The organism is Sphingobacterium paramultivorum, from assembly GCF_014109745.1.
Classification (GTDB): domain Bacteria; phylum Bacteroidota; class Bacteroidia; order Sphingobacteriales; family Sphingobacteriaceae; genus Sphingobacterium; species Sphingobacterium paramultivorum.
On the sequence record NZ_CP058555.1, the window covers coordinates 1,959,690 to 2,017,360 of the forward strand.

General features: G+C 39.3%; 56 protein-coding genes (2 of these 56 cut by a window edge). 20 read left to right on the plus strand and 36 right to left on the minus strand.

Annotation, left to right across the window (positions count from 1 at the left end; all coding sequences use genetic code 11):
- On the minus strand, window positions 1-104 hold the start of the coding sequence (locus tag HS960_RS08565; RefSeq protein WP_200845524.1) for a CPBP family intramembrane glutamic endopeptidase. 625 nt of this gene lie to the left of the window's left edge; only the first 104 of its 729 coding nucleotides appear in the window; it begins with the start codon at window positions 102-104; its stop codon lies off the left edge, out of view.
- A 107-nt stretch (window positions 105-211) separates the two neighbouring features.
- Entirely contained in the window at window positions 212-400 is a 189-nt protein-coding gene (locus tag HS960_RS08570) for a hypothetical protein (RefSeq protein ID WP_153845944.1), read from the minus strand.
- A gap of 235 nt (window positions 401-635) precedes the next feature.
- On the opposite strand from HS960_RS08570, the gene HS960_RS08575 reads away from it, so the two are divergent.
- Window positions 636-1,988: a DUF3472 domain-containing protein gene (locus HS960_RS08575; protein ID WP_182332119.1), complete on the plus strand. Its 1,353-nt coding sequence runs from the start codon at window positions 636-638 to the stop codon at window positions 1,986-1,988.
- A gap of 493 nt (window positions 1,989-2,481) precedes the next feature.
- Window positions 2,482-4,002 carry a glycoside hydrolase gene (locus HS960_RS08580; protein ID WP_182332121.1) on the plus strand — a complete coding sequence of 507 codons (1,521 nt, stop codon included), beginning with the start codon at window positions 2,482-2,484 and terminating at the stop codon, window positions 4,000-4,002.
- A gap of 108 nt (window positions 4,003-4,110) precedes the next feature.
- Here HS960_RS08580 and HS960_RS08585 read toward each other — a convergent pair whose 3' ends face one another.
- Entirely contained in the window at window positions 4,111-4,518 is a 408-nt protein-coding gene (locus tag HS960_RS08585) for a putative quinol monooxygenase (protein ID WP_182332123.1), read from the minus strand.
- A gap of 206 nt (window positions 4,519-4,724) precedes the next feature.
- Here HS960_RS08585 and HS960_RS08590 point away from each other — a divergent pair, with 206 nt between their 5' ends.
- Both HS960_RS08590 and HS960_RS08595 read left to right on the plus strand, forming a co-directional pair.
- Entirely contained in the window at window positions 4,725-5,444 is a 720-nt protein-coding gene (locus HS960_RS08590; RefSeq protein ID WP_182332125.1) for a DUF3575 domain-containing protein, read from the plus strand.
- Window positions 5,445-5,650: 206 nt separating this feature from the next.
- Window positions 5,651-5,887, plus strand: coding sequence for a hypothetical protein (locus HS960_RS08595; RefSeq protein WP_075992529.1), 237 nt, complete (start codon window positions 5,651-5,653; stop codon window positions 5,885-5,887).
- Window positions 5,888-6,416: 529 nt separating this feature from the next.
- Here the strand turns inward: HS960_RS08595 and HS960_RS08600 are convergent.
- On the minus strand, window positions 6,417-7,496 hold the full coding sequence (locus HS960_RS08600; protein ID WP_182332127.1) for a baeRF3 domain-containing protein: 1,080 nt from the start codon (window positions 7,494-7,496) through the stop codon (window positions 6,417-6,419).
- A gap of 158 nt (window positions 7,497-7,654) precedes the next feature.
- On the opposite strand from HS960_RS08600, the gene dapB reads away from it, so the two are divergent.
- The gene (gene dapB, locus HS960_RS08605) at window positions 7,655-8,458 is read left to right on the plus strand and encodes a 4-hydroxy-tetrahydrodipicolinate reductase (protein WP_182332129.1); all 804 of its coding nucleotides are present in this window, start codon (window positions 7,655-7,657) and stop codon (window positions 8,456-8,458) included.
- Between the two features lie 16 nt (window positions 8,459-8,474).
- On the opposite strand, the gene HS960_RS08610 is transcribed toward dapB, so the two are convergent.
- Window positions 8,475-10,649: an ATP-binding protein gene (locus HS960_RS08610; protein WP_182332131.1), complete on the minus strand. Its 2,175-nt coding sequence runs from the start codon at window positions 10,647-10,649 to the stop codon at window positions 8,475-8,477.
- 612 nt (window positions 10,650-11,261) lie between these two features.
- On the opposite strand from HS960_RS08610, the gene HS960_RS08615 reads away from it, so the two are divergent.
- The gene (locus tag HS960_RS08615) at window positions 11,262-11,732 is read left to right on the plus strand and encodes a hypothetical protein (protein ID WP_075992526.1); all 471 of its coding nucleotides are present in this window, start codon (window positions 11,262-11,264) and stop codon (window positions 11,730-11,732) included.
- Window positions 11,733-11,856: 124 nt separating this feature from the next.
- On the plus strand, window positions 11,857-12,267 hold the full coding sequence (locus HS960_RS08620) for a DUF6157 family protein (RefSeq protein ID WP_159726832.1): 411 nt from the start codon (window positions 11,857-11,859) through the stop codon (window positions 12,265-12,267).
- A gap of 34 nt (window positions 12,268-12,301) precedes the next feature.
- On the opposite strand, the gene HS960_RS08625 is transcribed toward HS960_RS08620, so the two are convergent.
- A complete protein-coding gene (locus tag HS960_RS08625; protein ID WP_182332133.1) occupies window positions 12,302-12,769 on the minus strand; it encodes an NUDIX domain-containing protein in 468 nt (155 codons plus the stop codon).
- The gene (gene xth, locus HS960_RS08630) at window positions 12,762-13,547 is read right to left on the minus strand and encodes an exodeoxyribonuclease III (RefSeq protein ID WP_182332135.1); all 786 of its coding nucleotides are present in this window, start codon (window positions 13,545-13,547) and stop codon (window positions 12,762-12,764) included. Before xth ends, HS960_RS08625 begins: the two co-directional genes overlap by 8 nt.
- Before the next feature lie 229 nt (window positions 13,548-13,776).
- On the opposite strand from xth, the gene HS960_RS08635 reads away from it, so the two are divergent.
- The 3 genes from HS960_RS08635 (at window position 13,777) to HS960_RS08645 (ending at window position 17,018) form a co-directional block, all read left to right on the plus strand.
- Window positions 13,777-14,253 carry a hypothetical protein gene (locus tag HS960_RS08635; protein WP_182332137.1) on the plus strand — a complete coding sequence of 159 codons (477 nt, stop codon included), beginning with the start codon at window positions 13,777-13,779 and terminating at the stop codon, window positions 14,251-14,253.
- Between the two features lie 298 nt (window positions 14,254-14,551).
- The gene (locus HS960_RS08640) at window positions 14,552-15,733 is read left to right on the plus strand and encodes a glycosyltransferase (RefSeq protein WP_182332139.1); all 1,182 of its coding nucleotides are present in this window, start codon (window positions 14,552-14,554) and stop codon (window positions 15,731-15,733) included.
- Between the two features lie 94 nt (window positions 15,734-15,827).
- Window positions 15,828-17,018 (plus strand): hypothetical protein, encoded by a 1,191-nt coding sequence (locus HS960_RS08645; RefSeq protein ID WP_159726842.1) that lies wholly within the window; start codon window positions 15,828-15,830, stop codon window positions 17,016-17,018.
- Window positions 17,019-17,096: 78 nt separating this feature from the next.
- Here HS960_RS08645 and HS960_RS08650 read toward each other — a convergent pair whose 3' ends face one another.
- A complete protein-coding gene (locus tag HS960_RS08650) occupies window positions 17,097-17,450 on the minus strand; it encodes a winged helix-turn-helix transcriptional regulator (protein ID WP_046676278.1) in 354 nt (117 codons plus the stop codon).
- A 489-nt stretch (window positions 17,451-17,939) separates the two neighbouring features.
- Here HS960_RS08650 and HS960_RS08655 point away from each other — a divergent pair, with 489 nt between their 5' ends.
- Window positions 17,940-18,998 carry a metallophosphoesterase gene (locus HS960_RS08655; RefSeq protein ID WP_182332140.1) on the plus strand — a complete coding sequence of 353 codons (1,059 nt, stop codon included), beginning with the start codon at window positions 17,940-17,942 and terminating at the stop codon, window positions 18,996-18,998.
- Between the two features lie 75 nt (window positions 18,999-19,073).
- On the opposite strand, the gene HS960_RS08660 is transcribed toward HS960_RS08655, so the two are convergent.
- A complete protein-coding gene (locus HS960_RS08660; protein ID WP_159726846.1) occupies window positions 19,074-19,466 on the minus strand; it encodes a DoxX family protein in 393 nt (130 codons plus the stop codon).
- Window positions 19,467-19,752: 286 nt separating this feature from the next.
- Here HS960_RS08660 and HS960_RS08665 point away from each other — a divergent pair, with 286 nt between their 5' ends.
- Complete coding sequence (locus HS960_RS08665; protein ID WP_182332142.1) at window positions 19,753-20,286, plus strand: O-acetyl-ADP-ribose deacetylase; 534 nt, start codon at window positions 19,753-19,755, stop codon at window positions 20,284-20,286.
- A 12-nt stretch (window positions 20,287-20,298) separates the two neighbouring features.
- Here HS960_RS08665 and HS960_RS08670 read toward each other — a convergent pair whose 3' ends face one another.
- Window positions 20,299-20,772 (minus strand): hypothetical protein, encoded by a 474-nt coding sequence (locus HS960_RS08670; RefSeq protein ID WP_182332144.1) that lies wholly within the window; start codon window positions 20,770-20,772, stop codon window positions 20,299-20,301.
- 609 nt (window positions 20,773-21,381) lie between these two features.
- On the opposite strand from HS960_RS08670, the gene HS960_RS08675 reads away from it, so the two are divergent.
- From HS960_RS08675 to HS960_RS08685, 3 genes are all read left to right on the plus strand, one after another.
- On the plus strand, window positions 21,382-21,759 hold the full coding sequence (locus HS960_RS08675; RefSeq protein WP_153845926.1) for a hypothetical protein: 378 nt from the start codon (window positions 21,382-21,384) through the stop codon (window positions 21,757-21,759).
- Between the two features lie 107 nt (window positions 21,760-21,866).
- Entirely contained in the window at window positions 21,867-26,264 is a 4,398-nt protein-coding gene (locus HS960_RS08680) for a CusA/CzcA family heavy metal efflux RND transporter (protein ID WP_182332146.1), read from the plus strand.
- On the plus strand, window positions 26,257-27,408 hold the full coding sequence (locus tag HS960_RS08685; protein ID WP_182332148.1) for an efflux RND transporter periplasmic adaptor subunit: 1,152 nt from the start codon (window positions 26,257-26,259) through the stop codon (window positions 27,406-27,408). Before HS960_RS08680 ends, HS960_RS08685 begins: the two co-directional genes overlap by 8 nt.
- Window positions 27,409-27,623: 215 nt before the next feature.
- Here HS960_RS08685 and HS960_RS08690 read toward each other — a convergent pair whose 3' ends face one another.
- Together HS960_RS08690 and HS960_RS08695 are read right to left on the minus strand one after the other, a co-directional pair.
- Entirely contained in the window at window positions 27,624-28,427 is an 804-nt protein-coding gene (locus HS960_RS08690) for a DNA alkylation repair protein (protein WP_182332150.1), read from the minus strand.
- The gene (locus tag HS960_RS08695; RefSeq protein ID WP_182332152.1) at window positions 28,424-29,059 is read right to left on the minus strand and encodes a peroxiredoxin-like family protein; all 636 of its coding nucleotides are present in this window, start codon (window positions 29,057-29,059) and stop codon (window positions 28,424-28,426) included. The genes HS960_RS08690 and HS960_RS08695 overlap by 4 nt, the downstream gene beginning before the upstream one ends.
- A 93-nt stretch (window positions 29,060-29,152) precedes the next feature.
- Between HS960_RS08695 and HS960_RS08700 the strand changes: the two genes are divergently transcribed.
- Window positions 29,153-29,494: a winged helix-turn-helix transcriptional regulator gene (locus HS960_RS08700; protein WP_182332154.1), complete on the plus strand. Its 342-nt coding sequence runs from the start codon at window positions 29,153-29,155 to the stop codon at window positions 29,492-29,494.
- A 72-nt stretch (window positions 29,495-29,566) separates the two neighbouring features.
- On the opposite strand, the gene HS960_RS08705 is transcribed toward HS960_RS08700, so the two are convergent.
- The 8 genes from HS960_RS08705 to HS960_RS08740 form a co-directional block, all read right to left on the minus strand.
- Complete coding sequence (locus HS960_RS08705; RefSeq protein WP_182332155.1) at window positions 29,567-30,184, minus strand: class I SAM-dependent methyltransferase; 618 nt, start codon at window positions 30,182-30,184, stop codon at window positions 29,567-29,569.
- A 51-nt stretch (window positions 30,185-30,235) separates the two neighbouring features.
- Complete coding sequence (locus HS960_RS08710) at window positions 30,236-31,039, minus strand: class D beta-lactamase (RefSeq protein WP_182332156.1); 804 nt, start codon at window positions 31,037-31,039, stop codon at window positions 30,236-30,238.
- A 322-nt stretch (window positions 31,040-31,361) separates the two neighbouring features.
- Window positions 31,362-32,012, minus strand: coding sequence for an HD domain-containing protein (locus HS960_RS08715; protein ID WP_075992506.1), 651 nt, complete (start codon window positions 32,010-32,012; stop codon window positions 31,362-31,364).
- A 96-nt stretch (window positions 32,013-32,108) separates the two neighbouring features.
- A complete protein-coding gene (locus HS960_RS08720; protein WP_182332158.1) occupies window positions 32,109-32,963 on the minus strand; it encodes a helix-turn-helix domain-containing protein in 855 nt (284 codons plus the stop codon).
- A gap of 39 nt (window positions 32,964-33,002) precedes the next feature.
- Window positions 33,003-34,523 carry a phosphoethanolamine--lipid A transferase EptA gene (gene eptA, locus HS960_RS08725; RefSeq protein WP_159726859.1) on the minus strand — a complete coding sequence of 507 codons (1,521 nt, stop codon included), beginning with the start codon at window positions 34,521-34,523 and terminating at the stop codon, window positions 33,003-33,005.
- Window positions 34,510-35,343, minus strand: a complete 834-nt coding sequence (locus HS960_RS08730) for a phosphatase PAP2 family protein (protein WP_182332160.1) — start codon at window positions 35,341-35,343, stop codon at window positions 34,510-34,512. The genes eptA and HS960_RS08730 overlap by 14 nt, the downstream gene beginning before the upstream one ends.
- Before the next feature lie 331 nt (window positions 35,344-35,674).
- Window positions 35,675-36,601 (minus strand): NAD-dependent epimerase/dehydratase family protein, encoded by a 927-nt coding sequence (locus tag HS960_RS08735; protein WP_159726863.1) that lies wholly within the window; start codon window positions 36,599-36,601, stop codon window positions 35,675-35,677.
- Between the two features lie 131 nt (window positions 36,602-36,732).
- The gene (locus HS960_RS08740; protein WP_228280254.1) at window positions 36,733-38,079 is read right to left on the minus strand and encodes a Gfo/Idh/MocA family protein; all 1,347 of its coding nucleotides are present in this window, start codon (window positions 38,077-38,079) and stop codon (window positions 36,733-36,735) included.
- Window positions 38,080-38,280: 201 nt separating this feature from the next.
- On the opposite strand from HS960_RS08740, the gene HS960_RS08745 reads away from it, so the two are divergent.
- On the plus strand, window positions 38,281-39,081 hold the full coding sequence (locus HS960_RS08745; RefSeq protein ID WP_153845912.1) for a CPBP family intramembrane glutamic endopeptidase: 801 nt from the start codon (window positions 38,281-38,283) through the stop codon (window positions 39,079-39,081).
- A gap of 622 nt (window positions 39,082-39,703) precedes the next feature.
- Here HS960_RS08745 and HS960_RS08750 read toward each other — a convergent pair.
- The 5 genes from HS960_RS08750 to HS960_RS08765 form a co-directional block, all read right to left on the minus strand.
- Window positions 39,704-40,150, minus strand: a complete 447-nt coding sequence (locus HS960_RS08750; protein ID WP_088161445.1) for a VOC family protein — start codon at window positions 40,148-40,150, stop codon at window positions 39,704-39,706.
- Window positions 40,151-40,231: 81 nt separating this feature from the next.
- Window positions 40,232-40,672 (minus strand): TonB-dependent receptor, encoded by a 441-nt coding sequence (locus tag HS960_RS26775; protein ID WP_202883774.1) that lies wholly within the window; start codon window positions 40,670-40,672, stop codon window positions 40,232-40,234.
- Window positions 40,669-42,465: a TonB-dependent receptor gene (locus HS960_RS08755; RefSeq protein ID WP_202883775.1), complete on the minus strand. Its 1,797-nt coding sequence runs from the start codon at window positions 42,463-42,465 to the stop codon at window positions 40,669-40,671. The genes HS960_RS26775 and HS960_RS08755 overlap by 4 nt, the downstream gene beginning before the upstream one ends.
- Window positions 42,466-42,480: 15 nt before the next feature.
- The gene (locus HS960_RS08760; RefSeq protein ID WP_182332162.1) at window positions 42,481-43,188 is read right to left on the minus strand and encodes a hypothetical protein; all 708 of its coding nucleotides are present in this window, start codon (window positions 43,186-43,188) and stop codon (window positions 42,481-42,483) included.
- Window positions 43,189-43,982: 794 nt separating this feature from the next.
- Window positions 43,983-44,354: a DoxX family protein gene (locus HS960_RS08765; RefSeq protein WP_159726871.1), complete on the minus strand. Its 372-nt coding sequence runs from the start codon at window positions 44,352-44,354 to the stop codon at window positions 43,983-43,985.
- Between the two features lie 91 nt (window positions 44,355-44,445).
- Between HS960_RS08765 and HS960_RS08770 the strand changes: the two genes are divergently transcribed.
- Window positions 44,446-44,811 (plus strand): winged helix-turn-helix transcriptional regulator, encoded by a 366-nt coding sequence (locus tag HS960_RS08770; RefSeq protein WP_153845908.1) that lies wholly within the window; start codon window positions 44,446-44,448, stop codon window positions 44,809-44,811.
- Here HS960_RS08770 and HS960_RS08775 read toward each other — a convergent pair.
- The 4 genes from HS960_RS08775 to HS960_RS08790 all read right to left on the minus strand — a co-directional run bounded on the left by HS960_RS08775 (window position 44,800) and on the right by HS960_RS08790 (window position 49,156).
- Window positions 44,800-45,897, minus strand: coding sequence for a DUF2891 domain-containing protein (locus HS960_RS08775; RefSeq protein ID WP_182332164.1), 1,098 nt, complete (start codon window positions 45,895-45,897; stop codon window positions 44,800-44,802). The two genes, HS960_RS08770 and HS960_RS08775, sit on opposite strands and share 12 nt — an antisense overlap.
- A 32-nt stretch (window positions 45,898-45,929) precedes the next feature.
- Window positions 45,930-46,619, minus strand: a complete 690-nt coding sequence (locus HS960_RS08780; RefSeq protein WP_182332166.1) for an SIR2 family NAD-dependent protein deacylase — start codon at window positions 46,617-46,619, stop codon at window positions 45,930-45,932.
- A gap of 82 nt (window positions 46,620-46,701) precedes the next feature.
- Window positions 46,702-47,157, minus strand: a complete 456-nt coding sequence (locus tag HS960_RS08785; protein WP_182332168.1) for a hypothetical protein — start codon at window positions 47,155-47,157, stop codon at window positions 46,702-46,704.
- Window positions 47,158-47,317: 160 nt separating this feature from the next.
- A complete protein-coding gene (locus tag HS960_RS08790; RefSeq protein WP_182332170.1) occupies window positions 47,318-49,156 on the minus strand; it encodes an alpha-L-fucosidase in 1,839 nt (612 codons plus the stop codon).
- Between the two features lie 278 nt (window positions 49,157-49,434).
- On the opposite strand from HS960_RS08790, the gene rnhA reads away from it, so the two are divergent.
- Window positions 49,435-49,929, plus strand: a complete 495-nt coding sequence (gene rnhA, locus HS960_RS08795; RefSeq protein WP_153845903.1) for a ribonuclease HI — start codon at window positions 49,435-49,437, stop codon at window positions 49,927-49,929.
- A gap of 43 nt (window positions 49,930-49,972) precedes the next feature.
- Here rnhA and trxB read toward each other — a convergent pair whose 3' ends face one another.
- From trxB to HS960_RS08830, 7 genes are all read right to left on the minus strand, one after another.
- Window positions 49,973-50,929, minus strand: coding sequence for a thioredoxin-disulfide reductase (trxB, locus tag HS960_RS08800; RefSeq protein WP_182332173.1), 957 nt, complete (start codon window positions 50,927-50,929; stop codon window positions 49,973-49,975).
- A gap of 28 nt (window positions 50,930-50,957) precedes the next feature.
- Complete coding sequence (locus tag HS960_RS08805) at window positions 50,958-51,914, minus strand: 3'-5' exonuclease (protein ID WP_153845901.1); 957 nt, start codon at window positions 51,912-51,914, stop codon at window positions 50,958-50,960.
- A 71-nt stretch (window positions 51,915-51,985) separates the two neighbouring features.
- Window positions 51,986-53,308, minus strand: a complete 1,323-nt coding sequence (locus HS960_RS08810; RefSeq protein WP_182332175.1) for a M16 family metallopeptidase — start codon at window positions 53,306-53,308, stop codon at window positions 51,986-51,988.
- A complete protein-coding gene (locus tag HS960_RS08815; RefSeq protein WP_182332177.1) occupies window positions 53,298-54,557 on the minus strand; it encodes a M16 family metallopeptidase in 1,260 nt (419 codons plus the stop codon). The genes HS960_RS08810 and HS960_RS08815 overlap by 11 nt, the downstream gene beginning before the upstream one ends.
- 20 nt (window positions 54,558-54,577) lie before the next feature.
- Window positions 54,578-55,474 (minus strand): oxygen-dependent coproporphyrinogen oxidase, encoded by an 897-nt coding sequence (hemF, locus tag HS960_RS08820; RefSeq protein ID WP_182332179.1) that lies wholly within the window; start codon window positions 55,472-55,474, stop codon window positions 54,578-54,580.
- Between the two features lie 19 nt (window positions 55,475-55,493).
- A complete protein-coding gene (locus tag HS960_RS08825) occupies window positions 55,494-56,498 on the minus strand; it encodes an NAD(P)H-dependent glycerol-3-phosphate dehydrogenase (protein WP_153845897.1) in 1,005 nt (334 codons plus the stop codon).
- Window positions 56,499-56,586: 88 nt separating this feature from the next.
- A complete protein-coding gene (locus HS960_RS08830) occupies window positions 56,587-56,922 on the minus strand; it encodes a Rieske (2Fe-2S) protein (RefSeq protein WP_153845896.1) in 336 nt (111 codons plus the stop codon).
- A 68-nt stretch (window positions 56,923-56,990) separates the two neighbouring features.
- Between HS960_RS08830 and ychF the strand changes: the two genes are divergently transcribed.
- A protein-coding gene (gene ychF / locus HS960_RS08835; protein WP_153845895.1) for a redox-regulated ATPase YchF crosses the window boundary here: on the plus strand, window positions 56,991-57,671 show its 5' portion. 420 nt of this gene lie beyond the right edge of the window; the window shows 681 of its 1,101 coding nt (coding positions 1-681); its start codon is at window positions 56,991-56,993; the stop codon falls past the right edge of the window.

Here is a 57,671-nt window from a genome sequence, read left to right on the forward strand (position 1 = left end):
ATATTAGGAAGCTTTCGTATGGCAAAAGTTCCCAATATCAGCAACCCGTAAAATAATGCGATACGCAACCAATTCGTCTTTTTTATGCTTTCAATAATATTCATACACTATTTATTAGTCTATTGTCCCTACAGCAACTGTTCATTGTTTAATAACGTCCACAAATTTGAAGTCGCGAACTTACAAAAAAACGACGAAAGCAGGTTTGCATTCATAAGTAAAATTGCTTAAGCACATATCTTGCTGCCGTCAACTCCTCGGTGGTCAACTGTCGACTTTTTAATTCTATCTCGGCAGCTTCAAGCACAGAAGGCTCATAGTGATCGGGATTGTCTACCACAGACAACAACTGATCCGTCGACCAAGTTTTATAAAGTTCAGCAAAATTATTTTCGGACATTGGCTTAATTTTTATAATTGGTCTCAGCCCATTTCTTTGAAACCAACCATTGGGGACGATTTAAACTATTGCGCATTGCAATGTTTACCTAACGACAGTTCATTAAATGGATAATGACTATTACTTAAAGTATCCCTTTTGTTACAAAAGCAATTCACACAAACGATTGCATCGCATAGTTTTCGTTTAATTTAATTGTATTTATAAAATTAGGGTGAACAATTAAATTTAAATTATGAGATATCCTAAAATTACGCTACTGCTCTGTACAGTATTGGCAAGCTTTCTTTCTTGCCAAAAAAGCGAGGTACAAACAAATTTAGAAGAGAAATTATCACTACGGGCCGCATCCCCTGGTCTAAGCGGATACGAAGTTCCCTTAGGTGGCAATGCTTTTGTTACTTCGGCACCTTCCGGTGCAGTAGAAGTCATCAATAGCAATGGATTGGCAAACTGGACCAATGCCAATAGCGTGATCAGTACCTATGCTAAGGTCCCCCAAGCGGGCGCTTTACGTGTTAAAATAAGGACTAAAGTGTTACCTTCAGGCGATAGTAGTACGGTGAAGTTAACAATCAACGGTGTAAGCAAGCAAATCAAACTTAAGGGTGGAACATTACAGGATTACACGGTCGGTACCTATTCGCTAAATACGGCGGGATATATAAAAATGGATCTTCAAGGTGTGACCAAGTCAGGCGGTTATTTTGCAGATGTATCACACTTGATTTTAGACAGTTCGGCAACAAATGGCACTGTAATTTATAGTGACAATAATGTAGATAATACTTACTATTGGTCGCGACGGGGCCCATCCTGCCATTTTAGTTATACCATTCCAACAAATCAGCAAGTATCCTATTATTATAGCGAGGTGAAAGTGCCTGCCGGAGAAGATAAGATAGGTTCTTACTTTATGGCAAACGGGTTCGGCCAAGGATATTTCGGTATGCAGGTCAATTCAGCGACAGAGCGCAGAATACTATTTTCTGTTTGGAGTCCATATAGCACCGATAACCCGTCCCAAATACCAGCAGAGGATCGCATCACATTAAATAGAAAAGGGACAAATACGACAACAGGTGAGTTTGGTGGCGAAGGTTCTGGTGGACAAAGCTACCTCAAGTATAATTGGACTGCCGCCACTACTTATAAATTTTTATTGAAGGGAGAACCTGATAACAATGGAAGTACTGATTTTACGGCATGGTTTAATGATCCTTCGACCAACAATTGGATACTCATTGCAAGCTGGAAACGTCCCAAAACAAACACCTATTTAACGGGATTTCATAGCTTCCTCGAAAATTTCAATGCCGACAACGGCTTCCTTGGCCGTTCTGCAGAATATAGTAATCAATGGGTTCGTACAGCTACTGGAACTTGGCTGAAAGTCGTGGAAAGTACCTTTACAGTTGATGCGACCTATTCAAACAACCAACGTATAGACGCTATTGGCGGAACAACCGGAAATAGCTTCTTCCTGAAAAATGGCGGTTTTTTCAATACCGTCGTAAATCCAGGAACGAAGTTCACACAACCGGGTTCTGGCACAGCACCTTCAATAAATTTAACAACTCTACCTTAACAAGCATATTTACAGCAAATTATTCTTAATTTACATCCATTAAAAGGGACAATACTTCATGAAGAAGTATCGTCCCTTTTAAACTCAACCTTGTCATATTTACAGTAACAATTCGTACCTTTCAATAACACTTTATTATAAATAGCTGACCATCTGACTTATAGCAAAGACGATGGATTTCAGTTTTTAATGCATAATCAATGACAAGCTTAATCTTCATCTTCGGCAGAAAAGAAGGAATAGAATTAAGTTATCATTAAAAAAATATGTATTTATCTTTAATTCAATAAAAAATAAAATTAAAATAATAGGAGTAATAATAAATTCTCCCAAAATATTATTAATTTTCGGAAACTAACCAATGTGGAAATCGGTGAATGTTTATTTTTTTAACTAAAGAAAGGAGGCAAACAAAACAACGACGATGAGAACCGCTTGGAAAACCAAGCACAATTAAATTAATGATTCATTCACAAATCTTAAAAACTAAGTTATGTTAAAATTAACCAGTCGCTGGAACAGACTTTATACTGTTTTGGCCGTAGTTTCCACATTTTCTATTTTTAGTTGCCAAAAAAATTCATTGACTCTTGAGAGTCCGGAGGCGCAACTTAACAAAAAAGCTGCAGTATCTGCGCAAGCAGGAGCTACAATTGCAACATTGAATTGGGATCAAACCTATCAAAAGATTGATGGATTTGGTGCATTCGGAGGTCGGATTGTTCCATTCTTTGAATCCGCAAAAAGAGATAGTATCCTGGATTATTTATGGGGAGGCAGTGGGTTGAAACTGAATATCCTTCGTGGTAAGGTACTTCATACCTACCCTTTTAACCAACAGACCAAGGTCGTTACCATTAAACCGGCAGGAGTTTCGATTGACTTGGATCCCAATAGTACGACTTATCAGAATTTGACAGCAGACGAAAAAGAACAGCTTGGGCAGGTCTGGATCATCAAGAAAGCGAAAGAACGCTATGAAGTTCCCTTCGTTATGGCAAGTACTTGGACTCCGCCATTATACATGAAGACCAATACGAGTAGTATTTCCGCGAAATGGTTTAATGGACTTAATTTTAATACTTCTTCAACAGCTTTTGCTCGCTATCTGACTGGATTTGTAAAATCGTTTCAGAACGAGGGAATTACAATCAATGCTATTTCTCCGTCAAATGAGCCTGAAAATGTCTTTTCTGACTGGGATGCTTCTTATTGGGACTCTTCACATCTGGGACAGTTTATTACCAACAACCTCCGTCCCGAATTAAACAGTGCGGGCCTTCAATCCACCAAGATCATATCTTCTGAGAATGCGGCCTGGGGAACAGCCGATAATTTCCTTTCAGGCATGGACAGAAGCAAAGTCGACATCCTCGCCGGGCATGGCTACGTAGAGATAAGCGGCATCATCACTGGTCAACGTGGATTTAACCAGAGTCCTTCCATGTGGAATTTTAGTATTGGAGGTAAACCGATGTGGGTAACAGAAGCTTCCGATGATGGCGGCAATTATGACAATGGCATTGAAGGTGGCCTGAAACTGGCGGTTAATATGCACAAGCTTCTTGCGGATTGTAACGCCAATGCGTATGTGTTTTGGCTAGGTATGCTAGCATTTCAAAATAATGAGGCGCTTATTTGTACAAAGAGTGATGGTTCCTTGGAATTTCCAAAAACGTATGATGTGATGGGACATTATTCCAGATTTATCAAAGCAGGTTATATGCGAATCAATGTAGCGGTTCAAAATGGAAATGGGTTATTGATTTCGGCTTACAAAGAGCCACAAACAGGTAAGTTTGTTTTAGTTGTCACTAACACGGGTACTGCAGCTGTTCCATTGGATATCAACCTTACAGGTTTTGCAAGCGGCGCATTGAACAATTACCAAACCACTTCAAGTAGTTCGGGTCATTGGGGTAACGTCGGCGCTGTGAATCCGAATAGTTCAGGCGTCTACTCTTTAACAATACCTGCTAAAAGTATAAGTACTTTAGAAGGCAACAAACTTTAATTTGTTAATTATACTGAGGGAGTACGCTCCCTCAGCATATAATTTAAAATCCGATATGCTTTAAATCCTACATGTTACTGATCGTCAAATTCCTTCTCAGCACCGCACCTATTCTTTCATTTTTGTAAACATAAGTTTTGCAGTTTCTGGATCTAATACGTCCATATCAATGAGCTTCAATAATTTCACCATATGGAGTGTAGTTGACTTATATTTTAAAAAGTGTGCTGTTTTCAAATGGGCAAGGTAGGCTTGCTTGTCCCGATAGATTTCCAAGATACGTATCTGTGTCGGATTATCTTTTTTGAACATTGGAAAGATCGCAACAACACCTTCTTCGAGCGCCATAGATGCAGCAGCCTCTTCTTTTAAAATGGTCTTGTATTCTTCGAGGTGTTCAACATAAACCTCAATTTCAGAAATACGTACCATAGACTCCTTATCTTGTCCACGAACAATATCCCCGCATAAGAAAAGTATGATTAGCGTTAAGGGCAAAGGCAATAATGATTTCATGTGATTAAGTTTAAAAGTTTTGGGCCTGATCATTTTTTGCAATCAAGGCCCTTCACAAATTTCGTTATACTAGATGATAACACCAATATATATATTACAGAAATATCTACCAGTTTTACGGATTTAGGTCAAAATATCGATGTCTTAGATTTCTCTGAAATCATATATTCCAATATCTTTGCTACCTGAATTTTGGAAAAACTACGATGAAATTGCACTACCTTGCGGTGCTTACACTTGGGATATGTACTATCTCTGGATTAAAAGCACAAGAAAAATCAAATCTTATCAAATTAAATCTTTGGCCTCTATCTGTTGGGAATATTGCAATGGAGTATGAAAGATCGCTCAATGAGCATCTATCGATCAATGGAACGATCAGTTATCGTCCAAATGCCAACTTACCCTTTAAATCCCTATGGGAATCTGCTTTTGACGATGATAATAATATTTTGGGTGAAGCTAAATTAGGGGCTTTTTCCATCACCCCAGAAGTACGTTTCTACATCAATAATAAAGAAGTGTTAAAGGGATTCTATATCGCACCCTTTGTCAAATACGTCAATTATAGTGTACACACAAAGATTACCGTTGATGAGTCAAATTATCACAAAGAAGTACCTATATCGGGTACCTTAAATGCTTTTACCGCCGGTGTGGCTGTCGGTAATCAATGGAGGCTTGGACAAAATATCTATTTAGATTGGCGCATTGTCGGTCCCAGTTATGGCTTCAACAATGGAAAGTTCGAAGGGAAAACCCCATTAAATGCGGACGAGCAACGCGAAGTAAAGAGACAACTGGATGAATTTGACAGTAATCTCATGAAGATCAAAAAAGAAGTAAATGCTGATGGTGTAACATTAAGCACTAGCGGACCCTTTGCCGGTATCCGCACCGCTTTATCCATAGGTTACCGGTTTTAATTACAAAATCCTACCCTCTTCATGTCATCCATTCCAATAAGCGCTTCCCCTTTTACATTCGCGCCCTATGGAACGAAAACATATACTATATATAGAGCGGCCTAAGGGAGCCGTCTTTCCAGATTTTAATAAAATGTCCCTAATTTCATCTTTAATATCATTTCTCCAAATACTCTTGCTACCTTTGTTCTTCAAATTAAATTAACATGCCAAAAGAGACAAGAACAGGGCTTTATCAGGGAATCATCGAAAAAGATGATAATGGGAACTACTTTTGTGGTCCCTACCTACTGGATTATCAGACCGTAGAAACTTACTATAAATTGGGCGATCGCGTTAGTATCAAAACCATTATCAAAAATACAAGCCGTAAGAGTATGGAGGCTTATCCGCAAAAATCAGTTAAATTTTCATTTGCGACAGAAGATCATGGAAATGATTAAAACTCACTTAGATTGAACAATATAAATAACAAGGCCTGTTCCACAGAATTGGCCTTGTTATTCAAGATTACGTTTGACCTGAGGCTAAAAACAAAGCCTCTGATTTTTGGTAAATCGAGAGGCTTTTGCATAATCAAATTGATCGATTACTTTATAAAATAGGTATATTTTTTTTCGGGATAAAGCATGCACTATTGGAACACTCATCTAAACGATGCATTTAAAATTCATTTTCCATAAAAATTATTCAAGCTTCACATGCTCTTTGAGCGACTCATCCGATCGTCGCTGCTGCCATTTATTGTAAGTTTCATTGCTGATTTACTCCTCAAATATAAATACTAGTTTAATAGCCTCCGAGCCGAAATGATTGTCTTGTCTCATTTTTCGTCGAAATAGCAATTCAGTACGATGAAAATTAAAGGGCGAAGTCGTTCGTTTTTTCTATAATAAATCTACGTTTGCACGAAACAATTAACCTAGCAATGAATAATAACTATCTTAATTACCATTGTGCAATTAACCGCGGCTAGTACCTAATCTTAAGGGCAATAGGTTGCAATTCCTCATTCGGTATCTGGGGAACATATACGGTTTGCCCTCCCCTTTCGTCGATCAATAGGGCCAATAGACTGCTAATATCGTCGATCGTGTCTAATCCGATAGGGTTGTCTACGATCGCTATATCCTGATCTGAAAGAATCTTTACGGCTTGATGGAAGCTCTCTTGAACGACTAGGATATCCCCACGGCCGTCTTGACATGCACGATAAATTTCTTGCAGATCAGTGATCACTAAACCCTTGCCCACAGCTGCTTCCAGCTCTTTAAAGTAGTCTTCATTTTTTCGTACCAACTCCTGTTTCATAAAATTCCAGGCACGGCTCTCCAACTGATGTGTTTCAATGTTATTGTAATCTATTGGTAAATATCCATAATAGATAGAAGGTCTATCCGCAACCTGTAAGAGCTTACTATAATTATCCTCCGTGCAAAACACGAGTGTTACGCTCTTTTTGTTCCCAATATAGCGCAGGAGAGCTTTGTCCACCCGATTAAGATATTCCCTTAAGAGGTCATCAAGATGTTTGGCATCGCTACTTTTATCGGGAAATGTATTGTAAAATTGATTTTCGGCAATAGGAAACTCTTCACTACTGATATCCTCAACAATGCGCCCATTCAAGGCACGAAAAAGATGAACACCGCTTTGCGAAAGCAACATCACAAGATAACTGGTTTGGCGGCCAATCTCCTTAACCAAAGGGCGTACAGCAAATGTATTACTAATATGGACACCTTCTTGGTTTGTCTCCCATGATGACTTGAAAACTTCTGCTATTGTATCTGAAACGAAGATATGCAGACTTTCAAGATTATAATTAATATCAAGTTCATGCGCTATCTGTTCCAATTGTTTGATGAGGCCAGCAACGACCCTCTTATCATACTTATCCGTTAGTCTATCAATCGCTTCTCCGATAAAATTTTTGATCTTTATTCGGTCGCTTAGGTTATCAGGATGTGTGCGATGGGTATTGATGGAAATGGTAATGCATAACTCATCCTGAACTCGGATAAGCATTTGTAGAAGTTGTTTTTCGGTCATAATAATAGACAAATAGTTAAAAAATTGAACACACTTTACTAATAGCAACAAATTAAATATGCTTCTTGTTTGTGTAAAATGAAAGTAAGTATTACTTCATTTAGGTGATTATCGAAACAAAAACAGCTTATTTATAGTTATTAATAGTTTAAAAAACAATGATGAAAAAGGTGTTTATTGAAGGAGCAACAGGCTGGGTCGGTAAAGAATTGAGTAAAAATATAATCGACGATACAAACTATAAATTGGTTGGCGGGCTTTCACGCTCTTATGCAGGAGAAAATCTCGCTGAGATTCTAAAGATAAAAACGTCTCCGGTTCCCCTATTTGATACAATAGAAAATGCAATGGGGGATATTGATTTTGATATTTTAATTGACTTTACCAGTCCACTTATTGCCAAGAAGAACATCCTGAATGCGATAGATAAAGGTAGGCATGTCCTTATTGGGACTTCAGGGCTCTCAAGTCAGGATTATGAAGAAATTGAAGAGCATGCGAAAGAAAGCACGGTATCCGTTCTAGCTGTCGGTAATTTTTCGATTACCGCTGTTTTGTTGAAGAAATTTGCGGAGACTGCTGCTCAATATATCGATCAATTTGAAATTATAGATTATGCATCCCAAAGAAAGGTGGACTCACCAAGCGGCACAGTCGCAGAATTAGCCTATAGTCTTTCCAAAATTAAAACGCCGAAGATTGAAGTTCCCATAAAGGATACCATCGGAAACAAAGAGACTCGTGGTGGTGATATCAATGGTATTCAAGTGCATGCGATAAGACTGCCGGGTTATGTACTAGGTGTCGAGACCATCTTTGGTATGGAAGATGAAAAATTAATCATCAAACATGAAGCTGGAACTGGTGTAGCACCCTATCTGAATGGCATTAAGATTGCCCTTGCCAAAATGGGTACCTTTAAAGGATTAAAACGTGGTTTGGATACCATAATGGATTTGTAAATTACATCATTATCTATCAACCTCTAAATTTAACACAGAATGTTGTACCCACGCTGAGCTCGCTTTCTACAGTAACTTTCGCATCAAGACGATCCGCTATACGTTTGACAATGGAAAGACCAATCCCCGATCCTTCAAAGCCCTGCGAATTCGGCAGACGTTTAAAGATATCAAATATATTACTGTCGTCCTGAATATCTATGCCGATACCATTGTCCTTGATATAGTAGCAAACTGAATCGCCGTGTTTTTCGCTATAAACTTCCACCCTTGGCTGATCTTTTTTACTGCTATATTTTACAGCGTTACCGATCAGATTTAAAAACAGCTGATATAATAGTGTTCTTTCCCCGAGAATGGGCCAGGTCTCCCCTAAGACAAATTCCAAACTTGTACTGTCAAACTGTTGCTTGCAACTTTCGAGAATATTAAGAATTTTGTTCCGTGGGTCGATCAGTTCCGTTTTGAAGGCTACATAATTAGACTGTGTGAGTTGATACACCTTATCCATCATCTCAGTGATCAGCACGGTAGCATCCATAATATTTAGTGCCATTTTGCGTAGTATATCCTTAGGAAGATCATCTTTCATCAACATCATCTGTGCAGCAAGCTTTATCGAAGAAAGAGGGTTTTTAAGATCGTGAGTCAATGTATAGCCAAATGTATCTAAGGCATTGTTCGATCTTACGAGCTCCTTATTGAGCTGAGCAATCTCCCCGCCCCGTTGCGCAATAGCTTGTTGGGTTATTTGTGCAACTTTTTCAATAAAAGAAAGCTCGGCATTTTTCCATTTGATGGACTTGCCTTTCATCGTTTCACGCCAAGCTTCAAAAGATGTCCTAGGTGACGGAAACTCTATTTCCCTTTCGGGATCATAATGATATATTTTTTCGGGTTTTCCGGCCCATACATCTTCGTATACATGCTCTTTACGGAACAAATAGATGTGCCATTTATTACTGGGAAGGATATTTATACGTAAAATACCGGGAAATATGAGCGATTGTTCTAAGTCAGCACCATCATAAACAAAATTTGATGTAAAAAATAAGTCATTCTCGCCCTGTTTTTCTATATAAAGATCAATCTGCCTTTGCTCTGATTCTGTCGGTACCTCACCCCAAGATTTGAAACCACGGTCATGTTTGATCATCAATCCATCTGCCCCTACTATTTCCAAGATTTGTGGTGCAAAGCGTTCAAGCACAATTCCAATATCGCTGTTTACCAATAACTCAGACTTCAGGTCACGCTCCATAACGCCCATAATAGTCTGTGCGACAAGATTTTCTTTTTGATATTCTGAAAGGTAATAATTTATGGCATACTGGGTTAAGAACGCGCATAAGTGGCGTTGGCCAAGGTCTACATTCAAAGGTAGACTATTCTGGCAGGCCACAAGTCCCCAGAGTCTTCCCTCGATAACGATAGAAAAACTGGCACTGGCACGTGCACCCGCATTCTTAAGATATTGTAAATGTACGGGAGACAATGCTCTGAGGCTACAGCGTGTCAAATCAACCTCTCGAGCCTCCAGGCCCTGTATAGCAATAGTCGGTGCCTCAATATCTGCTACATGGCGCGCAGGGAATTTAACATACAGCGCGCGTGCTTGTGCCGGAATATCAAATTCCGGATAACGGTACCCCATCAATGAGGTCATCCCGTCTGCAATGGACTCTGCAATTACCTGTCCGCTATTGTCCTCTTCGAAACGGTATACCATGACACGATCAAAACCAATAATCTGGCGGATCAGTACAGTCAATGATTGCCAAGCATTACCGTGACGCTCTTCAAGGTATTTCGCATAATAGAATAAACGGGTCGCTTTTAATTGATTCTCACTACAGATCTCGACTTCAAGATATGTTTTCTCATCATACCGGTAAATGCTTAGATAATAATCTACATTTTTGATACGGATACGTTCTACAAAACGTGTAAATATCTCCCCTGTGATCTGTCTTTCAATTTCTTTGAGATTCAACTCCGGTTCGGACGATATCAAAGGCAGTAGCTGCTCGATCGATCTCCCTAAGATTCCGTTTATAGGAATATTGAGTACTGCAGACAGGTTTTCACTTGCGGCAATACACCCACTCTCATCAAAAATACAAAGGAAACCGAAATATTGGATCTTACCGCATAGTTGGATTTCTTCTTCGTGGCACTCCAGTTGACGCATATTTTGCTAGTTTTTAATCTTTTAATTTACTAATAATAGGAAATTCTCAAAAGAGATAATTTGCCACGCATAATAAAATCTAGCACCCCTCTTCAAACATGTCATATCTAAGGCTAATATAGAAAAAAATAACTACGAAAAGCGGATCAAACGATTGTCCAATAATTATTCAGAATCTGAATGGCTGGCATTGAGGCTTATTAATTGGTTATTTCGGTGAAAAATAAAAAAGCTAGGTTGGAAAGGTGCCTAGCTTTAAAACTTTCTTCATGACCGGACAAGCAGTCTGTATTTAATCAACAATACTTTTGACCACTTTGTTTGGATTATCTTGGATATTACTCAATTAAAGTATAAATAACGTCATATAAAGAATTCGAAAGAATATATGCTATCAGCGAAATTTTTATACGGTTTTATATTATTGGCTAATAGATTGAGAAGTCCCCAACCAAAACGCCACAAATCTCATAATGAACTATTTATAGAAAAACAAGTATAAACCACATTTTCCGTAATATTTACGCAAAGATGGGATGGTAGTCTTTGGATAGTAAAACTATTCATCAGTAAATCTTGTCATTTAAACATTGTCACTAAATAAATAATATTATGATTTCAAACAAAACATTACTCGCTTCATTAGCGACTGCAGCAATTCTAGTTTCATGTAACAATCAAACACCACAAGAAAAAGCAACCGAGCACATGGAAAATGCGGAGGAAAAAGCAGCTGACGCTAATGAAGAGGCCATGAAAACCTCAGAAGATGCTGCAACAAAAGATGCGGAAGCAGTCGTTTATTCAGATAAAGCCGCGGCCAATGCAGCAATTGCTTCAGTGACTGCCCCAGTCCTCTCCAATGATAAAGCTAAAGAGCTTTATACAAAGCTAGGCAAAACCTGGGTAGACCGCATCAATGCAGAATCTGCAGAAAAAGCATTGGACAAAGAAAAATCGATATTGGATATAAAAAATGAGATTGAAAAAAATCTTGTTGAAGGAAAAATCTCCGCTTCGGATAAAGATAATATCATGAAATATCAGTCCGATTGCCTAGCCGCTATAAAAGCAGCACTGTAATATAGAACAGCAACAATAATCAGTAATTCATAAGATATCTTGCGATCCACTATCAGATCGCAAGATATTCTATTATTTTTGTTTCTATCATTACATGCCTTTTGATTAAAGAAAAATAAAAATTATGAAAACCCATTCGACAAATTACTTCAATACTTTAATTGAAGCTGCTACAGATACCAAAGTAGTTAAGGGTACTATTCCACCATCAAAACGCCATAAAACCGTAGCTGAAAGACAATATGAGTTAATCGCCGCAGCACCTTATCAGTATACATCTGACGATATTATTTTCCAAGTCTATGCGGAAAGAAGGGACCTAACGCCAGACGAATATCCCGAAGCAAGAACAGTTTTTTTCTCTAGAGGACAAGCATGCCTGCGCGCCTCCCCTCTTACAAAGACATATGGGTATGGGATTCATAGTAATAGTGAAGGCAAGGTCGCGTTATGCGGAATGGAAACAGCTATTTATCGGAAATTTGTAGCGGATGAAAATACAACAAAAGTTAAAGCAATGAAATCTGCTCGATAGCGTTTGCAGAATAAACTTGTGTTGAAATAAGCAATCATTTCCCATGAACAATAACTTGCTCCAGAAAAGAAATCTGTCGTTCGTTTATTTTCTTCCTGGCTTCCGTAAATGTAAACCAATCGCCACGATCTATTTCAGGATAAGTTTGCATTTTCCCTGATTTCGGCGGCCATTCCATTTCAAAGGTATTGCTTACAAGTCTAGCAGGATCTATATCTCCTTCAATTGCCCAGCACCTAACTATTTTGCCTCCTTTTTGTTGAATAGCATTTAGCGCAATAAAATTTCCAAGGGGAAGATAGCCTGTCTCTTCAATAAACTCTCTTTTGGCCGCATCAAGTTCATCTTCGTTCAAATCGATTTCCCCTTTAGGGATTGTCCACGAGCCTTCATCTTTTTTAGTAAAATAGGGTCCTCCAGGATGTACTAAGAAAAAATAAATTTCTAACGCCTGAAATTTATACAATAACAATCCCGCACTGGTATTTATCTTCTTAGCCATTCGTGCTGATATTTCGTAATCGAATCCATGTAGGCGCATGATCGCTACTCTTCTCCCATCCGCGCACATCGCGATCAATTCCGCCTTCAATTAAACGATCCTGAATTGAAAGGCTCAATAGGATATGGTCTATACGTAAACCAGCATTTCGACTGTAAGCCTGGCGAAAGTAATCCCAGAACGTATAAACCTGCTGATCTGGAAAAAGCTGACGAATAGAATCCTCCCAGCCCTCTTCAAGAAGTTGACTGAAAGCCTCCTTCACCTCCTTTCTAAACAATGCATCGTTGACATATTTTTCAGGTTTATACGTATCCATTTCTGTTGGAATAATGTTAAAATCCCCAATGAGTATCGCTGGAACATCCATACTAAGCAGCGTTTTGGCCCGCTTTGCTAAGCGCTCGATCCACTTCAACTTATAGTCAAATTTGGGCCCGGGAAATGGATTGCCATTGGGCAGATAAAGACAGCAAATCACGACTTGCTGGATCATAACCTCCAAATAACGGCTTTGTACATCTTCGGGATCGCCTGGAAGAGCTCTAGCTACTTCTTCGATCTCATATTTGGAAAGTACCGCAACTCCGTTCCAACTTTTCTGACCGTGCCAAACCGCATGATATCCGATGTCATTAATTTCTTGCAATGGAAAACGTTCTTGCGGAGATTTCAACTCCTGCAGACATACGACATCAGGCGATTCTTCTGCTAACCAACGTAACAACACGGGAAGACGTGCGTTGATGCCATTAATATTATAGGTGGCTATTTTCATGAAATTGTCCTTCTAACTAAAATAGACAACCAAAGAAGCTTTTCAATTGTTTGAGAACTGCTCAGAAAAATTTAATAGCATAATTTAACAAGTCCAGTCTGCAGGGGGGCCTTTATTCCACCTGCCTGCAGGCCAATGGCGCTATTCACGTTAAAATCATTCACAAATAGGTTAAATAACATTAAATTAATATTATATTTATGTAACCATATATATAAAGCATTAGATCATGGCAAAAACATCCTCTAAAAAAGTCTTTCGAAATGACATTGTCATTAACCTAAAAGATTCACTACCGTACCTAAAAGATTATTTAAGTGACAAAAAACTCAACTCTCGCATAGAAAAAGCAGCTAAATTATTAAGCAAGGGTATCAAAAAGAAGAAAATTAAGAAATTAAACCATCGAGAACTTAAAAAGACCGATAGTAAGACTAAGGCTTCCTCCAAGAAAGATCTTGATCAGCTGGCCGTTGATCCTACGCTAAATGATACTGCAGAAAAAATCACAGTACCCGCCAAAAGTACAGCAAATAGAAATGCTGATACAACAAAAAAGCCAGTTGCCAAACAAACGGATACAGACCACAACGATATCGAAAGTAAGTCTCCTAAGGTAAAAGATGTTCAAAGTAAAAGTTCCACCACTGCAGTTGGCGTAAAACCACCTGTCCCTCGAAGCAAAAAAGAGAAGGTCGAAAAATAAATCAGGTTCTTTAGCGCTATAAATACGTAATCGACCTGTTTTTTTCGGGACCATCTCACTTAAGCTACGTTATTTCCTTTCAAAAACTACGGTTAAAGCTTTTCAACGTCCTTTGGGTATAACTTTTGATCCAACTATAGCAAAAGAATTTAAACTCAAACAAAGTACTGAATATGGAAAATATCGATAAAAAAGCTGAAAAAATGGGTCTAGAGAAGGGCTATTATTTATTGTTAATGGCGATTCTAGATCTTCCAATTGAGGACGTACAAAATGCTGTAAAGGAGGATTAAGTCATATGAAAAAAATAGCAATCATTAGTACTTGCCCTCCACAAGAATGTGGGCTAGCAATATTTACCAAAGATCTCAAGCAGGGAATGGAGCTCGATCCGAATGTTCAAATCGATATCGTCGCTGTATCTAAACTCGGTTCGGAAGATTTTGACCAATCGATACGATTTGTCATATACCGGGATCGACTAGATAGTTATCATCAGGCAACCCGTATTATTAATGAAGAATATGATTATTGCATTATTCAGCATGAATTTGGAATATTTGGAGGAGCCGATGGCATTTTCATAACACAAATTGCCAACAACCTAAAGATTCCCCTGCTAACCGTGTTCCATACCATTCTTCAAACCCCATCATTGCAGCAGAAGGAAATCACCGAGCTGTTGTTGAAGAAATCTCAGGCAGTTGTTAGTTTGTCTCCCAAAGGCATCGAATTATTAGAGGAGCAATTCGACTCTACCCATACAGATAAGATTAAAGTGATACCACATGGCGTACCACATTTTGATTACAATCAGGGACTCGCCAAATACAGATTAAACCTTCAACACAATTTTGTAATGATGACTTTTGGTCTCATCGGAAGAAGTAAAGGACTGGAATATGCCATTCAATCCTTGTCGGAAGTTGAGCTCCCAGGGTTTAAATACCTGATCATCGGAAAAACACATCCGAATGTTCTGGCCCATGAAGGGGAATCTTACCGTTTTGAACTCCAAAATTTAGTCGATCAGCTTGGTTTACAGGACAAGGTTGTTTTTATCGATAAATTCTTAACGGATGAGGAGCTTAAGGAGTATTTAACAGCCTGTGATATTTATCTGTCTCCTTATCCACACGAACAGCAAATCAGCAGTGGGACCTTATCTTTTGCTGTAGGTGCAGGTGCAGCTGTTATTTCGACACCATATTGGCATGCAAAAGATTTATTGAAAGACGAACGTGGTATCCTAAGTCCATTCAACGATATCGCCGCAATGCGTGATAATATTAAAATGCTGTACCAATCACATCGATTACTAGCCTGGCATCGTTTCAAAGCGCGTAGTTATGGTGAACAAACAGTTTGGGGAAATGTGGCAAAAATGTATCTGGAGCTTCTACAAGGGCTAGCAACTCCAGTAAGATCTTTAATTGATTATGAACAATATATTGCAATGGATCTAAAGAGGGAAGCGTAAAATGATAGAAAAAGCATAAACATTTTATATGATATGCATGTTAAGTAAAAAGACGATCTTTGTACGCTAACATTAAGATAAAATCCATCATCACATGATATATTCGAAAATAGCGCTGTCAACAGTTCTTTTATTATTGATGGCGCTCACTTGTACGGGCCAGATTTTTGATCGCGAACTGAGGGATCAAAAGGAAAGGACGCAAAAAGAATTTTTGAAATTTATTACTGAAATCGGAAGCAAAATAACGGATTCTACCTTAACGAAAGAACAACAAAATGCACTATTTAACCCAATCGTTGCGTATGCTCATAAAGAGCATGCTGACTTAACACGATTGCGCAAAAAATATTTTAAAAAAATACAGGCTCCGCCATCAGTACTTAATACATTTATTTTTGATAGCGAGCCTCCTGCGGAACTATCAAAAATGTTGGGAACCCCACAATTCACGACAGTAACCCTGCTACAGTGTTATCGACCTCTTGAAATAGGCCGACTTATCAGTGGAATTATTCAACCTGTGATTTATCAGCAATCGAACACAGGAACAAACGAATCTACAATAGCTTATATCTTTGGAAATCAAGTATTCGCTAAACAATTAAAAGAGGATATTTGGCAAATTTGGTTAGTAAATAGGCTTTATATGCTTAGGTTTAACCTGGATCTACAAACTATGGTTATCCATAATTCGGAATATACGCTGCCCAATAAAGCGGAATATTTGCGACTTCAGTTCCCGTTCGTAATTCAGAAGACAGCCAATGAATTAGAGAAAATCTATCAAGAAATGGATGAAATACGCTGGAATAGCTATCTATCAACAGGTATAAAGCAAGTCAGTCCTCAAGACTGGCAAGATACTATTGATAAGCGATTATCGGCGTTTTACCTAAAAAATCAGCTCCGTTTTATAAAAGTTCAAAATGAAATACTCAAGGATATAGAAAAAGGCAACGATTTGGATGCGAACTGGCAGGAATTACATTTATCTTCCGATGAAAATATACAATTGACACAAACTTTAAAAAACAATATGCTGCAACCCGATGAAGCTGCACAGCAGCTATTTTCATTTTCAAATAGCATTATCCCCTTTAATCAAGATATTGAAGAAATTGGAAAAAATGCAATGTCGGGATTCTTGCACTATATAGTTGGCCATGAAAAAGACCAGGTGTGGAAAATTAGATCTGTAGGCTATTCCATTGCCTTCGAATATACCTGGGATCTAAAACAAGGTCGATTTTCTGAAATAAAAATCTTTAAGAGACAATCATAGTGTAAATTTCCATTGCGCCCATAATAATCTTTTTTGATTTAGGTATTGATAAAAAAATTACAGGAAACAACGTTGTCGTTACGTTATCATTTTATGCTTGGCGCCCCATTTTTCCAACTGACACCAAATAGGGATAAGTTCTGCCGCAATTTCAGTCAATTGATATTCCACTCGGGGGGGCACTTCTGCATAAGCAATCCTTTTAACAAGTCCTTGCTTTTCCAATTCTTTGAGCTGCAAGGTGAGCATGCGATCGGTAATCCCTGTAATCAATTGTTTAATTTCACCAAACCGCAACTTTCCATGCTGCAATTTAGCAAGTATCAGCAGCTTCCATCGGCCGCCGATTTTGCATACAGCATATGCTAAATCACATTCAATAATATACTGTTCATTAATCCTATTTGTCGAATTTTCTTTTCGTTTTCCCATGATTTAAAATTTCTTAATAGCGTACAATTCGTTGCAAATAGGGACAAATTTAAAACTTCTACCTTACATCTGTGACACCACATTCGTCAATAATATGACACAAAGCAATATTATGACACAAAGCAATATAAGGTTATAGGCTCCAAAGCGTAATAGTCTTTATCTATGAAAATAATTTAATACTGAAATTATGATTACGAAAAAAAACACCTATTTTAGGTTTTGTAATCCAATTATTTATTCCAAATATGCCTGATCCAAATTAGTTAGACTTCGAATATGCTCCAACAGTTTTATGCCTATCTAAAAATTTTAATGCTATTCATTTTTTTAGATCTTTTAATCTTCTTAAGAATTCGGACATTGTCAACTTGGAAATCTAACCCAAAGCTGCTAAACATAGTCTGGTGGTCTGTCAGTATACTTTCCTATCTGTGCATATTCCTTAATTTATTTTTTAAATGGACTAGTTTTGAATCTGCCTGTTTCGTGTTTTTTCCGCTTTCGTTGCTATTTGGTAAGATAATCTGTCTTTTCTTTATCGGTATTGATACTATTGTATATACGTTCAAAATAATCAACAAATGTTTTAAAAAAAATAAATCTTCGCCAAAACAGGCTGGAAATTTACCCCCTATAAAAAGATCAGATTTTATAGTCAAAAGCGGCCTCCTGCTAGCTAGTGTCCCTATCGTTGCACTTACACGTGGATTTGCCTTCAATTTATATAAGTACCAGGTCAACCACCTCGATTTAATCTTACCTAATTTACCGAAATCATTTGAAGGAATTACTATAGCGCAAATTTCCGATATACATGCAGGTAGTCTATTTAATTCAATTGCTGTAAAAAAAGGGATCGACCTCTTATTAGCACAGAAGCCTGACATCATCTTTTTTACAGGGGATCTAATCAATGATTTTGCGACCGAAATGGAGGATTATTTATCCATATTTGATAAAGTGAAGGCTCCATTAGGAACATTCTCTATACTTGGAAACCACGATTATGGAGATTATCATTTTAACAGATATCATTTCTTTGATCAAATGAACTTGACCAAGGAACAAAATCTTTCAAATCTCAAATCCATTCATCAACAACTAGGCTGGCAACTACTTCTCAATGAATCGAAAGAACTGATACTGAATAACGAAAAGATTACCATTATAGGCGTCGAAAATTGGGGGGCAAATAATCCCAAAAATTATGGGAATATCGATTTGGCCATGTCTAAAGTAGATAAATCTTCGCCCATCAACTTAATGCTTTCACACGATCCCTCCCATTGGCGCGCGGAGATAATACCCAAATATCCCACAATCGACGTCACTTTCAGTGGACACACACATGGGGGACAATTCGGTTATAACCACCCGAATTATCAGTGGAGTCCAGTGAAATATGCTTACCGTGAATGGGCCGGCCTGTACCGTGAAAAGCATCAGGCACTGTACGTAAATGTTGGATTCGGTTATCTGGATTATCCAAGCCGAGTTGGGATACTACCGGAAATCACCATATTTCATCTGAAGAGTAAAGGTTAAAGCATTAATACTGTTCCTGATGGATCCGTAATACAGTACATATTTTCGGGTAACTCATTAAATTCAATATAGGTTTCAACACGATTTCAAATCAAATTTTCTATCGACTGGTCTGAAATGCCAAGAAGTAGCAATTAGAATAATATATAATAGTGCCGGAGCCATTAAAGCGAAAGAATCTCCCGATGCAATATGTGAATACAAAGCACCAGTAGCTGTAAAGAAAATACCCGCATATGCCCATTCTTTCCAGAGAGGCCTTTTGGGCCAAAGCAAGGCAACCACGGCTAAAAGCTTCCAGATCCCAAGTAAAGGAAGTATATAACTAGGATATCCCAAATGAGTCATATTTTGTATCCCACCTGCTCCTTCCGTTTGAATTTTAAAAATCTGTATGATAGCAGTTGACAATAATCCTACAGCCAACCATACGGTTGCTATCCAATAAATTATCCTATTTCTTTTCATAATGCTATGATTTACTTATTATACTGTTAATTACTTCACGTTAATAGTCACCTCTCTTATCTTCAACACTTGGTCTTATTCTTATTTCCTAAAATAAGCTGGGTCTTTTACCGGCCGCTCCTTATTATGTAGTTATTTGACTATAAATATAAGCGTAGCTATTTAACTACACAATATTTTATTTCATTTTTTTTTATCTGAGACATTAACTTCAATAACTATCCCCCTAATACTCTGGTTAGACCTGCTATTTTATTTTTCATATCTTTGAATTAAGATTAATCTTATGTCACATAATACCGATAAAATAACCGTAGTAAAGGGCGATATAACAAAAATTACAGTCGATGTTATTGTAAATGCTGCCAACACATCGTTACTTGGAGGTGGAGGTGTTGATGGGGCTATTCATCGCGCCGGCGGACCGGAAATTCTGGAAGGTTGCCGTAACATTCTGGCTAAACAAGGAGGCTGCAAAGTAGGTGAAGCCGTAATCACAACTGCAGGCAAACTAGCCGCTAAATATGTAATTCATACAGTTGGCCCTGTGTGGAATGGAGGGAAAAATCACGAAATTGAAAAATTAGAAAGCTGCTATTATAATGCACTCAGATTAGCTGCAGAAAATGGTTGCCGTTCGATAGCCTTTCCCAATATCAGTACAGGGATTTACAGATTCCCGAAAGAACTAGCTGCTCAAATATCCATCCGCGTCATTACGCAGTTTCTGATGGCGGATACAACACTTACGCAAGTCAAAATAGTATGTTTTGACGATGATAACTTCCGGCTGGTCAATCAACTAGTAATGCAAGCCTAGGGGAAAATTATCCTAATCCGTTTCAAATTCCCATATACATTCATAGGAAGGAACAGACTTTTCGATGTTTGGAAATTGCAGTTTTTTGAGCTCCTTAATATTCTCAAAATCTTTATTTAAAAGCAAATATATACCCGTGTTCTTACTGATTTCTCCCAATATTTCTGGAGTGATCTCTCTTTCTCGACTGTTGGCAGATATGATCATTTTCACAATTTGCTTTCCTGATGAAGTTATATACTGATTCAGCTTATAGGGGCCCGGAATACCATCATTTTCATGCGATTGTCCTGCCAATACGTCATTGATATAGATAGCATAGTCTACATTTCTTATTTCATGATAGAGAAAATATGATTTTACGACCGAGGCTATTCCGTTTTGAGATACTTCAGCAACCTCATCATTTCCCCTATCTTCATCCCTATTGTTACACGACATAAACAATACAACACAGTAGACAGCAATGACGATAATTTTTTTCATTTCGTATTTTCTCCTTATTTTTAAACTGCAGCAATATTCCTTTGACAAAGTTTCGAAGCCAATATGACCAACAAGTTAATACCCCAATTTAAGGCCTTAAAACATGAGATTGCGGATGGCTATACAGTTTATTAAGATACAAATTAGTCAGAACAAAAAGGAAGTAAACAAACAGATATGGCCATCTTTTTAAAATTTCTTTATAAGTCATTAGAATTCACGATATTTAAAAAAATAAACACCCTACCAGTATATGTTTAAAACATTGGTTATCCAATATCTGGGTAACCTTTTTTTTGCAAGAAGCAATCATGAAGCTGTCTCCCCATTACGTCATATTGAACAATACCCAAACACAGCTTGAATATTGTTCGACGGTCATTTAAATACTATAACGCACAAACGATTGCAACAAAGCCACAAAAACGCACAAAACAGTAAAACAGTACCCGATTGGCTCACATAGATTAATACTTGGATTAATACTTGGCCGTCTGAAATCGGCTCGTTATGGCATCGTTTCAAAGAAAGCTTCCCCTGCCCGATCGATCTGCATAATAAGTTATAGTTTTGTTGCGAAATTGATTGAACAACTGTATTTTTACAGGGGTGAAAAGATTTTTTCTTTACATATTTCTATTTTTGGTCATTGGAGAATCAACGATGCTGTCCCAGCTGGCGAAACTGCCCAAGCTGTATCAGCATTTTACAATCCATAATGAGATAGGTCCGCCCATAACCTTTGTGGAATTTCTTTCCATGCATTATTGGGGCCAGGATCTTCCTGACAACGATGAGCAGGAAGACATGAAACTACCCTTCAAAAAATACGATCTAACAGCATTTTCATTTGTCTTTGTGTCCAACCATAAGATTCATTATGTTAGACCGCATCAAGTCGCAGTGGATAGTGCTTTTGGTTTGCCTAAACCGAATAATTATTCCCGATCGTATATTTCCGCATTATTCCGTCCGCCTCAAGTCTAATTTATATTAAATCAGCATGTTAAAACAACCTGATTTTTCAAGTTGCAGATCTTTTTTTGTCCCAAAATAAGGTTTGCACGATTTCTTATAATTTAGATTTTACTAAAATGCTTAATAGAATAATACAATTCTCAGTTCGAAACAAACTGGCAATTGGTCTTTTTATATTGGTATGGGTCGGCTATGGCATCTACCAATTGACCAAGTTGCCTATCGATGCCGTACCAGATATTACGAACAATCAAGTTCAAGTTATCACAACCGCGCCCTCCCTTGGAGCCGAAGACGTTGAGCGCCTTATCACCTTTCCCGTGGAATTGGCTGTCAGCAATGTTCCCGAAATCAAGGAAAGCCGAAGTATGTCGCGGTTCGGTCTATCGTTAATAACCATCGTATTTGAAGATGGCACCGATATCTACTGGGCGAGACAGCAAGTCACAGAGCGTCTCGCACAAATTGAAATAAACGAAAATGCAAGTGCTCCTACACTCGCTCCCGTCACTACAGGACTTGGTGAAATCTACCAATATGTCCTCAAACCTCAAAAAGGTTATGAACAGACCTATTCGCTAGCAGACTTGCGCACCATTCAGGACTGGACCGTACGCCGTCAACTTCTCGGAACTCCCGGAGTTGCAGATGTTGCTACATTTGGTGGAGAACTCAAACAATATGAGGTTGCAGTAAACCCATCCAAGCTGAAAGCCTTGAATATCAGCATCAGCGACATCTTTACGGCACTCGAAAACAACAACCAGAATACAGGCGGAGCCTATATCGAAAAAGGCCCCGCAGTATTATATATCCGAAGTGTTGGCTTGACAAAATCCATAGCCGACATCAATAAAATTGTGGTCAAAGATAATGGTGGCGTACCGATCCTCATCCATCACGTTGCCGAAGTCAGGTTGGGCTCAGCGATCCGTTATGGCGCACTAACTATGGCAGGACAAGGCGAGGTCTGCGGTGGTATTGTCATGATGCTCAAAGGTGGAAACTCTTCGGATGTGATCAAAATCGTCAAAGATAAAGTCGATCAAATTCAGAAAACACTTCCCAAAGGAGTCCTTATCGAGCCCTTCCTCGACCGCACGAAAATGGTAAACAACGCCATTGGAACCGTAGAACACAATCTCTTGGAAGGAGCTCTCATTGTCATACTGGTTCTTGTGCTGTTCCTAGGTAATCTGAGGGCAGGTTTAATTGTTGCTTCGGTCATCCCGCTATCCCTACTCTTTGCCATCAGCATGATGAACACATTTGGCGTCAGCGGCAACCTAATGAGCTTAGGAGCACTGGACTTTGGTTTAATTGTTGATGGTGCTGTTATCATTGTTGAAGCCATCTTACACCATATTCATTTTTCAAAAAAATATAAGGGCATCGACAGTTTATCCCAACAGGAAATGGACCAGGAAGTGACTTCTTCAGCCTCCAGAATGATGAATGCCGCAGTTTTTGGACAAATTATTATCTTGATTGTCTACTTGCCTATTCTTTCGCTTACTGGAATCGAAGGGAAAATGTTTAAACCGATGGCTCAAACGGTAGCATTCGCTATTTTAGGCGCTTTCATTCTATCTTTGACTTATGTCCCAATGATAAGCTCACTGGTGGTGAGCAAGAAGCTCAATCATAAACCCAATATTTCGGATCGGATTATGACCCGTCTCGAACGGGGTTATCAAAATGCACTCACTGGTGCACTTGCTATCCGTAAAATACTCGTTGCCATCACAATTGCACTTTTCGCTATTTCAATCGTTGTATTTTCAAAAATGGGGGGTGAATTTATACCCCAACTGGAGGAAGGTGACTTTGCTGTAGAGACAAGGCTGCTCGTTGGTACCAATCTCTCGACAACGATAAATGCAATTGATCGGGTTTCAGAAGCCTTAAAAAATCGTTATCCTGAAGTTGAAAAAATCGTGTCGCGGATCGGAAGCGCAGAAATACCAACAGATCCAATGCCTATTGAAGGTGGTGATATGATCATTGTCTTAAAACCAAAGTCGGAATGGAAAAATGCTAAATCATTTGTGGAGTTGGCAGGTAAAATGTCGGCAACAGCACAGGAAGTTATGCCTGGGATAACGACAGGCTTTCAATTTCCTGTACAAATGCGTTTTAATGAATTAATGACTGGAGCAAAACAAGATGTCGTGTGCAAGATTTATGGAGAAGATCTCGATAAACTGGCAAACTATGCGCAGCAATTGGGCGATATTGCAAAGACAGTAAAAGGAACTGCAGACTGGTACATCGAATCAGTCACAGGAATGCCCCAGATTGTCATAGACTACAACCGGGATGAGATAGCAAAATATGGTCTCGATATCGCTTCCATCAATCGTACTGTTAATTCGGCTTTTGCAGGAGCTTCCGCAGGCAAGATTTATGAAGGTGAAAAAAGCTTCGATCTTGTTGTGCGCGTAGGTAATGAAGGTCGCCGTAATATTGAAGATGTCAGGAATCTACAAGTAACGACCGCCAAAGGGATACAGATTCCACTTAGCCAGATTGCACATATTGATGAAGTAGAGGGCCCTAATCAGATCCAGCGGGAAAATGCGCGGCGCCGTATTATCGTGGGCTTCAATGTCAGGGGGCGTGATGTGCAAAGCATCGTGGAGGAACTGCAGCAAAAGGTTGCTGCGCAGCTTAAAATGGATACAGGCTACACATTGACTTATGGTGGTACATTTGAAAATCTGCAACAGGCCAAGGCCCGCTTGAGCATTGCTGTGCCCATTGCCCTGCTTTTAATCTTTGGTATGCTTTACTTTGCATTTTCGTCGTTAAAAGATGGCGCCTTGATCTACACTGCAATTCCCCTGTCGGCGATCGGAGGTGTTTTTGCCCTGGCACTTCGGGGGATGCCCTTTAGTATCTCGGCAGGCATTGGTTTCATTGCCCTATTTGGTGTTGCCGTTTTAAATGGCATTGTCTTGATCTCGGAGTTTAACCGTATAAAAAAGGAAGGAATTATTACCGACATGCAGGAACTGATTATGGTGGGCACTCGCAATCGTCTCCGACCGGTACTGATGACCGCCGCCGTAGCGTCCTTGGGATTTTTACCAATGGCATTGAGCAATGGTGCAGGTGCTGAAGTACAACGTCCACTGGCAACGGTTGTTATTGGCGGTTTAATCTCAGCAACATTCCTAACCCTCTTTGTTTTGCCCGCATTATATCTGTTGTTTAATAAAAAAAACAAAGCCCTTAGCAAACCAAATTCGGCTGTAACCAAAATAGTCCTTTTGGTTCTATTGTCTTGTTCCTTTTTTCAGGACGCTCAGATTTCGGCACAAACGATCAACAGCACACAGCATATATCTTTAGCGCAGGCCATACAGCGGGCAGAGCATAATAGTCCGCGTATCCAACAGCTCAGGATCAATGAACAAGCTAAGGAAAAATTGGCCAAAACCGGATTCGACCCTTCTAAATTAGCTATTTCAGGCGATTACGGTCATGTGAATAGTGCGTATACCGATAATCGCATCGGTATCAGCCAAACGGTTAGTTTTCCTGCTGTTTATAAAAAACAGACAGCAGTCTTACAAAACGAGCTCTCTTTGGCGCGTGAATCTACCAAGTTTAATCTCCTGGAGATTCGAACCGCCGTTAAGAGTCTGTATTTCGATTATCTGGCAATGGGCAAACGAAAGGAGCTCTTGTTACGCGCAGATAGTCTGTATCGTATTTTTGAAGCAAAGACAAGCAAACGCTTTGAAGTTGGCGCAGCAAATATCCTGGAGCAAACCGCAGCCCAAACACAGCGTCAAGAAATCAATAATCAATTAAAGCTGCTTCAAAAAGATATGAACATCATCCTGAACAGATTCAATTTCTTATTGCAGGACAGCATTCGTTACATCCCGGCCTCCGACACAATTAAATATCAAGAAGTTATGTCGATTCACCCGGACTTATCCAGTCAGGCTGAAGCACTTCCGGCCTATAAGATTGCGCAACTTCAGACACAGACAGCACATGCTCTATGGCAACTGGAGCGTTCAAAATTGCTTCCTGAAATTACAATAGGATATAATAGTCAAACGTTGCAGGGGGTACAAACCTTCCGTGGTCAGGAGGTATTGTACCGTTCGTCCGACCGTTTGAGCTACTTCAGCGCCGGCATCGGTGTACCCCTATTTTTTGGAGCGCAGTCCAATCGAATAAACGCGGCAAAACTCGCATGGAAAGGTCAGTTGAAAGAACTTGAATACGTAAAAAGTAAATTGAAGACAGAATCAAACAATGCCATCGAGCAGGTTGAGAAGTTTAAAGAAGTACTAAAATATTATGAAGATCGTGGATTAAAGCATGCAGATACAATTTTTGTAACAGCCGACAAACAATTCGTTAATGGCGAAATAGACTACCTACAATGGGTCATTCTTGTCAACCAAGCCATTGGCATACAAAGCGAATACATCAATACATTAAACAGTTACAATCAAGCAGCCATCCAATTAAGTAAGTTATACAATGAATAAATCGTTAAAAAACACAGTATACAGTTTGATCCTTTTTTCCTTCGTTGCCTGTGCTCAAGGAGAAAACACAGAAATTAACAAGCCAGCGCCCGTGGCAGATTCTACACCTGTAGCGCAAAGTGTTCAACTTGAACCCAAACAGATTGCAGCAGCAGGTATTGTCATCGGACCCCCTACAATCGAAAATGTCAGTGGCAAAATTACATTACAGGGCGATGTCGCTGTTGCGCCGGAAAGCACTGTGAGCCTAAGTTTTCCCATTGGTGGCTATATTAAATCGACGACTATGCTCCCTGGAAAACCAGTGCGAAAAGGTCAGGTATTGGCGACTATCGAAGATATGCAGTTTATCCAGCTCCAACAGGACTATTTGACTGCACAGACAAATTATGTGCTCGCCGAAATAGAATATAAAAGACAATACGAGCTCAATCAAAGCAAGGCAAGCAGCGACAAGGTGTTCCAGCAGGCAAAAGCAGATATGGACCGTGAACGTATACTAATTCACTCATTGGCGGAAAAACTGCGTCTTATCGGAATCGATCCGAAGAAACTGACGACGACAGGTATAAAAAAAGAAGTACCTATATTGTCTCCAACGAATGGTTTTATCACCAAAGTGAATGTCAGTGTTGGGAAATACACCGCTCCCACAGATATCCTATTTGAGATTGTTAATCCATCAGACATGTATCTTTCCCTACAGCTGTTCGAAAAAGATCTAGCTAAAGTCAAGATAGGAAATACCGTTTCTACGTATACCAATACGGAAGTCTCTCGAAAAATTCCGGCAACGGTCTTTCTTGTCAACCGCACTTTTGATGAAAACAGAATGGCCGAAGTGTTATGCCGTTTTCAAAAATCCGATGCTATTTTGACCCCTGGGATGTTCATGAATGCCGATCTTCATATCAATAATACCAAGGCAATGGTTGTACCCGAAGAGGCTATCGTACGTTGGCAAAATAAATATTTTGTATTTGTGCAACATAGCGCTGGTTCATTTCAAATGAATGAAGTAAAATTAGGTATCCAAGAGAACGGAAAACAGCAGATTCAGGCCGATAACATTCAACCGAACACACAATTAGCACTAAAAAATGCTTTCGCGTTACTAATGAAAGCACAGAATAAGGAAGAGTAAAATCATACGTATCGAATAAATCATTTCAAGTGATAGCCGCCATTTATGGTCCTTTTAAGAACAATGAATGGCGGCTTTTAATTTCGAATAAGCCGATCACCCATCTAAACTGCTTTAGTTAAAGTACGCAAACTCAGATTTATTGCCCTAAACTGAGGTCAAATGTCGCTCAAGCGGGCGATCATCATTTTTTGTTCGATAACTACCGGACATATTTATTTCAGGATAGTTCGAAGTGTTTTTCGAATGATGTATTGCGTTTCCTTGGTATCGCTTTCCTGTTCCCAGCGATTACAAAGTGCCCTAACAAAACCGGGTTGGCTTTTGCTTGCGTCATTCAGCCAATTTCCAACACTATCCTGAACATATTTTGAAGGGTCAGATTTTAGCGGTTCTAAAATAGACAAGGCTAGACTTGGCTCCTGCTTCAAGCGATCGATGTGCTTACACCATACGCCTCTCGGTCGGGTTGCCTCCGAAGCAAAACGTCTCAAATTTTCATCCTTCTCAATCGTCCATAGACTCAGACCGGCAATACTCCTTTCCAAGTCCAAAGCTATCCTATTACGTATCGCCATCCAGCTGATTTCTCGCACCCCAAAATGCCGATCTGCGGCAAAAGGACGCATTGACAACAGTAATTTCTCAATTTCAAGCTGCTTATCATCTCCGACCGTGTAGGTTGCCCAGCAACGCACGAGATCTGCAGCATGATCGGATAGTATTGTCAGGAAAGTATTATCACGATATTGTGTGATCAAATCGAGCAGCGCCCGCCCGATCGTTTCATTGATGGAATTTACCGTCGGTTTCTGTAACTGATCAAGCAGCACCAAGATTGGTTTCAAGTAATGAATGCGCCCATTTTGCTGAAGGATATGCTCGAGTAAAAACCGTTGGTCAACAGCGAGCCACTCCATAAGATTTGCAGTTTCAATTTCTCCGCGGTTCAGACTGGCCAGGCAATCTATCGAAATATCCGCTATCCGTCTTGCTCCTTTACGTTGTATTTTACTCATAGCTGTGCTATTAACTCTTCGATATTAAGCCTATTCATATAGTTGACATCCATAAATCGATAAGATATCGTATAATCAGGATCGATCACAAACACAGCAGGGACCGGCAGTCTGTTGCTGTCATTACCATTGTAGGCGGACAAATTGATTCCCAAGCGATCATAGCTTGAAATGGCATAATCCTGAAGTTCAAATGAGATGCCAACACTGATTGCCAAAGTATTATCTTCGTCAAACAACAACTCGAAATCCAAATTGTTGTCCTTCAGAAGTGCTTCGCTAAATTTAGGCACTTGTGGCGAAATTGCAAGAAGAGTGGCTTCAACAGCAGTAAAATGAGTCAAATTCTGTTGTAAAGCTCTTAACTCGAGATTACAGTAGGGACACCAGCTACCGCGGAAAAAGGCCACAATGACTTTTCCTTTGTTCAGAAGTTTTCCCAGCTCAATTTCTTCACGCTTCGAATTCACCAAACTAAAATCAAGGAACTTGTCCCCTATCTGCAGGCTCTTTTCGGTTAGATCCCCAGACTGTAGATCCTGAATCGATCTGCCAAATATTTCCTTTATTTCGAGAGGAAGAGTTGCTAAATTCGCATTTAATTTAGCAATTTCGTATTCTAAATTTTTCATGATGCTGTATGTTATTTCTGCAAAGTTTTAAAAGTAAATGCACAATCACAATACCGCATTTTATTATCCCTATGGGACAAAAAAGTCAATTTTATGCGTATAACAGAGAAAGCAATAAAACAAAAAATATGTCCATTGGAATTTGCCGTCAATGCGATTAGTGGGAAATGGAAAATTCCGATTGTATGGCGTATCAATGAAGGGGAAAAACGCCCAAGTGAAATGCTTCGTGGTATTGCAAAAGTTGATAGACGAGTGCTAAACCAACAATTGGGTGAAATGGTCAATGATGGCATTCTAACCAAACAATCTTTCCATGAACTTCCTCCAAGAGTGGAGTATTCATTGACCCCCTTAGGGGAAAGTTTAGTAGAAGTACTCTGGAAATTGAATGCTTGGGGAGAACTCTTATTGGAAAATTCCAATAAAAGTTAGCACAAACGGACAGATTCGATCGACACAGCGATGCTCAATTTACGAGAGAAGTATTCGATCCTGCTATAACAACTATTTGCGAAAACTGCAAAACACAAAACGCTGTTTCGTGTCGAAGGGTGTTATATGGTCAACATCTATACATTCAATTTTCCTAAAATATGTCTGGAACAAATCGCTTATCGATTGTGCTGAATATTGTTTAATGGTAATGCCACTGCATTTCGTTGGTCCCTGTTCAGAAAAGGTTCCAACAACCAAAATACCTCCCACTGCAATTGCTTGGTCTGCGATTTCGATGTAGCGTTCAATCTCCTGGCGAGCAGTCAAAAAATGAAATGTGGCCCTATCATGCCAAAAATCATATGGTGTATCGGGAACGAAGTCCAAGATATCCGAAACAATCCATTTGACTTTAGTCGCTTGATCCCCTAATCGCTTCTGCGCTCTTTCAATGGCAGCGCTGGAAATATCCAATACAGTAATATCTTCAAATCCTGCTTTTAATAAGAAATCAACCAGGAAACTGTCACCACCACCTATATCAATAATTTTAGCCATTTTTGGAAGACTAGATTGATTTATAAAATGTAGTGATACTTCTGGGGTAGGCCGATACCAGCTAACTGATTCCAGCGGCTTATTTTCGTATATCTCTTCCCAATGCTTTTTTCGATTGAAATTTTCCATCTGTCTATTGTCCTGATAAAATTTATTGACTGATAACGATCAACCTTGGTTTTAGGGCAAAATCTTTAGATCCTTAAAAATTTTCCGTGTAATCGCCTTGCGGCAGCTCGAGAAATCAGGGCTGTTGAACTTCCGGTCCTGAATAAGTCGCGTTGCAAAGAAATAAACATTTTCCTTTTGTTCAACATAGCCTATCCACCATCCGGTGTTGATCTGATTGGCCATTGTCCAGCCCGTTTTAGACCGAACCGTATAGTCCGCGTTTTGTTCCGAAATCATGACACCTTTAACAATATCCATATTTCTTTTTGAAAAAGGTAAATTTCCATCATAAAGCTTTTTTAAAAATTCAACCTGATTAATTGGTGAGATGCCCATTGGACCAAAATTCCAGAAGTCGGGACCTGATTCGGAAAGGTCCACATTCCCGTAGTTACAAGCTTTAAGATACTTCCGATAGACAGAACGATCAATTTTCTTTGCTAACTCGATAAATGCCCAACCTGCAGACACCGTAAATGCTTCTTTTACACTGATATTTTTATAAATATCTGGTCGGTAGCCATATTTTAAGGTATCTGTTGATCCGGGCCATTGAACAATGCTATTTTCATCTTTTATCGTCTTCGTTTCCAAGGCAATCAACATATTTATAATCTTAAAAGTTGACGCAGGTAATGTTGCAACTTGTGTGTCCGATGTATCGGACAAAATCCAAGCTCTTTTGTTATTGTCATAAAGTGCAACAGCACCCTTAACATGACACTCATCAAAATATTTTTGAAAGTCAGATCTAATGATCTTCTTCTCAGGATTTCGAGCTTGGGCCAACAAGTCAAACGAAATCACCGTCATTGTTATAAACAAAATCGATTTGAAAACCATCCGATAAATACTATTTAAAACCATACGTTGATACCATTAAAAAGCCATTATACAAATTGAAACTTGAAAACTATACTAGAGTCTTTATAAAGTTAAGACATAAATTTAACGAATTTCAAATATCCAATAAATGATATACATACAAGATGTGCTTTAGCTCGTTTAGAAGTCAGTCATCGATTATTGCAATAGTATTGAATAGGAGAAAATAGATCGGGACTATTGCTAAAGCAAGATAGCCCCGAAAGCTATGTGATCCGAACCTGTTATTCAGTCCTCGGACTTAGACTTACTATTCAGACCAAGGCGAATGAAGAATACAATCGCAAAAGTTCTTTCGCTCAAAATTAGGGATCATAAAAGCGCACACATCTGCCTTTATATTGCCAAATGTGGTTTCTGTCTTATGCTCAAAACCTTCAAAAAAAGTCGGAATAATTTTCTTTTTAAAATTATCCCTAGGAAAGGCTTGAACAATCTCTTCTCTATTTTTGGCACTTAAATGCGCATAGCCCTCACCCATCACATCAAGCCCAACGCCCGAGTACATCAGGGCAACTTCATTTTCTTTATGTTCGGCAATTCCTATGCTTGTATGGAGTGCTATGGTATCCCATACGAGCTGTAATTTCGTCGACTCTACACCATGGCTTTTTAGAAAGTCTCGGGCGGCGTTAGCGCCATCCACTTCAAAACGAAGATCTGCACTGCTGTAATGCGATACTAAGCCCAAATCATGAAATACGGAAGCTACATACAACAATTCACTGTCGTAGACCAAATTTTTGCGTTTTGCATTCAAAGATGAAAATAGGAAGACACGCAACGAATGGTTGTAGATAAATTCAGTACCATGTTCCAATAGTAATGCTGTCGCTTGCGTTGCGATTTTACTGTCCGGAATAACAATGCCGGCCACTTTTTTTAGATGATTTACTGCCATAACTTTAAGATATTTAGGACAAAGTTATGATGGCAACAGCCCCATAGGAATAGCAATAAGTACGTTTAAAATGTCAAAATTTACCGTGTGCAACTTTCAATCTGCATCAACAAATTGATTACGGTAGTTCAGGGGAGACAGTTTTGTATTCTTTTTAAAAAAATGACTAAATTGTTCTGCCGAATTAAAATTAAGTGAATAGGCGATTTCTTTCACTGTTATCGCACTAAACTGCAGCAATCGTTTCGCTTCTGCTATGAGCTGCCCATTAATGATCTCCTTCGCCTTAATCCCGCTACATCGTTTACAAAGTTCGCTTAATCTTCGTGCTGAAACATGAAGCATTTTGGCATAATCCGACACGGCATGATATTGATCAAACTGTGCACTGAGCATTTCCATAAATTTGCGATACAAGATGTAATCCTGACTATCGAAAGTTGCTTCCGCGGTCAGTTTAACGTTCGCAAGTTTAATCATAATAATTTTCAAAAACGCCGCAAGAGCATCCATCTGATTGATATACTGTGGACTACAATATTCCGACAACAGTGCATTGAATAGAAATAACAGCTCCACTACTTCGGTAGTATTAGGCTTCAGATATGGATTTGCACTGGTGTTATTGAACAATACAGCTTTACAGTTACTTGCGCTCGGAGGTGTCTTTTGCCAAAAACAATCTCCAAAGGAAATGGAAAAACCCATTACCGAAGTCTGATCTGAAAAAGCATAGATCTGTCCCTTGGATAAGAGAAAAATGCTATTGTCATGTAGCTCAAATACATTATTATCAATAGAAAGATAGCCGGTACCGGTTTCGACAAAAAAAATACGATGATAGGTCAGTCTATTAAATGTTTCATGATCGTTAAGGTGGTGATCTATCCGACTTATAGAAAAAGAATCATCTATTACAGGTTCAATTATAATCTTCTTAGCTGATTTCATACTGTAAAATCAATAAACCTTGACAATCTCTATTGCTCGCTATTTGAAAATATCCATATTCTCGTCATAGATAGGGCTCTTCATATCCAGAAATTTCAGCACACTATGAAATACATGATTTTGGGTCAAGGTTTTATTTGGTTTCAACTGTTTTGAATGATCAGACACCCATACAATAAAAGGAATCTCGTATTGCTCTTTTGGTGCAATGCTCATCGGCAGTCCGTGCATATACAGGTTATTTTCACCCAGTGATTCTCCATGATCCGAGACGAACAACATGGCACTGTTATATTCCTTCAATTGCTTTAGATCCTCAATCAGATTATGCAAAATATAATCTGTATAAACAACGGTGTTATCATAAGCATTTATCAATTCTTCTTTAGAACAGTTCCCTAACTCAACACTATTGCAGACCGGCTTAAACTGCTCGAATTGAGCGGGATATTTCTTGCTATATGTTGGTCCATGGCTTGTACTTGTGTGGAGCACAACAAAAATCTTATCTTTTTTACTGGATGATATCCGCTCCTTTAGACCTGTTAAAAGTACCTCATCGTAAGCACATCCTTCACCTTTACAGTTTGTAGCAAGTTGATCATTCGTTTCATATTCTTTAATATGTACAGGTGGTTCCCCCCAATTACTTGTTCGCCAGATCACATCTACATCATTTCTATAGAGGTAATTTGGCAGGATTTCGTACAAATCATCCGTATTTTTATGTTCCAAAATACATTTTACTCCAGCTGTCGTATAGGTAGAGCAAGAAGTTGCGTCAAAATGATAAAGATTGGGTGTCTTGGAAAGTAGAGGATTTGTATTCTTCTGATAGCCATACAACGAAAAATTATCCCTTCGAGCAGATTCACCTATAACAAGTACAACGACTGTCTTTTTGTGGTCCGTTATCGTCGCATCCGGCAATAAAATTTCTTTCTTATTTTTTTGATATTCGTGAATATAAAAACGTGAAATATTGACGGTATAAGACCAAGGCATGGCAAGTGCACCCAAAGTCTTCGAATTCTTATCGATCCACAACCAATTAGTCGCATTGGCAAATATTAAAATAACGATAAATAATAACGAAAGTGAGGAAGTGATAAAAAATTTCCTTGGTTTATCCTTTATTATTTTAGCTTTAATGATGAAGATACTGGGTATAATACCGAGAAACACGAGATAGACGATCAGTTTCAGGGAAAAGAAACCGCTGGACTCGGAATATCGGGTATTCAAGATATTACCGATCATTGTTTCATCCAAAATAACGCTATAGGTGTTAACAAAATAAACGGCGACTGAATTGATCAGAAAGAACAAAACAAGTATGGATTTCCCGAAGCGACGTGACGCCGAAAAAAATAGATAAAGTACAAAAGCATTCATCACCAGCATCAGAACCATTAAACTACCGATCAGAACAATACCCCCAAAGCTGCTGTAATCAACATTATTAAAAACAAAAGTATAAAATGGAAAATGGAAGAATATAAAATTCAACACACTCATGAAAAGGACAAAATGAATTAATTTTAAGCTATTTTTTAGCATAAACCGTAATGATTTTATAAAGTGCACTAATTAAGCAGATAAATGTAAAATAAAATATTAGCAAATTATCATTAATTATTCTATTGATCAATACAATACTGAAAACGAGGAACAATAATATGAAAATTGGATAATACCGTTTGTTGTTGACCCAATTCCATGTTTTAAATTCCCTGCTAAAAAAAATTCCGAACAGCCCCGAAAGATATCCAATAATACAGCCACAGACCACGTCTAATAGATAGTGTGCCCCCAATGCGACGCGAGATAAAGCAAGCATTAACCCAATAAATGTTAAACCTAAAAACCACATTATTTTATAACTCAATCGTTGCGGCATAAAAGCATACATGATAACGGTCAACGTTGTAAATATCGTGATGGAATGGCCAGAAGGCAAGCTATTGTTCCCCAGAAGCATCTTACCGGTAATCAAAAAACTAGTATGATTAAATACTGCTGCGGGTCGTGGCACAGCAAATAGTACTTTTAAAAGGATCGAAAAGAAGGCAGAAATTAGAGATGCTGATATTAACGCCTCCCATAATTTAGGACCATAGCGCAGAAAGACACTCAAAAGCGAGAGACTGATTAAACAATCTCCAAACTGTGTAAAATTGGACTCAAGATTTGGATATCGCCCCAGATAAGCATTTATCGCGAAAAAGCTACTCTTCTGAATGACGGTATAGCCATATACATTCAATGCATGATTAAAATAAAGAAATAGAATGAGCAGAACTAGCAGAATTATAGGTAGAAAGAACAACGATTTTCTAAGCCTAGCATAATTATGGATTATCGCCGAATTAATATTCATCTCGCACGCGTCTTTTTAAACGCGTAAAGAACGGAACGAATTCTGTAGAAATTTAGAATTTACAAATGCAGGGTAGGTTTTCTTATTCCGTGCCCATTATTGATTCACTTGCTCCTCAAAAAAAGCTTTATCATAAAAGGAAACCGATATTCAACGTATTTTGCTTCATCTCAGACCACAAGGCTGAAGATCGGTTTCCTTATCTTACAGTTTTCCCAGCAGCTGTGAAAAAGCGCTGATGACCAAAGTTGGCTCCTTAAGCATAATATTATGACCAGATGCGGTTGTTGCCAGGTGAACAAAGTCGCTTGCGCTCTCATTTATGCATAAGTTAAAACTTGTCTTGCTGAATCTGTTCGATTCCTTGCTCGTAAGAAGTAACCTCAAATTCAGGAAATCTATTTCTAAACTTTGAATCATCAAATAGATTATTGTGTTCGTATCGTGGAAGAAGTTCCAAAAACTCCTTTAACCGCTTATTGAACAGAGCCCCTATTTTAAAGATAAATTTGGGAACTACAGTATATTTGAATTCCCTACCGTAAATATCTGCTGCCATTCTGATAAACTCCCGGTAAGTGGGATGCGCTTTATCCACGGGCAAATGCCAGGTCTGTCCATATGCATCGGGTGTATTTCCGATAAGTGCAGTTGCTCGACTTGCGTCGGGAGTCCAAATCAAACTTCGTTTTTTATCGACCCGTAAAGGCACTTTCAGTTTTTTATCCGCTTTGATGTTATCAAAAATTAGGGTATTGGTAATGCTTTGTGTTTTGCCAGGACCATAAAATTCAGGCGCTCGACAAATAACGGCTTCAAGCTGGCCCGATGCTATCTCAGCAAGTACCATTTCTGCCATGTTCCGCCTCACTTTCCCCTTTCTTCCAACAGGAGCAAAGGTACTTTCCTCCGTCAAAACACGATCGTCTTGAGGATACATATATGTATTATCAAAAAAGACAAGCTTAGTACCATTGATCTTACAGGCATCAATCACATGACGAATAATAGCTGGAAACTGTTCCTCCCATAGATCCGAACTTATAGGAAGCCCTAAAGTGAAATAGGCAATATCACTCCCCTTCACCGCCTCGATTGCCTGTTCACGGATCGATAGATCCGCAGAAAAAACTTCGTCAGTATCATTTACTTTTTTTGCGTTTCGACTGACTATGCGGATAGCAGAAGTAAAATTTCGCTTTAGCTCGCGCGCCAGTTCTTCTCCAATTTGTCCATTGGCACCCAATATAGTCTGCATAATATTCCTTTTTCTATGTTGTGACCATCTGATACCAATATATTGATATTTGTTCAATTTACCGCACCGTTGCGGTTCAATACCGAATAACTCCCGACCTCAACTTTGCTCAGTGCCCATGACCTATGCTATTAAGGATGTTGCCATGGACTGCGATACGGTCTTTGCAGTAATTGAGTTGCTTCAGGATCATCGACACATATTTTTTGTATTGGATCATAAATCAAGGGGCGATTCAACTGCATCGACAAGTTCGCCAAAATGCAGCTTGCGGTGGATATATAGCCTTCTTCAATATCCGCTACAGGAAGATGATTATTTTCAATTGCCGATAAAAGGTCAAGCATATGTTGTCTCGTTGCAGGCGCTGTATGCAATTCGATTCGGTGCTCCGTCAAATCTTTGGGGAACTTCTCCTTTTCTAAGATAACATCCTGTCGAATTGGCTTGCCTTCTCCGATTGGAATAAATTCATATTTCATCACGCTTCCCTTTAAGGTACCCTTGTCACCATATATCACAAATGCCCAAGGGTATTCAGGGTCTGCTGCTGCCCCCCATGTCCTATGCTGCCAGACACAATTAAGATCTTCGTATTCAAATAAGGCTGTCTGCGTATCCGCGATCGTCGATTTCCCTCCTTTTTGCACATAAATGCCACCTTTCGCATGTACGCTTTTGGGCCATTTAAGCTGCAGAAGCCAACGCACAGTATCAAACATATGCATTCCCATATCCCCGGTTATTCCATTCCCATAGGCCATAAAAGTTCGCCACCAGCCACCATGAGGCAAACCATCATAAGCCCGCAAAGGTGCTGGACCCGTCCAAAGTTCGTAATCCAGGAAATCTGGAACCGGCTCGATCGGTGGATTGCCGTTTTTTCGCATATGATAATAGCAGCACATTTCCACATGCGAAATCTTACCAAGTAAGCCACTATCGATCACTCGCTTCTTGGCGTCAATGAGATGGGCTGTACTTCTCCGTTGTGTTCCCACTTGAACTTTCCGGTTATATTTTCTTGCCGCACGCCATATAGCATCCCCCTCAAGCACATCAACACTGATCGGTTTCTGCAAATAGAGATGAGCACCCGAACGCATCGCATCAATAGCCTGTCTGGCGTGCCAGTGATCTGGTGTTCCAATGAGAATGAGATCGAATTTATGACTGGCGAGCATTTCCCTATAATCTTTATACAGTTTTGGAACTTTTTTTGAAATTTGACGCTCACTAACCAGCCGCCCAGCTTCCTGCAGCTGATTGTCGTCGACGTCGCATATGGCGATGACATCGACATCCCGAACCTGAATTAAACGGAATAAATCACTTTTCCCATACCAACCTGCACCAATCAATCCGACCCGAAAATTTTTAATCGCATCACGAAATGAAAGCCCCTTAACTTCTAAGGCTGATAAAGTTAAAACTGCCCCCGCTCCTTGAATAAATTTTCTCCGATTTAGATTGACCATAGCCATAATTCATTGGTTTATTGCCTAATATAAGAAAAAACAAACGATAAATCAACCTGTTTTAAGAGGCAACATGCGTTGTAAACAAAAGAACCTACCTACAGGAACAAGACCTGCACTTTAAGATCAACAAGTAGCACAGCATTTTTTTTCATTTAAGCCAAAATAGCGTAAATTCATATCGAGCTAAACAATTAAGACATGAAAAGAGAAATGGTATTTTTGAAAGTAATATTATTTTACTTTGCCTCCCTCGTGGTGTTTGCTTTCGCTGCAGGCATAACCAAACAAACAATGTTCCCCGATTTACTTTCACTCAGCCTCGCGACATTCCTCAGCTTGGGTTTAGTTTACCTGTTTAAAGCTTGGGATAAAATTAGTTTTTCTCAAATTGGGTTAGGATTTAACAAAAAGAGTGTGCTCAATTTTAGCGCTGGCTTATGCTTAGGTATTGTTATGGTCGGCCTTATGGTTATAATACTAACAAATTTTGCCGAAGTATCTTTTAAGAAACAGGCATTTATCGACACTAAATTATTGGCAATACATATTCTTCTTTACTTTTTCGTCGCCTGTCGGGAAGAGTTGGTTTTTAGAACCTATTTCTTATGGCGCCTGAAAGATAAACTCGGCACTGTTGTAGCCTTTTCGATTATGGTACTTGTTTTTATTTTAGAACATTTATTTACCGGTTTTACACTAAAGGCGGCAGTACTGGGTTCAGGACTTGGAGCTGTACTTTTTGGTCTTGCTGTACTAAGAACCCGCAATATTGCACTATCTATTGGACTGCACTTCGGCTGGAACCTAACCCATTGGGCTTTGGGGTTTAAAAATAGTACAGGGTTATGGGTAGAAAGTGTTGCAAAGGGCAGTGAACATCAGTCTGAAAATATCGCGTTTATTGCCTATACCATCGTAATGCTTTTAGGTATTCTGATCGTCTATATGCTATCAAAAAAAACATCGTTTCAGGGGAACAATAGTAGCCCGATCGATTAATCCCAAAATCGATGCACAAACCATCGTTAAAAGCTTTTGCCAACATATAATTCCCTTTTTTATATCGACTATCCTGTAGACACGAAGCTACAACAATCAGACTCACTGCAAGTTCTAAAAATAAAGGCACGGCTTTTGTAAACTACTAAGTAAAAAAAAGTATTATGAGAAGAACGCCTTACACCACATCTGTTATTATATTGCTCGTCCTATGTGTGATTGTACTAATGACCACATGTTCAAAAATTGCCTAAATTACATCCAGTTTGGGCAAAATTGTAAAACCAGTCATGAACGTAATGACGAGTTCATCATTGAAAATAGAGTCTAAAAAAATAGATTCTTAGGCCTTCCCCATGGCTTTCATCAAGCAGATAAATTTCACTTTATTGATCAGGAAAGAACACAATCCGAACAGATTGTGCTAAACTTCGTTATTCCCACACGTATAATTACAAAAAAGCCCTAGAGCGGGGAACTCTAGGGTCTTAGCCATATATTAACCTATTTTATGAAAAGTATTTGTATCAATAACGTCTTAGTTTTCTATTTATTTTGTACAACATAGAAATTTCTTAAATTTTCTTTTTTTTCGCACAAAGGTTCGATTCAATCATTTACCTTATAGAGGTTGGGCTAAACCAATCAATAATCCCTCTACTCCTCTTAGATAACAAAGGCGATAAGCATTTTCGTATTGTACCACCTCCCCTACGAGGACAGCGCCATGATTGCCAATTAGCCTCCGCAGTACATCATCTAGATCTTCAACCGTAAACATTGCCCGCAAATAGCCCAAGGCATTGACCGGAGCATTTCTATGATCTGCAATTATCGCTGGATCAATAAATCTTGAAAGCTCCAATCGGCTATGTCCATCTGGTGTCACCATCATGGCGATCTCCACATGCTGCGCACCGAGACCAGTCACTCTACCTGCCCATTCACCTTCAATCTGTGCTCTCCCTTCCAGATATAAACCAAGTTCTGAAAAAAACGAAATCGCGTTGTCCAACGACTCCACCACGATACCCATATTATCCATTCGAAGTAACTTACTCTTTTCCATAATACATCATTATTTATAAGGAGTTATAATCTCTATTAAAGATACAAAGGAAAATTTTAAAGCTACCATCGCGCCCAGTCTTTAGAATTTATAACTCAGACCCGCTTTTACCATAAAAGGTGTTCCAGGAGTGAAATGCAATTCAGAAACGGACTGCTGTTCATTTCTTAATCGAGTCTCGGTCTCAAACTGCGCTTCATTCCACTTGGTGTCAAATAAGTTTTGGATCTGCACCAAAAAATTCCATTTTCCCAGGCCATAGTTTAGCAGGAGGTCATTGACAAAATAACCTTTAGCACGTACCGAATTATCTTCTATCGCTGGTTTTGTATTCATATAACGATAGCGCAAATTGGCCGAAATGCCAAGCGGTAACTTCACAGATACCCCTCCTGTACTTGTTAAAGAAGGCACCAGCGGGATATAGTTTTCGCCTTTAGGTTCGTCAATCGCCCGCGCGTAAGCATAATTTATGTCGCCGTCAAAATATAACCAAGGGGTAGCTTGATAGCGTAAACTCAAATCTGCCCCAGACGTTTCGTTTTCCCTGAAGGCTCTACGACAGCTTCATCCCCGACATACACAAATTCTTGCTGAAGGTACAACCCCCATAAAGCAGGCTGAATAAAGAGGTTATCGGTTGGCTTCCAAATCAAGCCAAGATCTGCACCATAGGAAATGGGCATAATATCTTTTCCATGTTGTTCCATCACCACGCGGATATCATTGGAATGAAATCCCATACCCGTTTTCAAATATAATTGTGCGCGATGACTGAACGTATATCCAAAATTAAGCTTTGGACTAATCCTTGTCGCGGAAGCCTCTTGTGCGGCGGGGTCACTTTTCAGCTTATCATGCAAGTTGAAAATCAAATGATCGACACGTATTGCAGGATTAATAGTCCATTTACCAATACGCCAATCCAGATTACTATAGGCATGCAGATTCATTTCTACGCCCGAAATGTGCGAAAGCCGATCCAATAATTCGTCGCGCTGATAGACGTGGTTCAGTTGAAGATCTTTGATATCATCCACTCGGAGTCCAAAACCCGATGTCCAAGAAAGCTGACTATGATCAAACTGAAATTGGCGATTGTATTTGTTTTCGATACCATACAGGTATCGATCATCAACCTGCTCTATTTCATCGCCATGAATGGGATCTTTCAGAAAAAAAGTGAAATCGGAAAACAACTGAAATTTATAGCGCGACAAGTAAACATTGCTTTCCCAGCTTTCCTGATCACTGATCAGCGCACGGTATTGCATCGCCAAATTCATGCGGGATGTATTTCCGCCTTCAGTAGAATCGATCGACCCCCAACGGCTAATCAGTCCCTGCCGAACGGCCCGCTCCGGAATCTGACCCGATGCATTCCAACCCGAACTGAATATGGACCCCTGGAGATTGATATAATGTTTCTCATCAATCCAATGATTATACTTCGCAAATAGATTAACACGACTAAAATTTTGCTTGATGTCAAAAGGACCGTTCGAATAATTGAACTCACCTGCAGCATAGGCATACTTATTCTGCTCATGGTTATTCACCAGATTAAGCATGGCTACCGTACGCCATGAGTCAAAAGAGCCCCCTTCAACCTTAAAAAGATTATGATCCAAATGATCCAGGGTTGTAAAATTAACATAACCCGATGTATTCAAATCACCTTTATCTGCATAATAGGCCCCCTTGCCAAAATCAATATCTTTAACCGTTTCTGGAATAATAAAATGAAGATCTGCGTATCCTTGACCGTGCGCATGAGAGACCATATTAACTGGGATACCATCTGCAGTAATGGCAATATCTGTACCGTGGTCATTATCAAATCCACGTAAAAATATCTGCTCAGCCTTTCCACCGCCGGCATGCTGTGCTATAAAGAGCCCAGGAACTTTCCGTAATAGATCTTGCGCCGAATTAACAGGAATCTTACTTAAATCAACTTTGCTCAATGTTTTACTGCTATTGAATGCATCCACCTGAATTTGACTCAACTGCACTTCATTTTTTTGCATCTCGATTTCAATAGGAGACTTTGCTTCTTTTAGGATGTACATCTGATCGAGATAGCCTATCCTGCTCAACAGTAAGGTGTCCGGAAATGTTCCCGGCTGTACGGAAAAAGCACCATTCGATGCAGTATGACTATGCTTTATTCCACGTTGGTAGCGTATATTGACTTCTTCTAATTGCTGTTTACTATCCTTATCTTTCACAGTTCCCTGAATCACATGTTGCTGTGCATAACTGTGGGTCGCAGCCAGTAGGCCTATAAAAAAGGTGATTTGACGTTTGTTCATATAATATTTAAAAAATTACCATCCCAGAAATAACATACCCGCACCGCAAATTGACAGGACAGCGCCACTAATGGCGTGTACATATCGATCAAGTTTTTCGGTATTGAGCAAGTTATAACCATAAATTCCCAACAAGACCATTCCGACCATGGTTACCACTGTCGTGATGGTAAAAGTGCTAATCAGGGTAATCACCTCCGCCATTGAGCGGTGTGCACCTGAAAAGAATAAAAGTGGAATCAATGGTTCCGATGGTCCCATGACGAAAATTGCAAATAATACCAAAGGCGTTACCTTCGTTTTTTGATGATGGTGATGCCCTGATGCGCTTTTCCCATGGGTATGTTCATGCACATAAACTTCATCGCCCAGCACATCAAAATGCTTATGGGAATGCTTCTTAGACATTTTCCAGATCCCGTAAATCAAATATCCAAGTCCAAAAATAAATAGTGCCCAACTCGAAACATTGCCACGCACGTCCTGTAACCAGCTGATTTTATTGAGCTGCCATCCAAGATAAACGCCAATAATCCCCAGGATGACCGAACTGAAAACATGCCCAAGTCCACATATAATTGTCCATAATATAGTTTTCCCCAACGACCATTTTTTCGATTTGGACAATACAATAAAGGGCAGATAATGGTCGGGGCCCGATGCAGTATGAAAAAAACTGATCGTAATAGCTGTAATAGCTAATGCGTAAAGTGTTGTGTTCATATAAATAATTTAATAGCAAAGCAGATGATTAAGCCGCTTTCTTCAAGCAACGATTTGTTACATAGGTTATATAGCCGTGTTTCGACTCAACCGATGATATTCACCAAAAGAAAAAGGGATTTAACCGAAAATTTTAAAGGAATGGTATAGGATACACTTGTCTGGTAGTCTGTTAGACAAATATTTATTTTGGAGTTCATAAAAACTATGCCACGACTTCTTATCCGTAAATAGCAAGAAAATAGGCATAATCAGTCCCAAAGCACAGAGCCGAACGGCATATGCTAAATGTTGATCATAACTCAATTCGAATGAGCATTCTTCGATCGACCCGACATAAAAATCGAAATGAGATAGTGATGAAGCTATTGACGGTTTTGACGCGTTTTTATAGGCAGCATGTGAAAAGACATCCTTGTTTACTTTACCTGTAATAAACATACAGGAAAAAACAATGGGCAATAACATTAAAAGATGTCTTATATACCTATACATAGCATGTCACATCCCTATGGGATTGATAGATCAAATTTATTATAAGTTTGACCTTATAGAGTAGCACAAATCTTGAATTTTATAGCCTTTTTATAACCTAGAAAAAGAAAAGACAGCTAAATAAACAAGACAAAAACTTCGCTTAAACCGATAATAAACCAATAAAATATAAAAAAACAAGGCTTTTACGAATAAACCAACAGACTCAAACTAGCACAAATCACGATTTCACATTCTAACCTATTATTCATTTATTTTGTGGCTATCGGCCATAAATAAACAAGGATAGTCCAGGTTATTTAAAGTATAATTTTAAAGGTTCTGTCTGTGGCCAACAGTAAAATACTGAGTATGCACATAAGCAATGAGTTGTAGAAATGATGATATTCCTGATGTGCCATATGCGCTGTAAATGCTGCTACTGCAAACGGGAACAATACCAGTACTGCCCCATTCTTAAATTGCGGGTTATACAAACCTATTAAGAGCAATACCACTCCTATAAGTTCACCTATTCCAATAATGACCGTCCAAGTCTTATTAAAACCCAGAGACTGCATGCTTTGCATCATGGAGCTTTTCTGAAACACTTTGAACAATGATGCATAACCAAATACATAAAGGTAGTACGCATAGCTCAACCAATGAGCGACTGATTTAATCATTTCCATTTTATACTTTTTGTTTTCCTACAAATTTCTTTATTAATTTGCATGAATAACAGTACATACAAGATTGTATGATACCAACAAAAAAGTTCGTATGAACACGCGAAAAGAGAATTCAACCAATCACATCAATGAGCTATACTGGAAAGATCGTTGTGGTATTGCATTTACCTTAGCCACCATAGGTGGCAGATGGAAAATCAACATTCTTTCCTATCTGCTAAACGAAGGTAAACTGCGCTATAGTGAGTTGCGAAAAAAGCTCGTAGGCATATCAGAGCGTATGCTGATTGCTAAATTAAAGGAGCTGGAACAGGACAACCTGATCACTCGAATAGTATATCAACAAGTTCCGCCAAAGGTAGAATATGAATTAACTGCGCTTGGCCGTTCACTCGAGGAAATATTAACACTAATGGATAAATGGGGAGAAGATAATCTCCCCGAATCAATGCTTTGATAGTGCATAGAGTGCAAATGTACCTAACCAATGTGCCCCCATATAATCATCCTTGGTGGTAATATTGGGCAAAGAGTACTTTAAATGTTTATTTGCCAACTTATGCAAGTAACTTAACTCAGGCAGCGCTTTTGCGATACCGTTTAAACAGTTTGCGCGACTAAAATTAAGTCCATCCAGATGGACCAAATGTCCGTCTGTTCGATCTTTCACGATACCTGGTTCTAAATTGAAATCGGGATTAAACAGATCTGGCATAAAATCCTTTAACCATTTACGGTAATCCTCCTGTTGCAACACTAAACTCATACAGAGGGCTTCTTCAAGACAAGGAGAAAGAAAGTCGCTTCCACTTGGCTCAAAAGAAATGTTGCAGTTCTTATCCTGACTATATAAACGAGAAGCATTCGTCATTAATGATTTTTCAAACGTCACATTTCCCGTACTTCTTGCATAGTCCAGGGACAGAGAAAGGCCAAATGCCGAATTATCATGATACCCTGTCCTGATCGGATAGACTAATTTGGGCAGATATTCTTGATAAGATTTTACAACGTGTTTCACCAACGGTTCAAGATTCGATGCCCAGCGTTTTGCATCTGTGTCTTCCCAAGTTAATAATTCCTTCTGCAGCTGCAACAACCAGGCCCAGCCATACGTGCGCTCAAAGTTCTTATTGTTCTTATCTTGAAAGAAATCTAATTCAACGGCCACATTTTCCGCCGTAATATTTCGGTTCAATTGGCGCCGAATTTCACCCGAACTGTCCAAATTTGGAAATTCCTTCAAAATATGCACAATTGACCAATATCCGTGTACAGAAGAATGCCAGTCAAAACAACCGTAAAAAATTGGATGTAATGTGCGCGGTGCTTTTAGATCACTATCCCTGCCGAGTACCTGCCCTAACTTATTGGGATATTCAACTTCGATGCAATGCAATGGCAAACTGAGCAAATGCTTGGCTTGGACACTATCCAAGGTCAAAGGCTGATCATTTGAACTCTTATTTACTTTGATTTCCGAATTATTTTGACATGCAACAAAAGCAATAGATAGGCAAATAATCCCTAATATTTTTTTCATAAACCTCTATTTTATATATTACTATACAATACTTAATAAAGTAATTGTTCTACCAACTTAGGAACAGCTATTGTCGCTGACTCCTCAAAACACTGTATATTACGTAAAGCCCTGTCACTAGGTATTTTTTTGTCAATTAAAAACGTTTGACAGTGACTAGGCGCAAACTCTTTAAGTCCTGCAGCAGGATAAACCTGTAGGGAGGTTCCAACAATAATCAAAATATCGGCATTCGAAACCAGGCTTATGGCCTCCTCAATGGCTGGCACAGCTTCTCCAAACCAGACTATATTTGGCCTCAGCTGACTACCTTTCTCGCAAAGATCGCCCATCTTGATCTCATCACCGACAACGGGATAAACCAAGCGATCATCGATAGACGACTTGGCCTGATCCAAGCGGCCATGCAAATGAACAATATGAGATGATCCCGCCTGTTCATGCAGCAGATCTACATTCTGCGTTACAATACTCACCCGGTACGCTGATTCTAATCTTGCCAGCGCATAATGAGCTGCATTTGCATGTGCCACCAAAGCCGCTTTCCGTCTCAGATTATAAAACTCCTGGACTAAGGCTGGGTTTTTGTGCCAACCTTCAATTGAAGCAACTTCCATGACGTCATGCCCTTCCCACAATCCATTGGCATCCCTAAATGTAGGTATACCGCTTTCAGCCGAAATACCAGCTCCCGTCAACACAACAATATTTTTCTTTTCCATCTTAAGTCTATTTGTTACACCATATTATAGTTAAGATTGACTTTTTATATGACTTTCATCATGTCTATAGATCTGATCTGGATCATTCATTTATCAACAAGGATGCATAGTTATCCGGCAGCTCAAGTCGGATAGAATCTTTACTCAATACAGCCTTTCGGTTCATATCATCAAAAGAACGTTGGTAATACACAAAAGCGCTATTTGGAATATGTAGTTCACTAGCTTTCTGCACATTGAACTCATAACGATTATTTTTCAGTCTGACATGCTGATAAATTCGGTAAGTAACAACTTGAATCTGTACTTTATCAAATTTTGGAATAACCTTTAAATCTGCCTGTTCATGAAAGTATTTATCGTTGAAATACATAAATTCATTGGACTCTGCTAATGTTGCTATATTTAACTTTCCATCGACAACTTCATTCACCAGCGAATCTGCCCGCAACCGCTCGGATTTACTTCCGTCACCGGAAGAACAGCAAATACAAAGAAAAACAATAATTGGGATCAAAACAGCTTTGATTAGATTCATAGGTCTAAGTTATAATAAAAAATGCTTCCGTGCCACAATTCAAGAGAAAATGCATCGAATACCCCCAAAATTGATCAGAATGGTTTACATCACCCATAAAAAAGCCCAGGATATTTTGTTATCCTAGGCTTCTTTTTAACGCTAAGCGCTATCCGACCTCTTAAAGATTATTTTCGATAGCCCCCACTTTCTCGCGATATAGTTGTATTGGCGCATCCAACAACACAGCGATAACAGTCATATTTTTATCCAAGCGCTCCGCTGGTGCCTGAATGTAGATAATACCAGGGATGCTACTCCAATAGAGCTTATTGAAAACCTCATGGTTTATCATGGAACCATCACCGACTACCCGGATTCTAGCGACTCCATTTTTAACACCTTTTAATGCAATTGGGCCTGTAGGTTTTCCCTCAACAAACAAATACAAGGTCTGGCGATCTTTGGAGAGTGCACTTAATCCTTCGTAATGTCCTTCAGGCAAGCCTTTTCCAGTCTCATAAAGTGCTTCGGCATGGTCCTTAATCCACTTCAATACCGTCGGATTAGTCGCGTTACTACTCGGCAATTTGGTATCTAAGCCATCTACGGTTAATCCGGAATTATCAAAAATATTTTTTCCTGCATGCAGTGTTGAAGCGATCTGACCTAAAGCACGATCTGTCAACTTATTATCCAGCACAGATTTCAACGTAACTTCAGTCTCCTGAGGCACAGCCCAACGGAGCGCTTCCGCAAAGTTCAGTGCAATCACGGTAACATCCTGATCAAAGTTTACTTTCGTCAAATCTACTTGAACGGTTCCATTTTCCGACTTAACACTTACTTTCGCGGATGCATCACCGACTACTGAAACGCCTTTAATGGACGTATTATTGACTAAACCTTTGAGTTGCAATTCGGATTTCTGTTCATACACATACAGATAAAGTGTTTTTCCGTCCTTTGATAAAGCAGATTTCCCGCCGTAGTTCACGAAAGGAATACCAGCCCTTGTACCGTAGATCGCAGCCGCATGCTTATGCGTCCATCGCCCAAGCTGTTTCAAAATATTTAATTGCTCCTCAGGGATCGTGCCATCTGCTTTTGGACCAATATCCAACAATAGGTTTCCACCCATGGAAATACAATCGACCAACGTTCGGATGATCATATTGGGTGATTTGTACTTTTTATCAAAGGGTTGATAACCCCAAGAATCATTCATGGTATAACAGAGTTCCCAAAATTTAGCATCAGGGCGCGTGACCGGAATCCCTTGCTCAGGTGTATCGTAATCTCCATGATGATTCAATCGCGAGTTTATAATAATATTCGGATTATATTTCCGCAAAAGATTTAAGGTCTCTTTCGCTTTCCACTCTTCGGCATTATGCTCCCAATCCCCATCAAACCAAAGTAATTCTGGCTTATACTGTTCAGATAGCTCGGTCAATTGCTTTTGGTAATATTTCACATAATTATCCCAACGCGTAGGCTCGGCTTTCAATTCATAACGCTTTCTATTGCGCGTAAAAACATCATAATATGGGTGGCTCCAATCGGGCAACGAATAATAAAGGCCAGTGTGCAAGCCCTCTTCTTGTATTGCTTTCACAAAAGGTGTGATTACATCCTGTTTTGCAGCCGCGTCTTGTAATGTAGTGATCGCTTTATCAGCCTTCGTATTCCACATTGAGATTCCGTCATGGTGTTTGGTCGTAATCACGGTGTATTTCGCACCCGCTTCTTTAATCAATTTGGCCCATTCCTTCGGTTTGTAATCCTTTGCTGTAAACCCATTAAGTTGTTTGATATAATTGTCGTGGTTAATATAATTATTGAAGAATGACCAAGATTCCGAGATTCCATCTACAGAATAAATCCCCCAGTGAATAAAAATACCCAATTTGGCATCTTCAAACCAATCCATTTTTTGCGTTGATACATTGTTCTGAGCTGAAACGTTTAAGCACGCAGACGCCAAAAGAACAAAAAGAGAAATCTTTCGAAACTTCATAAAGCTATTTTATCGATTACATAACGAGTTTAAGCCGGCAAAATACACATAAAATCAGCAAAATTCAATTGTGTAAGGGATATATTACGTATGCATCACATGAATAGCGCTAATTTCTTCCGAATAGGGCAAGTCTAATACCCTATCCGTAACAACTAAAGTAAATAGCGATATATAAATAATAAATACGAGGATAATCAAGGTTTTGGCTTATTCCTTATTTAATTGATGTCTATTAGTATTGGATATAAACGCAAATTTATCTAAGTTTGGAGGGTATGATCGAATTATATACAGATGGGGCTTCAAGTGGAAATCCGGGCCCTGGAGGTTACGGAACCATCTTAAGAACTATTTATACAGGCGATAATGAAGCCTTTAAAGGTAAACTTATCGAAAAAGAGTTTTCGGGCGGTTACCGCAAAACAACGAACAACAGGATGGAATTGATGGCTGTGATCGTTGGCCTTGAGGCACTGAAAAATCTACAGCAACAAGTTACCGTATATTCTGACTCCAAATATGTCATTGATGCCATTGATAAGAAATGGGTATATGGTTGGATACAAAAAGGTTTTGCGGGAAAGAAGAATAAAGATCTTTGGTTGCGTTTAATGAGCGCCTATAAGCTTCATACCGTACGCCTTGTGTGGGTAAAAGGTCACGCTGGGCATCCGTTAAACGAGCGTTGTGATCGCTTAGCTGTAGCGGCCTCCAAAGATAAGGCAAATTGGAAAATCGATAGTGTTTTTGAGATTGAAGAAGGGAAATAAAAACGGGGCATTGTACAATGCCCCGTTTTTTATGCCAATACGATTATTCGCCGCTTTCTTTAGCTGCCAAGTATCTTTCAGCTTCCAAGGCTGCCATACAACCTGTACCTGCAGCAGTGATTGCTTGACGGAAAATATTATCCTGAACATCACCACAAGCAAAAACACCCGATATATTTGTAGCAGTACTATCTGGTTTTGTGATTAAATAACCTGTTTCATCCATATCCAGTACACCTGTGAAAAGCTCGGTATTAGGCTTATGCCCAATAGCAACGAAGAAACCTGTTACTTCTAGATCTTTTTCAGACTGGTCTTTATTGTTAATAACACGTATTCCGGTCACCACTTGACCATCTCCTAAAACCTCTTTTGCCTCAGAATTGTAGTGAACTTCAATATTTGGCGTATTCATGACACGATGTACCATTGCTTTAGAAGCACGAAACTCGTCACGACGAACCAACATATGTACTTTTGAGCATAGTTTTGCAAGGTATGTCGCTTCTTCTGCAGCTGTATCCCCAGCACCTACAATAGCAACCTCCTGGTTTTTAAAGAAGAACCCATCACATACAGCACATGCTGAAACGCCAAAACCATTGTATTTTTGTTCAGATTCTAAGCCTAACCATTTTGCTGTAGCTCCTGTTGCAATAATGACAGTATCTGCGGTAACTTGTACCGTTCCGTCGATCTCAACACGGTGTACCTCACCAGTAAAATCTACTTTAGTCACATATCCAAAACGCACTGAAGTTCCGAAGCGTTCAGCTTGCTCACGCAAATCTTCCATCATCACCGGTCCGGTAATACCTTTTGGATAACCAGGGAAATTGTCCACTTCAGTTGTTTGAGTCAACTGTCCTCCTGGTACAATACCGGTATAAACGACCGGTTTCATATCCGCACGTGCAGCATAAATTGCTGCAGTATAACCTGCTGGCCCCGAACCAATAATCAAACACTGTACATGCTCCACTTCTTGTTTGAATTCCATAATCCTTTTTCTAAGCTATTAATTAAAGTTATTTTTTAAATTTATCTTGCAATCCTTTCAACATATCTAAAGAAATGTTCTGTGGCGCTTCTTCTTTTTGCTGATTGAATTCCTTTTTCGCAAGTTTTTTATCTTCTACAGAATGGGTGGCTGCTGCTGCTTTTGCTTTTTGCTCACTCTTTTCCTTTTTATACCGATTCCAGATATTCTCTAAGACCTTCTTGGTATACAATGGAAAATCACCATTCTGCATCCAAGCGTAGTAACTAGGCTCCTGCTCAAATACTTCGATAATAGGTTTTCCTTTATGTTTACCAAAATTGATCGTTTCCAATCCTTCCGCATTATATACGAGACGCCCGGCAAAATCTACCGGTTTGCTTAGGTTGGTAAACGCATGAAGTGCCTCGACGTCGTTCACTACTGGATAAGATACGACACCATGTTTATCTTCAAATGCTGCCCCTTCATATTTCGTCAACTGTGCTTTCAATACTTCATATGTTGCGCGAACATCAGCTTCAGCCGTATGTGCATTTTCAAGATTTTCATTGCAGTAAAACTTGTATGCCGCTTTCAACGTTCGTTGTTCCATTTGATGGAAAATGTTTTGAACATCTACAAATGCCCTTCCTTCCAATGAAAAATCAACGCCCGCCCGCAAAAACTCTTCCATAAGCATAGGGACATCGAATTTATTGGAATTATATCCCGCCAGATCTCCATTCTCAATAAAAGCCGCAAGCTCCACTGCAATTGCTTTAAAATTAGGAGCATCCTTCACATCTTCATCATAAATACCATGAAAAAAAGAGGATTCCGCGGGAATAGGCACTTCTGGATTGATCTTCTTTGTATAGACTGTTTCTTCACCATTGGGCATCACTTTCAAAAATGATACTTCGACAATACGATCGGTCGCCACATTAACACCTGTAGTTTCCAAATCGAAAAATACCAATGGTCTTTTTAATTTTAATTCCATGCTGGATAATACACTTTTTTATCAAAAACCAAAAATACAAAGTAGTATTCGATTTTTGTAGTCTAAGAAATTTAATTTACAACCGCCTGATGAACTGATTCTGCTTGACTGATTTTCCCAACAACAACTTTCACCATTGCATCAAAGTCCAGGTATTTATTGGCAAGGTCCCGCACCTTCTCTGGCGACATGTTTCGGATCTGTTCCATATAATAGGAATAATACGTTAATGTCATCCCATTTAACAAAACACTTTTAAACTTGTCTGCATGCGAAAAGATACTTTCCAATGAACCCAACATAGAACCTTCCATATAGGTTTTAACGAGATTCACCTCTTCCTCGGAGGCCAATGTTGTTTTCAACAAATTGATCTCCTTTTCTATTTCTGTCAAGGTTGCATGCGTTACATCTACCCCGACTTCGGTTACAATGGTCATAAAACCAGTATGCTTCAAGGTTGCGACAGCCGAACCAATACTATAGGTATACCCTTTTTCTTCACGGATATTCCGCATCAGACGGGAACCAAAAAAACCACCTAATAAAGTATTGACAAACTGTAGTGCAGGATAATCAGGATGTGTCCTTCCAATTGTCTGGCAACCTAAACGAATGGCTGACTGCAATGCATTTTCTTTTTCTTCGTAAACCAGATCATTAGATCCCTGAGCCAAAACAGGCCCATCCAAAGAAGAGTGAATAGCTGCTCCCTTCCAATCTACGCCAAAAATTTGTTCCAGCTCTTGCAATAGCTCATCCGAAACATTACCTGAAACAATTAAGGTACAGTTACTAGGAACAATTTCCTGTTGGTACAATTCGATCAACTGCGCACGTGTAATCGCATCATAATCTTCCAGTTTTGGAGTACGCCCGTAACGATTATTCTTACCAAAGATCAAGTTATAGAATTTACGTCGCGCCAGATAATCATTTTTCTGAATAGAAACTTGAAACTTTTGCTTGTTATTACGCAAATAGGTATCTAACTCCTGTTGCGGAATAGATGCCTCTGTCAGAATATCTTTTACAAGCGGCAAGAGGACCTGACTGTGCCTGTTCAATGTATAAAGCGACAAAGAAGTTACGTCAAAAGAGTATTCAGGAACAAGAAATGCACCATAGAAATCTACTTTATCTGCGATCTCTGCACTGGACATGGTATTTGTCCCCTCTTTAAATAAGGCGCTTAAGGCACTATTTAACAACGGGTTTTCAACCTGTCCATCAAGATAGGTATTCTCAAAGATCCATTCTATCCGCACCAGCTCTTGCTCGGGCGACTGGAAAACATAGACAGGCAATCCGTTTGCAAACTGCTTCTTGATTGGCTCTTTCAAACTTATATTTCCAATTTCACGGAACTCAGGTGCTTTTGTTCTATCCAACATGTACCGCCTCCTCTTCTTTTGATTTATACATTAATATAGAAGCATTCTCCGGTCTAAAAATAGCCTGAGCTTGCTGTTGAACTTCCTCCGCACTCACCGACAAATATTTTGAGACCTCCGTGTTAATGCCATCTGCATCACCCAGCAACTCATGGAAAGCCAAGTTCATGGCTTTATCCAAAATAGATAGTTCCGCAAAAACATTTGTCGATTCGATCTTATTCTTTACCTTATCTAATTCGGCTACTGGTACTAACTCGGATTTTATAACCTCCAATTCGGCCCAGACTGCACGTTCAGCTTCTTCTAGCGAGATGCCTTCCGATGGTTTTCCTTCAATGACAAAGAGGTTATTGTCAATACTTCCCATGACATAGGCGTTTATTTCACTAAATAACTGCCCCTCTTTTACCAATCGACGATACAAACGTGAGGAAGATCCTCTTGATAAAATATCCGACAAAAGGTCCATTGCGAAATACCCTTCTTCCAATCTTGCGGGGCCATGAAATGCCATGTAAAGTGCATCTAGAGGCACTTCTGCCCAAGTAGTCTCACGCCTTATCTCCTCTTGCGCCGGCTCTTTAGGCAATTGACGATTGTATTTTTCGCCAGCTTCAATATCGCCAAACCACTTTTGGGTCAAAGCCTTTACTTCTTCAAAATGTACATCTCCCGAAACAACCATAATTGCACTCTGTGGATTATAATGTAATTTGAAGAAAGCTTTTACATCTTCCATGGTAGCCTCCTCAATATGGCTTAACTCTTTTCCGATAGTCGCCCAGCGATAAGGGTGCACCTGATAAGCTAATGGCCGCAATTTTAGCCATGCATCGCCATAAGGTTGATTCAAATAACGCTGTTTAAACTCTTCGCTCACGACATTTCGTTGCACCTCAAGGCTCTGTGCTGAAAAAGCCAGACTTAACATCCGATCCGACTCAAGCCACAATGCTGTTTCGAGATTTGAGGAAGGCAAGGTAATGTAGTAATTTGTGATGTCGTTGCTTGTGAATGCATTATTTTCACCACCTACTTTTTGCAATTCGGTATCGAAGTTCGGAATATTGATACTTCCACCAAACATCAGGTGTTCAAATAAGTGTGCAAATCCGGTCTGTTCCGGAGACTCATCCCTTGCGCCCACATCATACAAGATATTGACACAAGCCATGGCCGTATTATGATCCTCGTGTACCAATACACGCAGGCCGTTTTCTAACGTAAATTTTTGATAAGAAACCATCTGATTTTTCTTCGATGTTTTTAAATCCAGTTTATACCTTTTCGTAGTAAAGCTAAGGTTTTGGCTTCTTCTGAGCCTTCTTCAGGACGATAATCGTACACCCAATTGGCCTGGGCAGGTAGACTCATCAGTATCGACTCAATTCGACCATTCGTTTCAAGTCCAAATTTAGTCCCCGAGTCCCATACCAAGTTAAATTCGACGTAGCGTCCGCGGCGGATTAATTGCCAATTTTTTTGTTGATCAGTAAAGTCTTTATGTCGATTTTTCTCGACCAAAGCGGTGTAGGTTGGTGCAAACGTACGGCCAAGATCACAAGAAAAAGCAAAAATATCTTCCATACTCATCCCTGTTTTTTCCGTATTCAACTTATCGTAAAATACACCTCCTATTCCCCGTGTTTCCTGGCGGTGTCTGATATAAAAATAATCATCCGCCCAATTTTTAAATTTTTCATAGAATGTAGCATCATGTCGATCACATACATCTTTCAGCTGCTGATGAAAATAGCTGGCATCTTCTTCATCGACATAATGGGGTGTTAAATCGATTCCACCACCAAACCAACGAATCTGATCGTTTAGCTCAAAATAGCGGATATTCATGTGTATAATAGGGACTAAGGGATTATTTGGATGAATGACGATGGATACTCCTGTCGCAAAAAAATCATCTTCTTCTACAGCAAATGATTTTTTAATCGCTTCGGGTAATTTGCCATAGACAGACGAAAAGTTAACACCTCCTTTTTCCAAAATTTGACCATTCTGAATGATCCTGGTACGACCTCCGCCGCCACCTTCACGTTCCCACAATTCTTCTTCAAAGCGCGCCGATCCATCTAATTTCTCCAACGCCTGACATATTTCGTCCTGAATTTCTTTATAAGCTAAAGCAATCGCTTCTTTTGTTATCATCTACTCTATTGCTACTTTATTATGTTAATTTTTCGCTCAATGCTTGAATAATTTTAGATGCAGGAAGGTGTTCATACAAAATTTGGTGCACGGCATCGCATATAGGTAATTCCACGGCATATTTCTTTGCATATTCCTGAATACATGCCGAAGCGTAATACCCTTCTGCCACCATATTCATTTCCAATTGGGCAGATTGTACGCTGTACCCCTTTCCAATCATATTTCCAAAGGTTCTATTTCGGCTGAATTGGGAATAGGCTGTTACCAAAAGATCCCCTAAGTAAGCCGAAGTATTCACATCCCTGGAAGTATCACCGTCCACTTTACCTACAAAACGACGCATTTCGCGAATTGCATTGGATACCAACACTGCTTGAAAATTATCACCGTAACCTAAGCCATGGCAAATACCACCAGCTAACGCATATATATTTTTCAATACTGCACCAAATTCTATCCCTAGGACATCTTCCGACAGAATCGTCTTAATGACCCTTGACGATAGAAATGAAGCGACCAATGCTGCACTATCCAGGTTTTTACAGCCGAAAGTTAAATAAGACAATTTGCCTAAGGCAACTTCCTCCGCATGACATGGGCCACCAACCACACAGATCTGTTCAATATCTACCTCATATCGTTGCTCCAAAAACTCACCGATGATCAAATTATCTTTGGGAATAATCCCCTTAATGGCCGAAACAACAATTTTATTTCTAAAATCTTCCTTCGTAACATTCGCCAGTGCATCCTTCAAATAAGCCGCAGGCGTATTTAAAATGACAATGTCCGAATTAGTAATTATATTTTTTGCATCGGTATCAATCGTCGTAATACTAAGATCAACCGAAACACTACTCAGGTAAGTCGGGTTGTGTTTGAATTTTTGAATATATTCTGCATCTTCTTCCTTTCTTACCCACCAAAAAATATGCTTGTCTTGGTCATTTTCACATAGCATCTTGATCATAGCGGTAGCCCAACTTCCGCTACCAATTATACCAATCTTTTTCCCCTGCATGTCTTTAATTTGTTTTCGATAGCAAATATACTTATTTACTCATTAGATATACGATTCACGCGGTGAGATATGATACTTTCGTTACTTTCTAAGCAAATAAACGTTGCCAAAACCCTATTTCCAGACCAACATAATAGTCTTTATCTTCGAATTTTACGGGGTAAATAGCAATAAAATCATGCTGTTCTGGATTGCCTCTTCCTGAAATTAGATCAAATTCATGGCGATGAAAAGGACAGATTACTTTTCCACGTTCACACCAGCCATTTTTCAGTGGTGCTCCAGCATGTGGGCATTTTCGGGAGAAAGCATAGAGTTTGTCTTCAAACCACGTTATACAAATAATTTTCCCACCGAATTTATGTTCGCTGATGCCCTGATTTTTCAGAAAATCGGCATGTTCAATTTTGTACCAATGAACCATTCGACAAGATAGCTAAAAATTACAGTGAATTTTCTATCTTTGTGCAATTTCAAAAATTTGCACTATATATGGCTTTACAATGCGGTATCGTAGGTTTACCAAACGTTGGTAAATCAACATTATTTAACTGTTTGTCGAACGCGAAAGCGCAAGCGGCTAACTTTCCATTTTGTACAATTGAACCAAATGTTGGGGTAATTACCGTACCGGATGCCCGTCTCAATAAATTAGCTGAATTAGTCAACCCGCAACGCGTTGTTCCAAATACAATCGAGATCGTCGACATCGCAGGTCTTGTAAAAGGAGCTTCGAAAGGTGAAGGCTTAGGCAACCAATTCTTAGGAAATATTCGTACAACCAATGCTATTATTCACGTTTTAAGATGTTTTGACGACGGAAACGTTATCCACGTTGATGGTTCGGTAGATCCGATCAGAGATAAAGAAATCATTGACACCGAATTACAGCTTAAGGATTTGGACACTGTTGTAAAACGTATCCAAAAGGTTGAAAAAATGGCTAAAACAGGCGGTGACAAAGAGGCAAAAAGAACATTTGACATCCTATCGATCGTTAAAGACCATCTTGAGGCTGGCAAATCTGCACGGACTGCAGCAATTGATGCCGAAGATTTTGAGTTTATTCAGGATTTAGCATTATTGACCGCCAAACCTGTACTTTATGTATGTAATGTAGATGAGGGCTCTGTCAACACCGGAAACGCTTATGTCGAACGTGTTAAGGAAGCT

Coding starts and splice junctions, on each gene's coding strand:
- HS960_RS08805 (WP_153845901.1), bottom strand. CDS start 51,914: ATGGAATTAAAATTAAAAAGACCATTGGTATTTTTCGATTTGGAAACT.
- HS960_RS08595 (WP_075992529.1), top strand. CDS start 5,651: ATGCCAAAAGAGACAAGAACAGGGCTTTATCAGGGAATCATCGAAAAA.
- HS960_RS08750 (WP_088161445.1), bottom strand. CDS start 40,150: ATGGAAAAGAGTAAGTTACTTCGAATGGATAATATGGGTATCGTGGTG.
- HS960_RS08735 (WP_159726863.1), bottom strand. CDS start 36,601: ATGCAGACTATATTGGGTGCCAATGGACAAATTGGAGAAGAACTGGCG.
- rnhA (WP_153845903.1), top strand. CDS start 49,435: ATGATCGAATTATATACAGATGGGGCTTCAAGTGGAAATCCGGGCCCT.
- HS960_RS08705 (WP_182332155.1), bottom strand. CDS start 30,184: ATGGAAAATTTCAATCGAAAAAAGCATTGGGAAGAGATATACGAAAAT.
- HS960_RS08730 (WP_182332160.1), bottom strand. CDS start 35,343: ATGAATATTAATTCGGCGATAATCCATAATTATGCTAGGCTTAGAAAA.
- HS960_RS08715 (WP_075992506.1), bottom strand. CDS start 32,012: ATGGCAGTAAATCATCTAAAAAAAGTGGCCGGCATTGTTATTCCGGAC.
- HS960_RS08740 (WP_228280254.1), bottom strand. CDS start 38,079: ATGGTCAATCTAAATCGGAGAAAATTTATTCAAGGAGCGGGGGCAGTT.
- hemF (WP_182332179.1), bottom strand. CDS start 55,474: ATGATAACAAAAGAAGCGATTGCTTTAGCTTATAAAGAAATTCAGGAC.
- HS960_RS08790 (WP_182332170.1), bottom strand. CDS start 49,156: ATGAAGTTTCGAAAGATTTCTCTTTTTGTTCTTTTGGCGTCTGCGTGC.
- HS960_RS08625 (WP_182332133.1), bottom strand. CDS start 12,769: ATGGCTAAGAAGATAAATACCAGTGCGGGATTGTTATTGTATAAATTT.
- HS960_RS08645 (WP_159726842.1), top strand. CDS start 15,828: ATGATATATTCGAAAATAGCGCTGTCAACAGTTCTTTTATTATTGATG.
- HS960_RS08615 (WP_075992526.1), top strand. CDS start 11,262: ATGATTTCAAACAAAACATTACTCGCTTCATTAGCGACTGCAGCAATT.
- HS960_RS08665 (WP_182332142.1), top strand. CDS start 19,753: ATGTCACATAATACCGATAAAATAACCGTAGTAAAGGGCGATATAACA.
- trxB (WP_182332173.1), bottom strand. CDS start 50,929: ATGGAATTCAAACAAGAAGTGGAGCATGTACAGTGTTTGATTATTGGT.
- HS960_RS08580 (WP_182332121.1), top strand. CDS start 2,482: ATGTTAAAATTAACCAGTCGCTGGAACAGACTTTATACTGTTTTGGCC.
- HS960_RS08765 (WP_159726871.1), bottom strand. CDS start 44,354: ATGGAAATGATTAAATCAGTCGCTCATTGGTTGAGCTATGCGTACTAC.
- HS960_RS08700 (WP_182332154.1), top strand. CDS start 29,153: ATGCGTATAACAGAGAAAGCAATAAAACAAAAAATATGTCCATTGGAA.
- HS960_RS08585 (WP_182332123.1), bottom strand. CDS start 4,518: ATGAAATCATTATTGCCTTTGCCCTTAACGCTAATCATACTTTTCTTA.
- HS960_RS08815 (WP_182332177.1), bottom strand. CDS start 54,557: ATGGTTTCTTATCAAAAATTTACGTTAGAAAACGGCCTGCGTGTATTG.
- HS960_RS08590 (WP_182332125.1), top strand. CDS start 4,725: ATGAAATTGCACTACCTTGCGGTGCTTACACTTGGGATATGTACTATC.
- HS960_RS08575 (WP_182332119.1), top strand. CDS start 636: ATGAGATATCCTAAAATTACGCTACTGCTCTGTACAGTATTGGCAAGC.
- xth (WP_182332135.1), bottom strand. CDS start 13,547: ATGAAAATAGCCACCTATAATATTAATGGCATCAACGCACGTCTTCCC.
- HS960_RS08670 (WP_182332144.1), bottom strand. CDS start 20,772: ATGAAAAAAATTATCGTCATTGCTGTCTACTGTGTTGTATTGTTTATG.
- HS960_RS08610 (WP_182332131.1), bottom strand. CDS start 10,649: ATGCGTCAACTGGAGTGCCACGAAGAAGAAATCCAACTATGCGGTAAG.
- HS960_RS08710 (WP_182332156.1), bottom strand. CDS start 31,039: ATGACGGTGATTTCGTTTGACTTGTTGGCCCAAGCTCGAAATCCTGAG.
- HS960_RS08650 (WP_046676278.1), bottom strand. CDS start 17,450: ATGGGAAAACGAAAAGAAAATTCGACAAATAGGATTAATGAACAGTAT.
- HS960_RS08640 (WP_182332139.1), top strand. CDS start 14,552: ATGAAAAAAATAGCAATCATTAGTACTTGCCCTCCACAAGAATGTGGG.
- HS960_RS08680 (WP_182332146.1), top strand. CDS start 21,867: ATGCTTAATAGAATAATACAATTCTCAGTTCGAAACAAACTGGCAATT.
- HS960_RS08780 (WP_182332166.1), bottom strand. CDS start 46,619: ATGGAAAAGAAAAATATTGTTGTGTTGACGGGAGCTGGTATTTCGGCT.
- HS960_RS08620 (WP_159726832.1), top strand. CDS start 11,857: ATGAAAACCCATTCGACAAATTACTTCAATACTTTAATTGAAGCTGCT.
- dapB (WP_182332129.1), top strand. CDS start 7,655: ATGATGAAAAAGGTGTTTATTGAAGGAGCAACAGGCTGGGTCGGTAAA.
- eptA (WP_159726859.1), bottom strand. CDS start 34,523: ATGCTAAAAAATAGCTTAAAATTAATTCATTTTGTCCTTTTCATGAGT.
- HS960_RS08775 (WP_182332164.1), bottom strand. CDS start 45,897: ATGAAAAAAATATTAGGGATTATTTGCCTATCTATTGCTTTTGTTGCA.
- HS960_RS08745 (WP_153845912.1), top strand. CDS start 38,281: ATGAAAAGAGAAATGGTATTTTTGAAAGTAATATTATTTTACTTTGCC.
- HS960_RS08690 (WP_182332150.1), bottom strand. CDS start 28,427: ATGAGTAAAATACAACGTAAAGGAGCAAGACGGATAGCGGATATTTCG.
- HS960_RS08635 (WP_182332137.1), top strand. CDS start 13,777: ATGGCAAAAACATCCTCTAAAAAAGTCTTTCGAAATGACATTGTCATT.
- HS960_RS08600 (WP_182332127.1), bottom strand. CDS start 7,496: ATGACCGAAAAACAACTTCTACAAATGCTTATCCGAGTTCAGGATGAG.
- HS960_RS08825 (WP_153845897.1), bottom strand. CDS start 56,498: ATGCAGGGGAAAAAGATTGGTATAATTGGTAGCGGAAGTTGGGCTACC.
- HS960_RS08830 (WP_153845896.1), bottom strand. CDS start 56,922: ATGGTTCATTGGTACAAAATTGAACATGCCGATTTTCTGAAAAATCAG.
- HS960_RS08755 (WP_202883775.1), bottom strand. CDS start 42,465: ATGAACAAACGTCAAATCACCTTTTTTATAGGCCTACTGGCTGCGACC.
- HS960_RS08570 (WP_153845944.1), bottom strand. CDS start 400: ATGTCCGAAAATAATTTTGCTGAACTTTATAAAACTTGGTCGACGGAT.
- HS960_RS08720 (WP_182332158.1), bottom strand. CDS start 32,963: ATGAAATCAGCTAAGAAGATTATAATTGAACCTGTAATAGATGATTCT.
- HS960_RS08785 (WP_182332168.1), bottom strand. CDS start 47,157: ATGAATCTAATCAAAGCTGTTTTGATCCCAATTATTGTTTTTCTTTGT.
- HS960_RS08660 (WP_159726846.1), bottom strand. CDS start 19,466: ATGAAAAGAAATAGGATAATTTATTGGATAGCAACCGTATGGTTGGCT.
- HS960_RS08760 (WP_182332162.1), bottom strand. CDS start 43,188: ATGAACACAACACTTTACGCATTAGCTATTACAGCTATTACGATCAGT.
- HS960_RS08695 (WP_182332152.1), bottom strand. CDS start 29,059: ATGAAAAATTTAGAATACGAAATTGCTAAATTAAATGCGAATTTAGCA.
- HS960_RS08810 (WP_182332175.1), bottom strand. CDS start 53,308: ATGTTGGATAGAACAAAAGCACCTGAGTTCCGTGAAATTGGAAATATA.
- HS960_RS08770 (WP_153845908.1), top strand. CDS start 44,446: ATGAACACGCGAAAAGAGAATTCAACCAATCACATCAATGAGCTATAC.
- HS960_RS08685 (WP_182332148.1), top strand. CDS start 26,257: ATGAATAAATCGTTAAAAAACACAGTATACAGTTTGATCCTTTTTTCC.